Origin of the sequence: Bradyrhizobium sp. 6(2017) (genome assembly GCF_011058295.2) — a bacterium.
GTDB lineage: Bacteria > Pseudomonadota > Alphaproteobacteria > Rhizobiales > Xanthobacteraceae > Bradyrhizobium > Bradyrhizobium septentrionale.
Map to the genome: position 1 here is coordinate 3,996,185 of NZ_CP049289.2, position 57,671 is coordinate 4,053,855.

General features: G+C 60.5%; 47 protein-coding genes and 6 pseudogenes (2 of these 53 running past the window's edge). 26 read left to right on the top strand and 27 right to left on the bottom strand.

Going from position 1 to position 57,671, the window contains the following annotated elements:
* Both G6P99_RS18480 and G6P99_RS18485 read left to right on the top strand, forming a co-directional pair.
* Positions 1–705 carry the 3' portion of a choice-of-anchor L domain-containing protein gene (locus G6P99_RS18480; RefSeq protein ID WP_165123107.1) on the top strand. It extends 960 nt beyond the left edge of the window, so the window shows 705 of its 1,665 coding nt (coding positions 961–1,665); the start codon falls outside the window, past its left edge; it ends in the stop codon at positions 703–705.
* 77 nt (positions 706–782) lie between these two features.
* Positions 783–1,059 (top strand): annotated as a pseudogene (locus G6P99_RS18485) (IS66 family transposase zinc-finger binding domain-containing protein); the annotation flags it as partial.
* Positions 1,060–1,130: 71 nt separating this feature from the next.
* Here the strand turns inward: G6P99_RS18485 and tnpC are convergent.
* The 3 genes and pseudogenes from tnpC to tnpA (G6P99_RS18500) form a co-directional block, all read right to left on the bottom strand.
* Positions 1,131–2,611 (bottom strand): annotated as a pseudogene (gene tnpC / locus G6P99_RS18490) (IS66 family transposase).
* 121 nt (positions 2,612–2,732) lie between these two features.
* Positions 2,733–3,089, bottom strand: coding sequence for an IS66 family insertion sequence element accessory protein TnpB (gene tnpB / locus G6P99_RS18495; RefSeq protein WP_092304020.1), 357 nt, complete (start codon positions 3,087–3,089; stop codon positions 2,733–2,735).
* Positions 3,086–3,490 carry an IS66-like element accessory protein TnpA gene (gene tnpA / locus G6P99_RS18500; RefSeq protein WP_224741334.1) on the bottom strand — a complete coding sequence of 135 codons (405 nt, stop codon included), beginning with the start codon at positions 3,488–3,490 and terminating at the stop codon, positions 3,086–3,088. The genes tnpB (G6P99_RS18495) and tnpA (G6P99_RS18500) overlap by 4 nt, the downstream gene beginning before the upstream one ends.
* Before the next feature lie 114 nt (positions 3,491–3,604).
* Here tnpA (G6P99_RS18500) and G6P99_RS18505 point away from each other — a divergent pair.
* Positions 3,605–3,851, top strand: a pseudogene (locus G6P99_RS18505) (IS66 family transposase); the annotation flags it as partial.
* A gap of 93 nt (positions 3,852–3,944) precedes the next feature.
* Here the strand turns inward: G6P99_RS18505 and G6P99_RS18510 are convergent.
* The 9 genes and pseudogenes from G6P99_RS18510 to tnpA (G6P99_RS18550) form a co-directional block, all read right to left on the bottom strand.
* Positions 3,945–4,280 carry a DUF5681 domain-containing protein gene (locus G6P99_RS18510; RefSeq protein ID WP_246709578.1) on the bottom strand — a complete coding sequence of 112 codons (336 nt, stop codon included), beginning with the start codon at positions 4,278–4,280 and terminating at the stop codon, positions 3,945–3,947.
* Positions 4,277–4,693: a DUF5681 domain-containing protein gene (locus G6P99_RS18515; RefSeq protein WP_165123113.1), complete on the bottom strand. Its 417-nt coding sequence runs from the start codon at positions 4,691–4,693 to the stop codon at positions 4,277–4,279. Before G6P99_RS18515 ends, G6P99_RS18510 begins: the two co-directional genes overlap by 4 nt.
* Positions 4,665–6,059, bottom strand: coding sequence for a site-specific DNA-methyltransferase (locus G6P99_RS18520; protein ID WP_165123115.1), 1,395 nt, complete (start codon positions 6,057–6,059; stop codon positions 4,665–4,667). The genes G6P99_RS18515 and G6P99_RS18520 overlap by 29 nt, the downstream gene beginning before the upstream one ends.
* 18 nt (positions 6,060–6,077) lie before the next feature.
* The gene (locus G6P99_RS18525; RefSeq protein ID WP_165123117.1) at positions 6,078–6,383 is read right to left on the bottom strand and encodes a ParB N-terminal domain-containing protein; all 306 of its coding nucleotides are present in this window, start codon (positions 6,381–6,383) and stop codon (positions 6,078–6,080) included.
* Between the two features lie 95 nt (positions 6,384–6,478).
* The gene (locus G6P99_RS18530; protein ID WP_165123119.1) at positions 6,479–7,129 is read right to left on the bottom strand and encodes a hypothetical protein; all 651 of its coding nucleotides are present in this window, start codon (positions 7,127–7,129) and stop codon (positions 6,479–6,481) included.
* Between the two features lie 257 nt (positions 7,130–7,386).
* The gene (locus G6P99_RS18535) at positions 7,387–7,527 is read right to left on the bottom strand and encodes a hypothetical protein (protein ID WP_165123121.1); all 141 of its coding nucleotides are present in this window, start codon (positions 7,525–7,527) and stop codon (positions 7,387–7,389) included.
* Positions 7,528–7,889: 362 nt separating this feature from the next.
* Positions 7,890–8,429, bottom strand: a pseudogene (locus G6P99_RS18540) (IS66 family transposase); the annotation flags it as partial.
* A 35-nt stretch (positions 8,430–8,464) separates the two neighbouring features.
* Positions 8,465–8,824: an IS66 family insertion sequence element accessory protein TnpB gene (tnpB, locus tag G6P99_RS18545; RefSeq protein ID WP_029084721.1), complete on the bottom strand. Its 360-nt coding sequence runs from the start codon at positions 8,822–8,824 to the stop codon at positions 8,465–8,467.
* Positions 8,821–9,327, bottom strand: a complete 507-nt coding sequence (tnpA, locus tag G6P99_RS18550) for an IS66 family insertion sequence element accessory protein TnpA (protein WP_035978196.1) — start codon at positions 9,325–9,327, stop codon at positions 8,821–8,823. Before tnpA (G6P99_RS18550) ends, tnpB (G6P99_RS18545) begins: the two co-directional genes overlap by 4 nt.
* A gap of 430 nt (positions 9,328–9,757) precedes the next feature.
* On the opposite strand from tnpA (G6P99_RS18550), the gene G6P99_RS18555 reads away from it, so the two are divergent.
* On the top strand, positions 9,758–9,904 hold the full coding sequence (locus G6P99_RS18555; protein WP_165123123.1) for a hypothetical protein: 147 nt from the start codon (positions 9,758–9,760) through the stop codon (positions 9,902–9,904).
* Between the two features lie 131 nt (positions 9,905–10,035).
* Here the strand turns inward: G6P99_RS18555 and G6P99_RS18560 are convergent, their stop codons facing one another.
* Positions 10,036–10,584, bottom strand: coding sequence for a hypothetical protein (locus G6P99_RS18560; protein ID WP_165123125.1), 549 nt, complete (start codon positions 10,582–10,584; stop codon positions 10,036–10,038).
* An 84-nt stretch (positions 10,585–10,668) separates the two neighbouring features.
* Positions 10,669–16,317, bottom strand: a complete 5,649-nt coding sequence (locus G6P99_RS18565) for a glycosyltransferase (RefSeq protein WP_165123127.1) — start codon at positions 16,315–16,317, stop codon at positions 10,669–10,671.
* Positions 16,318–16,851: 534 nt separating this feature from the next.
* Here G6P99_RS18565 and G6P99_RS18570 point away from each other — a divergent pair.
* The 7 genes and pseudogenes from G6P99_RS18570 to G6P99_RS18600 all read left to right on the top strand — a co-directional run bounded on the left by G6P99_RS18570 (position 16,852) and on the right by G6P99_RS18600 (position 29,891).
* On the top strand, positions 16,852–17,253 hold the full coding sequence (locus G6P99_RS18570) for a hypothetical protein (protein ID WP_029085646.1): 402 nt from the start codon (positions 16,852–16,854) through the stop codon (positions 17,251–17,253).
* A 99-nt stretch (positions 17,254–17,352) separates the two neighbouring features.
* Positions 17,353–17,799 (top strand): annotated as a pseudogene (locus tag G6P99_RS18575) (DUF4347 domain-containing protein); the annotation flags it as partial.
* A gap of 4,755 nt (positions 17,800–22,554) precedes the next feature.
* Complete coding sequence (locus G6P99_RS18580; RefSeq protein ID WP_245284994.1) at positions 22,555–22,803, top strand: hypothetical protein; 249 nt, start codon at positions 22,555–22,557, stop codon at positions 22,801–22,803.
* An 84-nt stretch (positions 22,804–22,887) separates the two neighbouring features.
* Positions 22,888–23,775 (top strand): hypothetical protein, encoded by an 888-nt coding sequence (locus tag G6P99_RS18585; RefSeq protein ID WP_051346900.1) that lies wholly within the window; start codon positions 22,888–22,890, stop codon positions 23,773–23,775.
* A gap of 183 nt (positions 23,776–23,958) precedes the next feature.
* Positions 23,959–26,715 carry a peptidase domain-containing ABC transporter gene (locus G6P99_RS18590; RefSeq protein ID WP_245284993.1) on the top strand — a complete coding sequence of 919 codons (2,757 nt, stop codon included), beginning with the start codon at positions 23,959–23,961 and terminating at the stop codon, positions 26,713–26,715.
* 187 nt (positions 26,716–26,902) lie between these two features.
* The gene (locus G6P99_RS18595; protein WP_334262075.1) at positions 26,903–28,108 is read left to right on the top strand and encodes an HlyD family type I secretion periplasmic adaptor subunit; all 1,206 of its coding nucleotides are present in this window, start codon (positions 26,903–26,905) and stop codon (positions 28,106–28,108) included.
* 34 nt (positions 28,109–28,142) lie between these two features.
* Positions 28,143–29,891, top strand: a complete 1,749-nt coding sequence (locus G6P99_RS18600) for a tetratricopeptide repeat protein (protein ID WP_165123129.1) — start codon at positions 28,143–28,145, stop codon at positions 29,889–29,891.
* 180 nt (positions 29,892–30,071) lie between these two features.
* Here G6P99_RS18600 and G6P99_RS18605 read toward each other — a convergent pair whose 3' ends face one another.
* From G6P99_RS18605 to G6P99_RS18615, 3 genes are all read right to left on the bottom strand, one after another.
* Positions 30,072–30,746, bottom strand: a complete 675-nt coding sequence (locus tag G6P99_RS18605; RefSeq protein ID WP_165123131.1) for a class I SAM-dependent methyltransferase — start codon at positions 30,744–30,746, stop codon at positions 30,072–30,074.
* Between the two features lie 264 nt (positions 30,747–31,010).
* On the bottom strand, positions 31,011–31,811 hold the full coding sequence (locus G6P99_RS18610) for a hypothetical protein (RefSeq protein WP_029085639.1): 801 nt from the start codon (positions 31,809–31,811) through the stop codon (positions 31,011–31,013).
* Between the two features lie 275 nt (positions 31,812–32,086).
* The gene (locus tag G6P99_RS18615; protein ID WP_029085638.1) at positions 32,087–32,266 is read right to left on the bottom strand and encodes a hypothetical protein; all 180 of its coding nucleotides are present in this window, start codon (positions 32,264–32,266) and stop codon (positions 32,087–32,089) included.
* 455 nt (positions 32,267–32,721) lie between these two features.
* Between G6P99_RS18615 and G6P99_RS18620 the strand changes: the two genes are divergently transcribed.
* Both G6P99_RS18620 and G6P99_RS18625 read left to right on the top strand, forming a co-directional pair.
* Positions 32,722–33,009 carry a hypothetical protein gene (locus G6P99_RS18620; protein ID WP_334262076.1) on the top strand — a complete coding sequence of 96 codons (288 nt, stop codon included), beginning with the start codon at positions 32,722–32,724 and terminating at the stop codon, positions 33,007–33,009.
* The gene (locus G6P99_RS18625) at positions 32,982–33,257 is read left to right on the top strand and encodes a cupin domain-containing protein (RefSeq protein ID WP_334262077.1); all 276 of its coding nucleotides are present in this window, start codon (positions 32,982–32,984) and stop codon (positions 33,255–33,257) included. Before G6P99_RS18620 ends, G6P99_RS18625 begins: the two co-directional genes overlap by 28 nt.
* Before the next feature lie 646 nt (positions 33,258–33,903).
* On the opposite strand, the gene G6P99_RS18630 is transcribed toward G6P99_RS18625, so the two are convergent.
* Complete coding sequence (locus tag G6P99_RS18630) at positions 33,904–34,491, bottom strand: DUF6647 family protein (RefSeq protein ID WP_205751503.1); 588 nt, start codon at positions 34,489–34,491, stop codon at positions 33,904–33,906.
* A gap of 516 nt (positions 34,492–35,007) precedes the next feature.
* Positions 35,008–36,741, bottom strand: a complete 1,734-nt coding sequence (locus G6P99_RS18635) for a PHA/PHB synthase family protein (RefSeq protein WP_029078391.1) — start codon at positions 36,739–36,741, stop codon at positions 35,008–35,010.
* Between the two features lie 333 nt (positions 36,742–37,074).
* Here G6P99_RS18635 and G6P99_RS18640 point away from each other — a divergent pair, with 333 nt between their 5' ends.
* Positions 37,075–37,380, top strand: a complete 306-nt coding sequence (locus G6P99_RS18640) for a hypothetical protein (protein ID WP_156928373.1) — start codon at positions 37,075–37,077, stop codon at positions 37,378–37,380.
* Between the two features lie 359 nt (positions 37,381–37,739).
* On the opposite strand, the gene G6P99_RS18645 is transcribed toward G6P99_RS18640, so the two are convergent.
* Together G6P99_RS18645 and G6P99_RS18650 are read right to left on the bottom strand one after the other, a co-directional pair.
* Positions 37,740–38,561: an alpha/beta fold hydrolase gene (locus tag G6P99_RS18645; RefSeq protein ID WP_165123133.1), complete on the bottom strand. Its 822-nt coding sequence runs from the start codon at positions 38,559–38,561 to the stop codon at positions 37,740–37,742.
* Between the two features lie 54 nt (positions 38,562–38,615).
* Positions 38,616–39,131 (bottom strand): hypothetical protein, encoded by a 516-nt coding sequence (locus tag G6P99_RS18650; RefSeq protein WP_246709580.1) that lies wholly within the window; start codon positions 39,129–39,131, stop codon positions 38,616–38,618.
* A gap of 94 nt (positions 39,132–39,225) precedes the next feature.
* Here G6P99_RS18650 and G6P99_RS18655 point away from each other — a divergent pair, with 94 nt between their 5' ends.
* Positions 39,226–39,774 carry a TetR/AcrR family transcriptional regulator gene (locus G6P99_RS18655; protein WP_245284519.1) on the top strand — a complete coding sequence of 183 codons (549 nt, stop codon included), beginning with the start codon at positions 39,226–39,228 and terminating at the stop codon, positions 39,772–39,774.
* Positions 39,775–40,254: 480 nt separating this feature from the next.
* Here the strand turns inward: G6P99_RS18655 and G6P99_RS18660 are convergent.
* The 3 genes and pseudogenes from G6P99_RS18660 to G6P99_RS18670 form a co-directional block, all read right to left on the bottom strand.
* Positions 40,255–40,520, bottom strand: a pseudogene (locus G6P99_RS18660) (response regulator); the annotation flags it as partial.
* 563 nt (positions 40,521–41,083) lie between these two features.
* Entirely contained in the window at positions 41,084–42,157 is a 1,074-nt protein-coding gene (locus G6P99_RS18665; RefSeq protein ID WP_165123137.1) for a hypothetical protein, read from the bottom strand.
* A gap of 242 nt (positions 42,158–42,399) precedes the next feature.
* Positions 42,400–42,666 carry a hypothetical protein gene (locus tag G6P99_RS18670; RefSeq protein ID WP_029078395.1) on the bottom strand — a complete coding sequence of 89 codons (267 nt, stop codon included), beginning with the start codon at positions 42,664–42,666 and terminating at the stop codon, positions 42,400–42,402.
* Positions 42,667–42,971: 305 nt separating this feature from the next.
* On the opposite strand from G6P99_RS18670, the gene G6P99_RS18675 reads away from it, so the two are divergent.
* Positions 42,972–43,388, top strand: a complete 417-nt coding sequence (locus G6P99_RS18675; RefSeq protein ID WP_029078396.1) for a hypothetical protein — start codon at positions 42,972–42,974, stop codon at positions 43,386–43,388.
* Positions 43,389–43,436: 48 nt separating this feature from the next.
* Positions 43,437–43,646, top strand: coding sequence for a hypothetical protein (locus G6P99_RS18680; protein ID WP_165123139.1), 210 nt, complete (start codon positions 43,437–43,439; stop codon positions 43,644–43,646).
* Between the two features lie 194 nt (positions 43,647–43,840).
* On the opposite strand, the gene G6P99_RS18685 is transcribed toward G6P99_RS18680, so the two are convergent.
* Complete coding sequence (locus G6P99_RS18685; protein WP_156928375.1) at positions 43,841–44,683, bottom strand: protein-L-isoaspartate O-methyltransferase family protein; 843 nt, start codon at positions 44,681–44,683, stop codon at positions 43,841–43,843.
* A 139-nt stretch (positions 44,684–44,822) separates the two neighbouring features.
* Here G6P99_RS18685 and amrB point away from each other — a divergent pair, with 139 nt between their 5' ends.
* Positions 44,823–46,526 (top strand): AmmeMemoRadiSam system protein B, encoded by a 1,704-nt coding sequence (gene amrB / locus G6P99_RS18690; protein ID WP_051346010.1) that lies wholly within the window; start codon positions 44,823–44,825, stop codon positions 46,524–46,526.
* 12 nt (positions 46,527–46,538) lie between these two features.
* Here the strand turns inward: amrB and G6P99_RS18695 are convergent, their stop codons facing one another.
* A complete protein-coding gene (locus tag G6P99_RS18695; protein WP_029078398.1) occupies positions 46,539–48,410 on the bottom strand; it encodes an MORN repeat-containing protein in 1,872 nt (623 codons plus the stop codon).
* A gap of 259 nt (positions 48,411–48,669) precedes the next feature.
* On the opposite strand from G6P99_RS18695, the gene G6P99_RS18700 reads away from it, so the two are divergent.
* The 7 genes from G6P99_RS18700 to G6P99_RS18725 all read left to right on the top strand — a co-directional run bounded on the left by G6P99_RS18700 (position 48,670) and on the right by G6P99_RS18725 (position 55,926).
* Entirely contained in the window at positions 48,670–49,248 is a 579-nt protein-coding gene (locus G6P99_RS18700) for a hypothetical protein (protein WP_165123141.1), read from the top strand.
* Positions 49,230–50,297: a hypothetical protein gene (locus G6P99_RS18705; protein ID WP_156928376.1), complete on the top strand. Its 1,068-nt coding sequence runs from the start codon at positions 49,230–49,232 to the stop codon at positions 50,295–50,297. Before G6P99_RS18700 ends, G6P99_RS18705 begins: the two co-directional genes overlap by 19 nt.
* A 19-nt stretch (positions 50,298–50,316) precedes the next feature.
* Positions 50,317–51,576: a toll/interleukin-1 receptor domain-containing protein gene (locus G6P99_RS18710; RefSeq protein WP_334262078.1), complete on the top strand. Its 1,260-nt coding sequence runs from the start codon at positions 50,317–50,319 to the stop codon at positions 51,574–51,576.
* Entirely contained in the window at positions 51,543–51,710 is a 168-nt protein-coding gene (locus G6P99_RS47695; RefSeq protein ID WP_414645577.1) for a hypothetical protein, read from the top strand. The genes G6P99_RS18710 and G6P99_RS47695 overlap by 34 nt, the downstream gene beginning before the upstream one ends.
* A gap of 382 nt (positions 51,711–52,092) precedes the next feature.
* Positions 52,093–53,682: a sugar ABC transporter ATP-binding protein gene (locus G6P99_RS18715; protein WP_051346011.1), complete on the top strand. Its 1,590-nt coding sequence runs from the start codon at positions 52,093–52,095 to the stop codon at positions 53,680–53,682.
* Positions 53,679–54,671, top strand: a complete 993-nt coding sequence (locus tag G6P99_RS18720) for an ABC transporter permease (RefSeq protein ID WP_029078402.1) — start codon at positions 53,679–53,681, stop codon at positions 54,669–54,671. The genes G6P99_RS18715 and G6P99_RS18720 overlap by 4 nt, the downstream gene beginning before the upstream one ends.
* A 103-nt stretch (positions 54,672–54,774) precedes the next feature.
* Entirely contained in the window at positions 54,775–55,926 is a 1,152-nt protein-coding gene (locus G6P99_RS18725; protein ID WP_165123143.1) for a substrate-binding domain-containing protein, read from the top strand.
* Positions 55,927–56,006: 80 nt separating this feature from the next.
* On the opposite strand, the gene G6P99_RS18730 is transcribed toward G6P99_RS18725, so the two are convergent.
* The gene (locus G6P99_RS18730) at positions 56,007–56,801 is read right to left on the bottom strand and encodes a DeoR/GlpR family DNA-binding transcription regulator (RefSeq protein WP_029078404.1); all 795 of its coding nucleotides are present in this window, start codon (positions 56,799–56,801) and stop codon (positions 56,007–56,009) included.
* Between the two features lie 348 nt (positions 56,802–57,149).
* On the opposite strand from G6P99_RS18730, the gene deoC reads away from it, so the two are divergent.
* A protein-coding gene (gene deoC / locus G6P99_RS18735) for a deoxyribose-phosphate aldolase (protein WP_246709878.1) crosses the window boundary here: on the top strand, positions 57,150–57,671 show its 5' portion. Its footprint extends 396 nt past the window's final position; only the first 522 of its 918 coding nucleotides appear in the window; its start codon is at positions 57,150–57,152; its stop codon lies off the right edge, out of view.

Consider the following 57,671-nt stretch of genomic DNA (forward strand, 5'->3'; position numbering starts at 1 on the left):
GGCAACGATACCGCGTATGGCGGCGCGGGCACTGACGTGCTGATCGGAGGCGACGGCGACGACGTTCTGGTTGGCGATAGCGGGTTCAACTATCTTTTCGGCGGGGACGGCAACGACATCCTGTACGGCAACGGTGGCACGTCCCCAACGGACGTCAATGTCATGTTTGGCGAAGCCGGCAGCGATGTGTTGATTGGCGGCGCCGGAACCAATTATTTCTACGGGGGCGCCGGCGTCGACAGCATGTACGGCGGTTCAGGCATTAACATCTTCATCTCATCGGGCGAAACTGACGGCAACGTCATCAGCGGTGGCTCCGGCCAGAATTATGTCTATGGCTCCAATGGCGGCGACACCGTAACCGGCGGTGTCAGCACCGATGTCTTCCTAATGGGCTCCGGCAGCGATGTGATCAGCGGCGGAGGTGGAGTGGACTATGCCTGGGGCGGCGGTGGATCGGATATTTTCTCCATTAGCGACACTGTCCCCGAAGTCATGGTGATCCAGGATTTTAACAGTGGTGGTGTGAACGACATCGTGAACTTCGCCGGAACATCGCTGCACTCCTTTGCCGACGTGCAGGCCGCTTCGTTCTATTCTGCAGGCATCAACACCACGATCATCACCGACGCAGCCGGCAGTGCCGTTTGGTTGATCGGGAAGGGTCCGGGCGATCTCAACGCCAGCATGTTCAGTTTTAGCTAGCCGGTTCGATGCCTATTCGAGCGAGGCCCGCCGGTATGACCGGCGGACATCGATGGGTATTACTTGGTTCGTTTTATCCTGGCTGCCAGGGCGAGTTACATCGGATCGGCGAGGAGCGAAGCGAGCGGCTGGACCTGGTCCCGGCGCAGTTCCGGATCTCCTCGTTACCCGGCGTCCCAAAATGCGCCTGCCGTGCTTGCGAGGACGGTGTCGGCGCCGGCCCCGACCCGGTTGATCGAGGGCGGACTGCCGACCGAAGCAACCGTCGCCCAGGTTCTGGTGTCCAAATATGGCGATCACCTGCCGCTCGACCGGCAGGCCCAGATCGATGCCCGCCAAGGCATCGCTCTCGATTGATCGACGCCGGCGGACTGGGTTGGGCATGCTGTCGTCCATCCGCGCCCGCTGCATGGTAAGCGCTGTTTTCAGGCCACAGCTTTGAGGTCGTGACGGCAATAGGCCCACGGCAGCAGGTGATCGATCTCGTTATTCGGATGACCGTTGACGATCCTGGTGAGCGCGTCGGTCAAGTAGGCAAGCGGATCGACATCGTTCAGCTTACAGGTTTCGACCAGGGAGGCGATGATAGCCCAGTGCTCGGCACCACCGTCGGAGCCTGCGAACAGCGCATTTTTCCGGTTGAGCGTGATCGGACGGATCGAGCGCTCTACGGCGTTGTTGTCGAGCTCGATACGGCCATCATCGATAAAGCGCGTCAGGCCCTCCCAGCGTGAGAGCGCATAGCGGATGGCGTCGGCCAGCTTGCCCTTTTGGCTGATCAACGCGAGCTTTGCGCGGAGCCACTGCTCGACGGCTTCCGCCAGCGGTCGGCTTTTCTGTTGCCGAACGAGACAGCGCTCCTCGGCGCTACGGCCACGGATGTCCTTCTCGATGGCATAGAACTCGGCGATATGCTTGAGCGCCTCGCCCGCAATGGGCGCGGGACCGGGGGCGGCGAGTTCGTAGAAGTTACGCCGCATGTGGGACCAGCAGAATGCAAGCTGAACGTCGCCACGCTCGGCCAGCTTGCCATAGCCAGCATAGCCATCGACCTGCAGGATCCCCTTGAAGCCTGCCAGATGGGCGATTGGTCGGTCGGCTTTGCGATCGGGAGCATAGACATAGGCGACGCCCGGCGGATCGGCGCCGCCCCATGGCTGGTCGTCCGCTGCATAGGCCCAGAGCTGACCGGTCTTGGTGCGCCCTCGGCCGGGATCGAGCACCGGCATCGTCGTCTCGTCGGCGAACAGCTTTGGCCGTCGCCTGAGCTTGCCGAGGAGGCGCTCATGCAACGGACGCAGGTGGAAGGCTGCTTGTCCCACCCAGTCCGCCAGCGTCGAACGATCGAGCTCAATGCCCTGGCGGGCGTAAATCTGAGCCTGCCGATAGAGCGGCAGGTGATCGGCATATTTGGACACCAGAACCTGGGCGACGGTTGCTTCGGTCGGCAGTCCGCCCTCGATCAACCGGGCCGGGGCCGGCGCCTGCATGACACCGTCCTCGCAAGCGCGGCAGGCGTATTTGGGACGCCGGGTAACGAGGATCCGGAACTGCGCCGGGACCAGGTCCAGCCGCTCGCTTCTATCCTCGCCGATCCGATGTAACTCGCCCTGGCAGCAGGGACAGGTCTTGTCCTCGATGTCGACGACGACTTCGATCCGCGGCAGGTGCGCCGGCAAGGTGCGCCACGGTTGACGCGGCGCCTACCGGCTTGCACCTCACGGCCTTCAGGTGCGCTGACGTCCTGCGCCGTCTCGCCGTACGCTGCCACCTGCTCGACGTCTTCTAGGCCCAGCAGCATCTGATCTTCAGGCAGCGTCTCTGCCCGCCGGCCAAACCGATGCCGCTGCAATTCCTTGATGATCTGACGCAGCCGTTCGCTCTCGCACCGCTCCGCAAGCAGCATCGCTTTCAGCGTCTCGGGATCGTCAGGCAGGGCGTCGCTCACACCCAATTCAGAGCATATTCGCCGCCAACTGGCGACGCGTCCGACGCTCCTGATTCACTTCGCCGCAGCACGCCAACAACTATCCCGCTTGTGTTGGCGCCGGCGTCGCCCGTGCTTCATGCACAAGCCGCCAGTCGAGCCCCTCCAGCAGCGCCGACAATTGCGCCGCCGACAGACGCATCACACCGTCCTCGATCTTCGGCCAGCGGAAGATTCCATCCTCCAGCCTCTTGGCGAACAGACACAAACCCGTTCCGTCCCAGAACACCAGCTTGATCCGATCCGCCCGCTTGGCCCTGAACACATAGACAGCTCCCGAGAATGGGTCAGCCCCCATGCTCTCGCGCACCAGGGTAGCAAGCCCCTCCATTCCCTTGCGGAAGTCTACCGGTTTAGTCGCCACCATCACCCGGACCGCACCCGACGGACCGATCACTGGCTCGCCTTCAGCGCCTGGACGATCGACGCAATCATTGTTGGGTCGGCACCACGACCGGCCCGGATCGTGATGCCGTCAACTTCGATCTCGATGATCCCGGAATCCGTCTTGGCCTTGCAGCGCACCGCTTTGCGCTCACGGCCAAGAGCGGGCGCCGGCACTACGGCATCCACCACCGCCGGCACAAACTGTACTTCTTCCACTTCGGAATGACCGCCCGCAGCTTCTCGCAACTGACGGCGCCAGCCAAACAACTGCTGCGGCGACAATCCATGCCGTCGCGCTACCGAACAGACCGAGTCGCCGCTCGCAACGATCTCCGCAACAATCCGCGCCTTGTCCTCGTCGCTCCACTTCCGCCGACGGCCGGCTCCAGTGAAGACCTCAAGCCGCCTCACCGGCTCCGTGATAGCACTATGCACTGTGTCCATTCTAAGCCTAACGGTTCAAACAAACCGCAGACTCGCAGATCGCCCCGTCAACCGGTAGGTGGCCGCTGAACAGCGCTTACGCTGCATGGGCGTCTTCTCACGGTGCTTCGCGCGAGATCCAAGCTGTTCGCCGACGCGACGACGGTGCCGGTGCTCGATCCCGGTCGAGGGCATACCAAGACCGGCCAACGCGGGGCCACCGGCCCTGGGGCGGCCTAGATCCGCCCGGCATCGCCTATGTTCATGCACCCGACCGCAGGCCGAGCGGCTGTTCAGCCATCTTGCCGGCTTCAAGGGCGTCCTGCAGGTCGATGGCTACAACGCCTACCCCTGCGGACCGACCGATCGATGTTCGTCTTCTCCAGAATGAACGCCTGCGATCGATTTGGTGGCCGCCGCGTGGACGAATAACCGCCCATACTCAAAGCTTCATATCCTCGTCGCTGAAAACCATGATGAACTTGTCGCCGGGCGCGGCACTTCCCGGATATTGCGTTCGTATCTGATGGAGCAATCGCGCAGCGCCGGCATCCTTATTAAGAGCCAGCGTGTGGATCTGGCGCAGAACTGCTTCCCAGCGCGTCATCATCACTTGAGCACCCTCGAGTTCGATTGCGACATCTTCATTTGCGACCTTGCGGAACAGATGGGCAGGCGACGTCTTCCGCGATGCTTGCCGTGGCCGGCCCCTTGGATTGCCGGATTGGCCCTTCTTGAACCGGCCTCCCGCCGGCGGATTTCGATACCCAGTTCTCATCTCGGAGATCCCGTATTCAGCTCGTCGATGCGCTCCTGCCAGTTGGGTCCGAAGCGCCGTGCTGCCTCGGTTGTACCGATAGTCTCGTACTCGGGAGCGCCTGGAGCCTCAGGCGCGAAGTAGTCGGCAGCCATTTTGACGATTAGTCGGGCCGCCTTCATGTCTCCTCGGATCGCCTTCACGAACAACTGGCGAAACTGGATTTCAGCTTTTGTCATCCGCTTGCGCTTGCCGTTGTCGGTCACGGTGATCTCCTCGTTGTCGATGGCCTCCAGGACCCTGCCGGGATCGAAAGGCTGGCGGACCTTCTTCGGCTTCCCGCTCGGATTCCCGGATTGGCCCTTCTGAAATCGGGTAGCGAGCGGCGGCTTGCCGTATCCGACCTCATAGGGCTTTTTCGGATATCTGCCCATCGCTCGGCCCTGTCTCGATTTCGCGAAAGGCCTTGCCGTCCGAAATACGGATGGCATCTCGGCCGGTCAGATTCTGCCAGCGTCGGATCGCGGTATCGAGGTAGAGCGGATCGAGTTCGATCCCGCGGCATTGGCGGCCCGCTCGCTCAGCCGCAAGTAGCGTCGTGCCGCTCCCCAAAAACGAGTCGAGCACGATCTCACCCCGGTTGGAGCAATCGAGCAACGCATCCATCACGAGCTGCACCGGCTTGCTGGTCGGGTGCAGTTGGAACAGGTTGTTGCCCTTGCGCGCCTGTGTGCTGGCGCCGTCGTAGTGCCACACGTTGGTGCGGTTGCGTCCATATTTGCCGAGCTCGATATTGTTGGTGTGCCGCCCGGCGCCGGACTTGAAGACAAAGACCAACTCGTGCTGGGAACGGTAGAGCGATCCCATGCCCGCGTTATTCTTCACCCAGACCACGATGTTCTTCAGCTCGGAATAGACGCCGCGGCCGGCTGCGAGCAGCGCGTCAGCGTGCCGCCAGTCCATGCATACAAAGTGGATCGCGCCACTTTCGCTGTATTTTGCAAGCAGCGTGCAACCAAGCGTCAAAAAGCGGGTAAACGCCTCTTTGCTGAGCTCGCCGGAGCCTTGGGCGAACTCGCGATGGCGGATCTTTCCGTTCCCCGAGACGTGACCGTCAATGGGAACATTGTACGGCGGATCGATAAACACCACTTGGGCGCGCCCTTCAGGCATCACGCTCTCAAAGGCAGCCTCGGAGGTCGCGTCGCCACAATGCAGGCGATGGTCTCCAAGTTGCCAGGTGTCGCCCGGCCGGCAAACCGGCACCCCGCTAACCGCGTCGGCGTCATCGCTGGGCTCGGCGGTAACTCCCTGGTCGAGCTTCTTCTGGATCAGCAGATCGGTCTCGGGCAAGCTGAAACCGGTGATCGTAAGATCGAAGTCAAGATCGAGTTCCTTCAATTCCAGAAAGCTCTCGCCGAGCAGACCCTCGTCCCAGTGGGCGTGCTGCGCCAGCCGATTATCCGCGATCCGAAGCACTTTCAGCTGCGCCTGCGACAGATGTCTGATCTCGACAACCGGAACGCGCGGCATTCCGAGCTTTCGGGCGGCGAGCACCCGGCCGTGTCCGATCACCACCTGCCCGTTGTCGTCGACCACGATCGGCATGACAAATCCGAATTCGCGAATGCTGTCCGCGATCTGATTGACCTGGCTCTGAGAGTGCTGTCGTGGATTGCGGGGATCCAGCACGAGATCTCCGACGGCTCGATATTGAATCTGAATCTCGATTAAGCCCGCATTGGTCGCCCCGCTGCGTCGGGCCGCCGCTTTCGCGCTTCTTTGGGATGAACCCGTCATGTGAATTCCTTCCGCGGATTATCTGGGTGACAGTTCGGTGGGCAAATGGCTGGTGCAGATTGCGGGAATCTCCGTCAGCTCCAGCTGCCGCACGGCTTCGCGCCGCCCGTGGCCGGCGCCGAGCACGTTGTTGGGATCGACCACGATTAGCCGGGCGAAGCGATGCGCCCGCATCGATCGGGCCGGCTTGCGGAGCTGCGCGGGAGAGTGGGTCGTCGGGTTACCCGGGTTGGGCTTGATCTGGTCGATCGCCGGATATGTGATCTGGTGACGGACCTCCGCAGCGCGGATGTACTTCGGGTTGATGGTCGGAGGGATGTTCACGTTGCCTGGTCCTCAAAAGTCGAGAGAGCAGGCGAGACATGGGCTATTCGGCTGCAGGGATCGAGTTCACAGATTGAAGAAAAAAATGAACCCAGTTATCGGGCCAACTGGATGGATACGAGCTTCTTGGGATCGATCGGTAACTTATTGTTTTTGATAATGAATTCGAATTCCTTTGTGTATGTTAGGACCATAAACAGGAATTCCGCGTCGGCGATCAGGTTGCCGTAGCCGGTCTTCTTTTCGCCCACGCGCTCGCGATCGTTGATCGTCACAGCAACCGCGGCCGCAAGATGGATCACCGGCAGGCTCGGCCGCCAGACCCTTGTCTTAAAGTTTTCGGGGCTGGACTGGTTTGCTTCCTTCATTGCGTATTCGGCGAGCTGATTGAGGGAAAGTCGCTTAACTCCGCGAAGAAGCTTAACAGTATGTCCTGAGGCCCGTCGTAAGAATGGGATAACAATTTTGGCAGCGACCATGCGATCCCGAATGAGACGGTTTAGTTTCTTTAGGTCAGCTTTGATTCTTTGTTCGTCACGAAAAGCATATTTCTCTTTCACGAGTCCGTCTGCGCTGCCGAACTCCTTGAACATTGCTCTTAAGTGAGCCGCACAAACCGACGTCGCTAAGTCCGCGCGCTCTGCATCCGTCGCTAAAGGAAAAGCGAGGAGTACTAACAATGCCGCCCCGCATTCGAAGAGAGTCTGACTGCGAGCATCGAGGACGAACGTACGAGGAGAGGGCATTCGCAAGCTCCCAAAAGCTAAGACTAGTCCAATCAACTCACGCGCCACCAGTTCGATGCCAGGCACCTATTTAGCAGGGATTGCTGGAGAGGTCTGAGGATTGTCGTCGCCAAAGTAGATGCGCGGAATGCAATTTACTGTAGGCACAGCCGCCGAGCCTGGCGCGCGACCGGAGCTCCGCCCGACAATGTTCGCGACGCGAATTTACGAGGCGAGCGAGAGGCCGGTCATCATTATGCCGATTGCCGTGATCCAGCCTACGGGGGCCCGGATTGCGATGCCGTGCCCATCGAGCCAGTTCGCCTGAACGTGACGGTCAGCACCATGACAAGGGTGATCACGACATAGCCGACGCAGGCCAGTCCAGCCGCAAACAGGAGGCGATCGGTATGTGGCACGACGTCACCGGCGTTCCACGGATATCCACATCGACGGCCGGCAAGATCACGCTATTGTTGTCTGCTGCTTAACTCTAGAAGACGACCCGCGCGAGATCGACTCGGCTCACAACCGCAGAGGGAGTAGCCATGTCCAGACAAGATGAGAGGGCGCTGCGGCGCCAGTGAGAAGCCGGTGCTTACCAGACTCCGCAGGGCGCAGGCATGGCGACGCGCTAGGCTTCAGCGGCTCATCAATGATCCGGATATCGACGTCAACGACCCGGACCGGAGCCATGCCCGGTTTCGTCTAGATTCCGGATCGCCTCGGGGCCGGGGGGATGGCTGGATCGGAGGTAAGCGTCCATTTCTGACACGTCGAATTAATTGACAACGGTTGCTGGCCGCCAGTTCCAGGGCAGAAGCTCGTTGAGCTGGCTCATGGGATGTCCGTTGGACATGCGCTCGAGCACGTCCTGGAGATAGGCGAAGGGCTCGACGTCGTTGAGCTTGGCGGTGGTAATGAGGGAACAGATGGTTGCCCAGCGGTCGGCGCCGCCGTCGGATCCGGCAAACAGGTGGTTTTTGCGGCCGAGCGTGATGGGACGGATTGCGCGCTCGACGGTGTTGGTGTCGAGTTCGACGCGGCCATCAACGAGGAAGCAGCAGAGAACCTCCCAGCGGCTTAAGGAGTAGCGGATAGCGTCGGCGAGGCTGCCGCGGGGCGGCATTTGAGCAAGCTGCCGCTCAAGCCCAGCCTTCATCGCTGTGACCAGAGGCAGCGATCTGGATTGACGCACGCTCCGTCGTGCATCGGCGGCATGGCCGCGGATGGCATTCTCGATCGCGTAGAACTCGGCGATGCGCCGCAGCGCTTCTGCCGCGACAGGCGAGCGGGTAGCTGACTCGTACCGTTCTCGCCGCTCTGCTTGCGTTAGAGAGTCAATCCGTCGCAGTGTCAGCCCGCTAGAGTCGGACGCCACCGCTGTTCCGGAGCACGCCAGTCCACGCCTTCGATCAGCAGCGACAACTGTGCTGACGTCAGGGACAGCGTCTCGTCCGGTTTGACGCTCGGCGGCCACACGAAGACACCGTGCTCGAGCCGTTTGGTGAACAGGCAGAACCCGGTGCCGTCCCAATAGATGATCTTGATCAGGTTGGCCCGGGTGCGCCCCCGGAACACGAACAGGTGGCCGGTGAACGGATCCTGCTGCAGCACGCCCTGCACCAGCATGGCGAGGCCGTCGATGCCTTTGCGCATGTCGATGAAGCCCAAGGCCAGATGCACCTTTACGTTCGGAGGAAGTAGCGTCGTCATGCCACGGTCTCCGCATCGGTGATCTCGACGGTGACAAATGCTGGAGGCGCCAGCTCTTGCTTCCATCGGCGCAGAACGCGGCCGTCGATACCGTAGCGGCGAGCGACCTCAGCGGCACTCGTTCCATCTTGCGCGACCTGATCGAGAATCTGACGCTTGTCCGCCTCACTGAACCGGCGCCGATGCCCCTCACGCGGTCGCGCAACGATGGGGCTTGCCGAGCGGGAGGAGGGATAAGTCCCCGGATTAAGGGGAGGACTAAAGGGCGGACTTAGCTGCGGACTAAAGGGAGGACTTAAGCCTCGACGGCGATAGAGCAGTTTGCGTTCCGGCGGTTGCGGCTCGGCTTTAAACACCGCTCGCCAGTTGCCGAACGCCTTCAGCGGAATGCACTCCGCTTCGCAATACTGCCGTTGGTTCAGGTCACTACGCTTCCACGCCTCATGGTGCGCACGCCAGAACGACTCGTCCTGGCGTCTCCACCTTCCGTCCTCGTCCGCCATCTCGTTCTCATTTGCAAATCGAGAACGAGAACAGATCGTGCTTCCGTGCCGCAGGAAAAGTGTGCGAGAAATGGACGCTTACAAGCTCCCTGTTATTTGTAGAGGAATTCCCTGTTCTCGGAAAATCATTCCCTGTTGAGTTGACTAGGGAATTCGACAACAAGCGGCCGGCAACACTGGGATTTCCCGAAGGAAGGGCACTTTGGAGGCTCCCAAATGCGAGGATTCCCTGAAAAATTCCCTGTTTGCAGGGAATTGGTCCGGAGATCGGGGTTGCCGTCTCTTCTTAGTTCGGCGCAGCACCGCGCGTCGACGCGGCGGCTGTTTCGTGTGCTGATAATGATCACGCCGTTGCGGGGCGAAATTTCGCACCGATGAGCCGCGGCCCTTCAGAACCCTGTTGGTCGCTCAAACCTTGGCGAGCAAACCGGTGAAGGCACTGATCGCGGATTGGGAAAAGGTCGGCCCGGTTGTCATGATCGCTGCTGGCGTCATGCTGGTGCTTCTTGGTTTGATCGCCAAGAGGCGTCACCGGCGGTCTGTTGAGAGCCACGAGAATGAGAATTTAGCCGAGTAATTCGGCCGTACGCCTGTTGGTCCCTTGGCCCTCCGGAGCTCCACCACACCCTCGATCTGGGTCGACATTGCACTGGGTGAAGAAATAGTGCTTGGCAACCGCGACACGCAGATATCACCGACGAGCGAAATTCAGTCCTCTACCACCAGACCTGACGGAAAGTAAGCGAGCAACTTTCCGTCCGGTGGACCGTACTTCCAGAAGCGGGCAGCGCGGTGAAAGCCGTCGATCAATATCGGAAAGCTGAACGAGCGACCGAACGTGATCGGATCTGTGGGAAATTCATAGCTCGGTCCTTTGGGAAGGACGCTTCGAGGATCGTCGAGTTTGACGCCTGTCGTTGTCATGTATTCCTCAAACGAAACGAAACGCCCCTCGCTTTCGGGATACCAGACATTTGGTGGCACGAGCATCGAGCCCAATCTCGCTCGCCCGACCCTAACGATGTCAAACGAAATCACTCCGGTCAGGAACGCGAGTAGGACGGGTCGAGCGCACGCGGTACCAAAGGCGAGTTCATACTGCTCGGCCTCAGAGAGCAGCTCGAATGAAGTCCCGCTTGATCGCTTCGCGACGAGATGCCCTAGATCCGAATAGTGCCGGGCGGCCGGAGAATCGGTCAACTCGCTGTAACCCCATCGGGCTTGAACTTCCAACAGCGGCACATTTTGCAGCCTCAAGTCGCTCCCCTTGTTTCTAGAGACACCACTCGCAACTGTTTTCAGCTATGCTCAATGGCCGAGCGGCATCGACAGGATCTGCGCCTATCTGCTCAAGCGGTCGCTGACACCTTCGTCGCGCTGGACGACGAGGGGCGGCACACAAACAAAACTGCGCATAGCTTGGTAAGCGGTGTTCATCGCACCATCAATCCCCTGATCCTCGATTACGATCGGTGTTCCAGGAAACGGTATGAACTGCTTCTTGAGAGGCAACACGGCACTAAGCAGGCGGCTCGCTCCGCGTGGGCTAATCGAGTATGCCTGCGTTCCGAAGGCGTGTCTGAGCCGGTGGGGACGATAAATGGGTCGGCCGCCCGAGGTATCGCTCCAGGCAAAAGGTTCGGTTCGATCGTAAAATCGGAGTTCCGCAGCTGAAAATCCGAGATCGATCCAAAGAAAAAGCGGATCGTAAACATAGCCCCATAAGATCACGTCCCAGTCGGCGGGAAGTTGTGCCAACACAGCTGATCGATGCTCATCGAACGCGGGATGGCTAACCGCATCGTCCTCGAAAACCGTCATAGGTTGATCCTGGGACGCAGCCTTTTGCCAAAGTTGGATGTGAGAGAGTGCGCAACCCAAGGCTCCGGCACTGTAATCAAGTCCGGGGGCTATTAGCCCCTGTCTTTCGAGCTGCGAGCGATCCAGCTTGCTGCCGTCAATCGCGGAGATTCGTTCAAATCTGCCTAGGTGGGCATTGCGGGTTCTGAACTTGTCCCAGCGACCGGTGCTTTGGTCCAAGTTGAGTACACAAATCTCATCCTTTGACTGCCTGTCCTTCTCCGTGGGGCGGCCAGGAACGCTTGCTTCCTTCGCGAGCAAGAACGAACCCAAGCCATCTGCCACGATCGAGCGAGCCACGACCTCGGCGCCGACCGAATTTAGGTGAAAGGCATCCTGATAAATATCGGCGCGGTTAGCCAGCTTCGCTTCCAAATCGCACAAGGTGTGCCCTCCCGCCCGAGCGGCCACGCGCGTCGTCTCGTTGATGGATATGCGAGTGCGGGTCACGGTTGGATCGACCCCTTCGCCTTGCAAATGGGGAATGGTCGCGAACCATAGCTCGATGCCAAACGATCGAGCGGCAAGCGAGAAGAGATCTAGCAGCCGACGACGATCATCGAACTTCGGAGTAGGAAGCAGGTTACGGTCCCGCCACGAGTTGCTCGTGTTGAGGTCAACGATCGGCTCGAGCCAACAGTCACGGCTCCAGAAGCTGGCCTCCAGGTTCGCCACGTCAACGTCGACAATTCCCGTCATCAGAATGACGAGGTCGGGCTTGAGCGGTATGATCTTGTTGAGAAACAGATTCAGCATGTGGAGGGTTGTCGCTCCGCTGTAGCCACCGTTTCTTACGATGACATCTAGAGCACTCTCACTACGCAGAATCGTCTCGAGCTTGGCGCAAAACCGGTCTTCGGGGTCGAGATACATGCCCTCGACCACGCTGTCGCCGAGAACGATTACAGTTCGAGCCGCCGTAGCCGGAGACTGTGACCCGCGAATGAAGCCGAGGGCATCAGTCTCCAGCATATATGGCTTCTGGACAAGGGCACCCTTGCGACTCTCGACGTATTCATCTGAAGGTGTATGAGACAAGGATACGTTCGCAGGATACTCCTTCAGCCGTATCGTTCTTTTTCCACTAACAGCCGAAGCGGTGTCCTTCCTCGATGCTTCCTGTACCGATTTTCCGGCAAGTTCTCCAGCAATGAGCGGTCGAATTGCCTCTCCGTCAGGTGCGAACGTCAGCCAGCCATAAATTTCGCGAGTGTCCAACGTTTGCGAAATGCCAGCGCGACGCGCGCTATGCGAAAATACGACATATTCATAGCGGCCCGAACCATCATCGTAGGTCAGTTGCGGTATGGCGTCTGCGCGAACCAGGTATGTGCAATGGACCACCGGCACCTCGTGGAGCCCTGGCGACGAGCGGCTGAGGATATTGTTGTATTCCTCGCTGGGCAGAAAATACCCGTTCGCGTCGATCTTCTGGTGGTAGTTCGAATACAGCGGTCGGTCGGCGTCGGCGCATTTGAGCAGCGGCGCTACAATCGGACGATTTAGACCTACGAGGTTTCGTAAGGTGAGGGGGCGCAGGTAGTTGTCGACGTCGACCACGAAATAGTAGTCGCATCCGAGAGCCAGAGTCCGGTTCATGCTGTGCTGGCGAATTCGACCCAGCACGGAGAAGCGAGTGGCATTCCACTCGTGGTCGGCAAAGTCCTGGACGCGTTCCGATACGTCGCTGTCGTCGAACTCTACGTGCGAGTATCGCGGTCCGACACGTTTGAGCCAGTCTCGGAGAATTTGGCCGGTGTCATCTTGATTGTTGTTGGTCCGGGTGTGAATCGCAATTCGATCCGGCGGATAGTCCAGCGCCTCAATGCATTCCAGGAACAATGGCAGATGGCCAGCCTTGTTTTTAGCGAGAATTGCAATCAGCACCTTGGGAAGAAGACGCGCTGCGCCGGGCTGCCTGGGCACATCCGCAGGCTGGACCTTTTCGGAAATCCGGTCCTTCGCAAAACGCAGATTGTCCTCTACGCGTTTCCTCAGACCTTCATCGATTGATGGAATTTGAAGGATGCGACCGCAGGCGTCGATGCAGCCTTGATAATCGCCAGACCAATAGGCATTGACCGCGAATTCGTCGAGGAGCCCGAACTCATAAATCCATTCTTCGGCGAATAGCGCTCCAACAGGCATCGGCAAATCGATGCCACGGCGAGCGAAGTCAGCTCCCTGCTTGTTGCGGCCCTTTAGACGGCAATAACGGCTAGCTCCGTGTAACGCTTCAGCTCTCGCGGGCTGGGAGTCGCTGGCTCGCTGATAAGCCGCAATGACGTCCTCTTCAGGATGGGCAAGAGCTTCCTTAAGCCGCGCCGCACCATAAAGGGAAATGAAGACCTCTTCTTGCCAAAAGCCCATTTCAGCGCGGGCCAGGTAGTAGTTGAGTGCTTTCTCGGGCTCATTGCTGTCACGATAGCTCTGAGCAAGGTAGAACGTATAACGAGAGCGGAGGAACGCGTCCGTCTCGGTCTGTAGCGCGCCCTCCAACAGCGCAGCATCTTTGCGGTACTTCTTGGGGTCTTGGCTGCGCGCGCCGCCGCCACCGATCTGGATCGCAAAGCCGGAGGCGGTCTCCCGACCGTGGGCGTCGGGCGGTGCCTCCAAAAACTCGTGCAGGACGCCCCGAAAATAGAAATCCTTTCTGTTGCTGCATATATGTGGTCGATAGTGACGGATGCCGTTGTGGTTGATGGTCACGTCATAGAGGTCTGCGGTCATGCCGGACTTGAAGGCGGCGACGTCAAATCCCGGCTCGATGGTGAGCACGTCGTCGGCGTCGATGATGAGGGCGTAGTCGACGTCCGGGTTGCGGCGCAGGCAAGCGAGCGCATGCGATCGGTTGTACGCGAAATCCCGCCAGGGTTCGTCGATGACTTCGCCTGCCAGTCCATTTCTGTCGAGCCACTGTCGTATGACGGCCTGCGTGCCGTCGGTTGATCCAGTGTCTTCGATCAGCACATAGTCGATCATCGGTCGAACGCTGTCGAGGCAACGGAGGATGACCGCCGCCTCATTCTTGACGATCATGCATAAGCCGATCGACTTTCCGTTTCGTTGCGACAATCCAAACTCCTTAGTTACCTGCTCTTTGCTTTTGCGCGCGTTCTCGAATGGTAGGGGAGGTGGCGCAGCAGAAACCTCGGCCGGCGACACCGGATCACTCTCAAGCGCGGCGCGGATCTCGGCCGCATCTATCGAGGCGATCCAGGACTCGCTGTCGGCGACCCCGTAGGATACGAGCAAGCGACGGCTGTCCGGATGCCAAGCCAGACCAGCCGCGAACTCGACCCCTTTGTCCTTAAAATAGAACGGGCGACTAAGCCGCCGCAGACCATTATCGCGATCGAACCAGACAAAGCGATGCTGATAGAACCTTCGTCCGGTCTGCCACTGAACTTCATGAACGAGCGCGAGCCAGCCATCGTCAAATTCAATGAGTTGCGTTCCGCCTCGGAAATGCTCGACGGCGAAGTTGGCAACACTGTCTGAGATTACGTCGCCTCGGTCGTTTACGATCCTGGTCGGGTCGCACGAGTAGACGAAACGCAGATTTGCGTCGTTGGCTTGTGGCATCCAGTTCTTTTCGTGGCGTCGAGGACCCTCAGGGCGAAGCACGCGCCACTCACTGAACCGGATTTCGGAGCTGTTTTGCTGTTCAATCCGGGCGATTAACTGCTCGCACCAGCCTTCAGCATTCAGCTCGCGCACGCATGCGCTGCCCCACAGCGAGCCATTCCAACTGAACAGACGGATATCCTCAAGCCCTTGCACTTCTGCGAATTGGGTTTTTGGGAAGTCGGCAGGCGGCAAGATCTCGGCCGCCGTTTGCACTCCAAGATCGGTATTGAGCCGTAGCAGGAAGTTGCGCGTCCGAATTGGCGCATCGCTGTCCGTCTCATATGTGCCGTCCTCGCGCAGAAGAAAATTCACCGCGCGCTGCACGAGATAGAGGTCATCCCCATGACGCGAAACGGAGGGATTGGTCGGCCAATAGCCTTGAGGCACATTGTAATCCACCGGCCGGGCGGAAAACGATGCAAAGAGCTTTTGGGCTGGCTGCAGGTAATAAAACAGGTTTGTCCGAGCCAGCTCACGCGGGCCGTCCGGAATTGCCCGGTTGACGGCTAGCCCGTTGCAGATCGAGAACCCGCGGTCCCAGCGAGCCGTGTCCTGGCTGTAGTTTGCAGCAATCGAAAATTCCTCACGTAGACCGGTCTGATAGACATCGGTTTCGATGAAAAGGATGTCGTTCTCAGGCGCTGATATCGAAAGTCCACGCTCGGAAAAAAGCAGGCTCGTCGCATGCATTCCGCGTTCCCGATAGTATCGTGCGAGATCGTAGAGCGGCTCAGCGCGTGCCGGCCGTTGCTTGAACGCTTCAAGCGCCTTGCCGACGAACCCGTCTTCATCGCCTAGGTCTCGCAGGGAGCGCGCGTGCTGCAGCCGTGCCATCCACGCCTCTTCGTCCCAGCCTTCCATATCCGCGCGCTTGGCAAAGGTAGCAGCGGCTTCGGCATGCCGGCCGGCATCTCGATAGGACCACGCAAGATAAAACCGGTACCGGGCGTTGTCGGGCCCGCTTTCGAGCGCAGCTTCGAGCAGTCGAATATCCCGCTCCGATTTGTCGCCGCGGTTCGCGCCGCTCGCGTGATCGAGATACCAGGCGCCATGCAATTCCGTGACGTCTCCGGGGACGTCGACGTATTCGTGAGTGACTCCAAAATACCTGGAACCGCTGTCACGCCGCACCAATCGCGTATTCCAGTAGCTCAATCCGCCCGACGCGCGCTGCAAGAGGCGGTAACCGGGACCGGTAAGGGCTTTGCGAAAGTCGGCGTCGTCGACAATGAACTCCATATCTGCGTCGTTGAACAGAAGATAGTCGAAATCAAGCTTTGAGGCGCAGGCACGATCAAGCGCGTCGTTTCGGGCCTGCCCGAAATCGTGGAAGGGAATTGTATGGAGCTCGCCCGGAAGATTGCGCCGGGCAAAGAATGTCTTGATGAAGTCTTGGGTGCCGTCGGACGAGCCAGTGTCGCAGATGACCCAACAAGTGATGTGGTCAGCGACTGCCGCCAAGCAGCGCTCGAGATTTGCCATCTCGTTCTTGACGATCATGTTCAGGCAAATGCGTTTGTTTTCTACCACCGCCAAACTTTTTTGGTTGCTGCAAGCAATTGCGAGAAGCTCAAATTAGATGAAATTGATCTGCTGGACGCGAGATGTGGCGCGGATCTTTGGTTCCATCAGCGGACCTCACTGAAAGGGCTAACAACTTAGCTGAAATTGTTCGGGCAGCAAATTCAGCAGGTTGTCGCCTTGATGCGACATCAACTCGCTGCTTAATGGAACTCGTTACGGAAATAATTTGACTTAAGTCGTGTTCGATTCTGAATTTTCTTGCGCTGTTTTTCCCAATCTGCTTATGCTTAAAGAATAATTAATTTTTCGCGATCCGTCTGCGCTTCAGGCGGGAGTATTTGGAATGACGTTCAATCTTGGAATGTGGTCGTCGGCTCGTTGCTGATGGCTTAAGTGAGTGTAGCGAGCAACTACCCAAGGTTGAATCACTGTTTTGTAGTTGGTTCGAGGGCGATCTCCGGACGTACGTGCTCCGGGCGTCGACCTCGTCCGTACGTTGGGTGGTATCGTATGGTTAAGTCAGGTCGAGCCGACAAGTCGGCGATTTCCCAGAGCATTCCGTCCATTGCACCGCCGATAACGGCGCTAGGCGTTGCCAAGTATGCAGGGCTTCTCTCTGCGGGCATCCCTAACGAGATCCTGGTGACCGGATCGTTGCCGCGAGGCGAGACCACCCAAAACGTCACCTACTTCGTCGTCGACCAAGCTACGAAGACGATCGTTTCCCAGGTCATTCTGCCGGACGCGTCCGATCGCTTTAACGCGGTTGAGATGCGAGTGAAGGTCGGGCGCTATGCGAGCGCCTACGACATCGGCACCTTTGATGCGAACGGAGAGTTTGCGGTTTGCCCGTTCCTGTCCGTACGCAGTTCTCTGAATCTATCACCACCTGGCGAACCGAGCAGCGGATGATCTGACCGCGCTACGGCAGCGTCTGCAGTTTGATTTTTGGGTCGAGGCGGCACTCCGCGCTCGGCGCGAATTGTTGCAAGCTAAAAAAGGACCAATTTCATGGCCCACTCAGAGCTTCTGTTCGTCGATCCATTCGTCCCCGATCTAGATACACTGCTGAAAAATCTGCGCCCCGAGGTTCGGGCGATCGTGCTCGATTGCGAACGGACCGCCGCATCGCAGATGGCAGAAGCGCTGAGTGGCGCTGAGCAACTGGACGCGATCCATGTTGTTGCACATGGCGCACCGGGCCGAGTGGTCTTCAGTTCAGGAGAATGGTCGGCGGCGACGCTGGCGGGCGAGGAGAATGAGCTTGCTACGATCGGCCGAGCGCTCAAGCGAGGCGGTGACTTGCGCCTGTGGAGCTGTCGTACAGCGCTTTCTGACGAGGGCGACCGTTTTATAGATGCGCTCGAAGATGCAACCGGCGCTGTTGTTCATGGCGCAAGCAGCTCTATCGGAGCCGAGACGCTAGGTGGTCGCTGGACGCTCGACTCCAGGAGCAGCGATCTCACAGCGGAAGCCCCGATGACCGCGGTTGGCGCAGAAAGCTATCGAGGGTTACTGGCCGCAGTTTTGACGCTCAACGGCACGCTCGGATCTGCGGGACCGACTGACATCAACACCTTTTACGTGGTTGATCTCAGCACCTTTACAATTGTGTCCTCGTTCCAATTGCCATCGAAAGGCTTCGGCGCGGGCACTGGCAACGTCCAAGCGTTCAGCATTGAGGCCGTTCTCCCAAGTGCGGCGGGCACCTACGGAGTTTACTACAACACCACCGGGAACGCCTACATTTCAGTTGCAACCATCACAAACGGGGTGTTCTCGGGAGGTGGTACGGCGAACGGTGATACGTTCACATCGGGTAGCGTTTCGACCTCACTAGGTGCAACGGGCGCGACTGGTCCGACGGGCGCGACCGGCGCAACGGGTGGTACCGGTGCAACCGGCACGACGGGCGGTACGGGTGCCACGGGTGCAACCGGCACGACGGGCGGCACGGGCGCAACCGGCACGACGGGCGGTACGGGTGCCACAGGTGCGATCGGCGACACGGGTTCGACGGGGGCCACCGGAGCCACAGGTGCGACTGGCGACACAGGTTCGACGGGAGCCACGGGTGCGACCGGCGATCCAGGCGCGACTGGCGCCACAGGTGCGACCGGCGCCACGGGTACGACGGGTGACACCGGTGCAACAGGTTCGACTGGGGCTACGGGTGTTACCGGAGCCACGGGTGCGACGGGTGACACCGGCGCCACAGGATCAACTGGCGCCACAGGTGCGACTGGCGACACAGGTTCGACGGGAGCCACGGGTGCGACCGGCGATCCGGGCGCGACTGGCGCCACAGGCGCGACCGGCGCCACGGGTACGACGGGTGACACAGGCGCAACAGGTTCGACTGGCGCTACGGGTGCGACGGGCGACACCGGCGCAACCGGAGCCACGGGTTCGACTGGCGCTACGGGCGCGACGGGCGACACCGGAGCCACAGGTGCGACCGGTGCCACGGGTGCGACGGGCGACACCGGCGCAACCGGAGCCACGGGTTCGACTGGCGCAACGGGTGACACTGGTGCGACCGGAGCCACAGGTGCGACTGGTGATACCGGCGCCACGGGTGCGACGGGCGATACTGGAGCCACAGGTGCGACTGGCGCCACGGGAGCGACGGGCGACACCGGCGCAACCGGAGCCACAGGTTCGACTGGCGCCACGGGAGCGACGGGCGACACCGGCGCAACCGGAGCCACAGGTGCGACCGGCGCCACGGGTGCGACGGGCGACTCCGGCGCAACCGGAGCCACAGGTGCGACCGGCGCCACGGGTGCGACGGGCGACACCGGCGCAACCGGAGCCACAGGTGCGACTGGCGCCACCGGTGCGACGGGCGATACCGGAGCCACAGGTGCAACTGGTGCGACGGGCGACACCGGAGCGACAGGTTCGACTGGCGCCACGGGAGCGACGGGCGACACCGGAGCGACCGGCGCAACCGGTGCCACGGGTTCGACTGGCTCGACGGGAGCTACGGGCGCGACCGGAGCCACGGGTGCGACCGGCTCGACGGGTGCAACGGGAGCCACGGGTGCCACCGGTTCGACGGGAGCAACCGGAGCCACCGGCTCGACGGGAGCCACTGGCGCGACGGGAGCTACGGGTGCCACCGGTTCGACGGGTGCAACGGGAGCAACGGGCTCGACCGGAGCCACGGGTGCCACCGGCTCGACGGGTGCAACGGGAGCTACCGGCTCGACGGGAGCAACCGGTTCGACGGGAGCAACGGGAGCAACCGGAGCCACGGGTGCCACCGGCTCGACGGGTGCAACGGGAGCTACCGGCTCGACCGGAGCCACAGGTGCGACCGGCTCGACGGGAGCTACCGGAGCCACGGGTGCAACCGGTTCGACGGGTGCAACGGGAGCTACAGGCGCGACCGGAGCAACCGGTTCGACGGGTGCAACAGGCGCCACGGGTGCCACCGGCTCAACGGGAGCCACCGGCGCGACCGGAGCCACGGGTGCCACCGGCTCGACGGGAGCTACCGGCTCGACCGGAGCCACAGGTGCGACCGGCTCGACGGGCGCAACAGGCGCCACAGGTTCGACCGGAGCCACGGGTGCAACCGGTTCGACGGGTGCAACGGGAGCAACGGGCTCGACCGGAGCCACGGGGGCGACCGGCTCGACGGGGGCAACGGGAGCCACCGGCGCGACCGGAGCCACGGGTGCGACCGGCTCGACGGGAGCTACTGGCGCAACCGGAGCAACCGGCTCGACGGGAGCAACCGGAGCTACTGGCGCAACCGGAGCCACGGGTGCCACCGGCTCGACGGGTGCAACGGGAGCTACCGGCTCGACCGGAGCCACAGGTGCGACCGGCTCGACGGGCGCAACAGGCGCCACAGGTTCGACCGGAGCCACGGGTGCAACCGGTTCGACGGGTGCAACGGGAGCAACGGGCTCGACCGGAGCCACGGGGGCGACCGGCTCGACGGGGGCAACGGGAGCCACCGGCGCGACCGGAGCCACGGGTGCGACCGGCTCGACGGGAGCTACTGGCGCAACCGGAGCAACCGGCTCGACGGGAGCAACCGGAGCTACTGGCGCAACCGGAGCCACGGGTTCGACGGGTGCGACCGGAGCAACGGGCGCGACCGGAGCCACGGGTGCGACCGGTTCGACGGGTGCGACCGGAGCAACAGGCTCGACCGGAGCCACAGGTGCGACCGGCTCGACGGGAGCTACTGGCGCGACCGGAGCAACCGGCTCGACGGGTGCGACCGGAGCTACTGGTGCAACCGGAGCCACGGGTGCCACCGGCTCGACGGGTGCAACGGGAGCTACTGGCTCAACCGGAGCCACGGGTGCGACCGGCTCGACGGGTGCAACGGGTGCTACTGGCGCAACCGGAGCGACGGGTGCAACCGGCTCGACGGGAGCAACGGGAGCTACTGGCGCAACCGGAGCGACGGGTGCCACCGGCTCGACGGGAGCAACCGGAGCTACTGGTGCAACCGGAGCCACGGGTGCCACCGGCTCGACGGGTGCAACGGGAGCTACTGGTGCGACCGGCTCGACGGGTGCAACCGGAGCTACTGGCGCGACCGGAGCCACGGGTGCGACCGGCTCGACGGGTGCGACCGGAGCCACGGGTGCCACCGGTTCGACGGGAGCAACCGGAGCCACGGGCTCGACGGGTGCGACCGGAGCGACAGGTGCAACCGGCTCGACGGGTGCAACCGGAGCTACGGGCTCGACCGGAGCCACGGGTGCGACCGGCTCGACGGGTGCAACGGGAGCCACGGGCTCGACGGGAGCAACGGGAGCCACTGGCGCGACCGGAGCCACAGGTGCCACCGGTTCGACGGGAGCAACCGGAGCCACGGGTGCGACCGGCTCAACGGGAGCCACGGGTGCCACCGGTTCGACGGGAGCAACCGGAGCCACGGGTGCGACCGGCTCGACGGGTGCAACGGGAGCTACTGGCGCAACCGGAGCGACGGGTGCCACTGGCTCGACGGGAGCAACCGGAGCTACTGGCTCGACCGGAGCCACGGGTGCCACCGGCTCGACGGGAGCCACTGGCGCGACCGGAGCCACGGGTGCGACCGGCTCGACGGGTGCAACCGGAGCTACTGGCGCGACCGGAGCCACGGGTGCGACCGGTTCGACGGGTGCGACCGGAGCAACAGGCTCGACCGGAGCCACAGGTGCGACCGGCTCGACGGGAGCTACTGGCGCGACCGGAGCAACCGGCTCGACGGGTGCGACCGGAGCTACTGGTGCAACCGGAGCCACGGGTGCCACCGGCTCGACGGGTGCGACCGGAGCAACGGGCTCGACCGGAGCCACGGGTGCGACCGGCTCGACGGGTGCAACCGGAGCTACTGGCGCGACCGGAGCCACGGGTGCCACCGGCTCGACCGGTGCGACCGGAGCAACGGGCTCGACCGGAGCCACGGGTGCCACCGGCTCGACCGGTGCGACCGGAGCAACGGGCTCGACCGGAGCCACAGGTGCGACCGGCTCGACGGGAGCAACCGGAGCTACTGGCTCGACGGGAGCAACGGGAGCTACTGGCGCGACCGGTGATCCTGGTGCAACCGGCGCAACGGGCTCGACCGGAGCAACTGGTGCGACCGGTTCGACGGGTGCAACGGGAGCTACTGGCGCAACCGGAGCCACGGGTGCCACCGGTTCGACAGGTGCGACCGGCTCAACCGGATCGACGGGAGCGACCGGACGTACAGGCGCCACCGGCGCGACTGGGCCAAGGGGACCGACCGGGCCGACAGGCCCACGAGGCCACACCGGTCGTACCGGCGCCACCGGTGCTACCGGATCGACGGGAGCAACGGGTGCGACCGGAGCAACTGGTGCTGGCGGTACCGGCTCGACTGGAGCCACCGGTTCGACCGGAGCAACAGGCTCGACCGGTGCAACCGGCACGAGCGGGTCGACCGGAGCAACGGGCTCGACTGGTCCGCGTGGTCCGACGGGTCCGACTGGTAGTCACCGTCACCATGGTCACACCGGCCCGACGGGGGCAACGGGCGGCACGGCTGGAGCAACTGGTGCGACTGGAGCAGCAGCTGCGAGCGGTTCGACCGGAGCCACTGGCGCGACGAGTGCTGGCGGTGCGACGGGCTCGACCGGCTCGGCAGGTGCAACCGGAACGACTGGTGGTCATCAAGATCAGTCGTCGCTGACCACGAAGATCGACACCGACACGACCGTTGGATCGTTGAATCCGGTGCTGCTGCGTTTGGAGGCTGCAGTTGCGGACCTGGCGCTTGCAATGGCCGGAGGGTCGATGAACGGCCAGCAGTTGCAAGCTGATCTCACGACGATCAAGGGCTTGGCCCAGATGCTGTTGTCCCGTATCGGCAACACAGATGGCGGCTCAGCTTTCGATCAGACACGTCCAGGAGGTGCTGGATCGATGGGTCAATTCGATCAATCAAACCGGCCCAACCTCAATCTGCCGAAAAACGACCATTAAGGTCGGCGGCTGAAGAAGTGACGAACAAGGAAGCCAGGGATCGCGCATCCCTGGCTTCCTCTCTGACCAGGCCTGGAATAGCTGATGGCTGGCACTCCCGTGATCGACCGCCGACGCTTCCTCGTTCTCGCGGGCAGCGCGGCGGCTCTTTTCGTCGAGAGCGGAAGGTCTCTCGGACGCGAGATCGCGCCGACAGAAGGCCTCCTGAGCGCTCCGATCGAATTATCGGGAGATTGGCATGCGGCACCGACCGATGCCGTGATGCGTGTGCTCACCCGGATCCGGGAGGTCGAACTGTCAGGTTTGCGATTGCTGTCGGATCGGCAACCCAAGAAGATCCGTATCGAAAATCGCGACGAAGTCACGCCGGCAATCTGGTTGCACAGCGACCAACCTGACATGGCGGCGATCATCGTGAACGTCGGCTATGCCGATTGGTGCAGGCTTGCCTATCAATTCGGTCACGAGCTTGGGCATGTCCTGAGCAACAGCTGGCAGTTTTCCGCCAAGCCGCAACCTCCGACACAATGGCTCGAGGAGGTGCTGGTGGAGACATTTTCGGTTCGCGGTCTGCGGTTGCTTGCCGGCAGTTGGGAGAGATCGCCGCCATTTGCGGGAGACGCAGGTTTTGCCCGCGTCATTCGTCAATATGGCTCAGCGCTGCTGGACAAGTTCAAAGCGGACGATCTTTCACCGTCCGAGTGGTTCCGTACAAATCGGGCGAAGCTGGAAGTCAGATCTGGAAAGGACGTTCCGTGGGGACCAGCGGTGGTCGGCATCCTCCAGATCTACGAGGACGTCAAAGCAGGGAAACCGACCTGTCTCGATGATTTGGGAGCCTTGAATCGCTGGCCGGAGCGGACGTCCGTTCCGATCGAGCGCTATCTCGATTTGTGGGCGGAAAGCTGTGTTGCGATTGGTTCCACCGGTGAATTGCCGTCCCGTCTACGGCAACTGTTCGCGATCGCGTGAGATGTGGGACCAGGGCCGTAATCGCATCAACCAAGTGCAGGGATTTCGGTGTCGCGCCCTGCCGAATTCGTCTAGATTGCCGCGACATAGTGAAGAATTTTATTCCGTAATCGATTTTGGAGGGTGACCGTGGACCCGCATAGGGGAGCCTTTGGGGAGCCTGGGCCCGACAAGTATGTCCGCTTGCTGCAGAAGGCCATTGACGACCTTCATGCGAGCGATGAGGCGTCGCGCAATGCGCTTTACAGCCGGGCACGCACCTTATTGGACAGCCGACTAGCCGCCAGAAAAGATCTGTCGCAGGCCGAAATCGACAATGAGAAGTTTGATTTCGACGAGGCGATGTGGCGCGTCGAAGGGCAGGTCCGCCTCTGCGCAACGGAACAGGCCAGGACTCAGTCGCATGGTGTGCACGGCGACCTGCACATTATCCCTGCGCAGGAAAGCGACACACCGCAGCTGGTCACATCGCCCGATGTTGTGCATCCGCGTGTTGCTAAAAGGTCGACCAAATCGCGAGGTGCTTCCTGGCCGGCGGCGAAAGCGCTGCGCGCGTCCATGGACGTCGTCCGTGGAGGCTCCGAGTTATTGACTGATCTCGGTGTCCGCGCACGTCTCTCCGTGCAACAAATCCGCACTGAGTTTGCCGCAAAGGCTCAATCAAAACGGCACGTCATCTCACCCGAGCGGAAGTCAAGCGATCTAGCTTCGCAGCAGGGGCATTCGATCGACCGCCTGGAGGCGCAACGCAGCCCGCAATACCAGGCGCGATTGCAAGCGGTTGTCCAGGTCGCGCGTCATCACGGCGTCGAGCTCGACGTCGCCGAGTTGAGAACCGGTGAATCCGAAATCTATCCATCGGCTGCAGCGCTCTCGGCCTGGACGCAGAATGCGGGCCTATGGTCTCGCGCGGTCCGAACGAGTTGGCGCCACTTGCTCGGGATGAGCGAAGCCGGGCCCGTCATCTTGCTGTTTGCCGACGGTAGCGCCGCGCTCATGGTTGGTGCGAACGCCGATCAGAATATCGTCGTGCTCAGGGATCCAGGCGCCTCCGCAGACGGAGCCGTGCCCGTCGACGAGCTGCGGCTTTCTCAGGTGTGGAACGGTGAGGCCATCCTGGTGCGCGCGAGCCGAAGCCGCGTTGCAGCCGACGCGCCGTTTGACCTGCGCTGGCTCTTTGATCTCGTTCTGCACGAAAGGCGCTTGTTACGGGACATCGGAATCGCCTCGCTCACCATCAGCTTCCTGACCATCTTCCCACCGCTCCTGGTGATGACGATGGTGAACAAGGTGCTGCAATTCCACAGTACGTCCACCTTGGTCATGCTTGCCGCCGTCATGGCGGTCGTAGTCGTCTACGAAGCCCTGTTGGGCCATGCGCGACGTCTTATCATCGCGGTCGTTGGCGCCAGACTCGACGCAAAACTCAATCTGCACGTCTTCAATCGCCTGCTTCGCCTGCCGCTCGATTACTTCGAGCGTCATCCTGCGGGTGAAACGATGTACCGTATCGCGCAGGTCTATCGTGTTCGCGAATTTCTGACCGGCCGCCTCCTGACGACATTTCTCGACCTGATGACGCTTTGCGTCCTGCTCCCGTTCCTGTTCTATCTCAGCCCGATCCTGGCGAGCATTGTGCTCGGCTGCGCCGGCGCAATCCTGTTGATCATCATCGCATTCCTGAAGCCGATGCGAGAAATGTACGGACGGGTCACTACGGCCGAGACGTGGAAGTCGGCAACGCTCGGCGAGACGATCGTGGGCATCAAGACGGTCAAGGCGTTGGCTCTCGAGCCACAACGTCGCGCTCTTTGGGACGAGCGGATTGCAGAGGCCGGGAAATGGCGGCTGGAATTCGGCCGTCTGTCCAACTGGCCGCAGACTCTGGTTACTCCGATCGAGCGCTTTATGGTGCTCGGCACGACCATGCTCGGTGCGTATCTCGCGATGAACGACTCGTCAGGCTACATGGTGGGCGGATTGTTCGCGTTCCTGATGCTGAGCGCCCGGGTCGCCCAGCCACTCGTTGGGCTGGCGCGATTGATCGAGGACTATGAGGAGGTCGCGGCGGCGATCGGTGAGGCAAGTTCCGTACTTAATCGGCCAGCTGAGAGCAGCGCGCGAGCGGCGGGCTTGAGACCGAAGTTCGCAGGCGAAATAGCTTTCCAGGACGTCAGCTTCACGTACCTCAATACGACTGTCCCAGCGCTCGACCGGATCAGCTTCTCGGTTCCGGCCGGTTCGACGTTGGGGATCGTCGGTCGCAGCGGGTCGGGCAAGTCGACGGTTACGCGCCTACTGCAGGGAATCAATCGTGACTATAAGGGATTTGTGAAGATCGATGGCGCCGACCTACGCGATGTTGATCTGCGTCACCTTCGGCAAAGCCTCGGCGTCGTCTTGCAGGAGAACTTCCTGTTTCGTGGCTCCATTAGAGATAACATCATCTCCGGTCGACCGGGCCTGACGTTGTCGGATGCTGTCTATGCGGCAAGGCTAGCTGGCGCTGAGGAATTCATCGAGCGGATGCCCAATGGCTTCGAGACTTACATCGAAGAAGGATCTCCCAACCTGTCTGGCGGACAACGGCAACGGCTGGCGATCGCACGAGCGCTCATCACGGATCCGCGCATCCTGGTACTGGACGAAGCGACCAGTGCGCTCGATCCCGAAAGCGAAGCTGTCGTGACAGGAAACCTCGAACGGATCGCGAGCGGACGGACGATGATCATCGTTTCGCACCGGCTGTCGTCGTTGGTTGGCTGCGATCAGATTCTGGTACTCGATCAGGGCAAGATCGTCGATTGCGGTGCGCACAATGTTTTGGTCGAGCGTTGCGCGATCTATCGACAGCTTTGGAACCAGCAAAACCGCCATAGCGAACCGACGCGCCAGTCCGTTACTCCGAAGCTGGTCTCGGGCGGAGCGAACGAACCATGAGCGAAGTCCAGGCCAATTTGCTGCCACTACCGTTCAAGTCGAGGAAGAGCGATCCGACGTTGCCGGTCATCCTTGAGTTCCAGCAACCGTCAACGGCCATCATCAATGCTCCTGTACCGCGCGCGGCCCGTGGCACGATTTGGATCGTCTCCAGCATGGTCGCCGCCTTGGTTCTGGTTGCGGGGTATTGCCCGTCGATCAGGTCATCACTGCGCGCGGCCTGGTGGTCTCGCAATCTTCCACCATCCTCGTACAGCCGCTGGAAACCGCAATCGTGCGTTCGATCGACGTGAGCGAGGGCCAGCATGTGCGGGCCGGCGATGTGCTGGCGCGTCTCGATCCGACCTTCGCCGAAGCAGATCGAGTGGCCCTCGATGGGCAATTGAACAGCCTTGAGCCCGAACTCGCGCGTCTGCATGCCGAGGCGGATGGCCAGCCCTTCACATACTCCGGCAGTGATCCAAACTGGGTCTTGCAGGCTTCCATTTTTAGTCATCGCAAAGCGCAGTTCGACTCCAAGATCGAAAACTATGAGCACCGACTGCAGGAACTGAATTCCGTGATAGCGAGATCGGAATCCGATGCTGTGGGCTATCGCGAGCGCCTCGGTGTGGCACAGAGCATCGAGGATATGCGCAGGCAGCTGGAGGCGACCCAAACCGGAAGCCGGCTGAACTCGCTGATCGCCAAGGATACACGCGTTGAAATGCAGCGGTCGCTTTCCAACGCGGTCGCGACCGGCGAGGGCGCGAAGCGCGATCAATCGGCGCTTGCCTCGGACCGCGACGCCTATGTCCGCGGCTGGAAGGCGGAAGCCTCGCAAAAGTTGCAGGAGATCAGTGTCAAGGCAGCGGACACGCGGGAACTGCTGACCAAGGCTAACTTGCGGCGCAAATTGGTCGAGATCCGTGCCGGGCTTGATGCGATCGTGCAGTCCGTCGCAAAGGTTTCGGTGGGTTCCGTTATGCAGTCGGGGCAGCAATTCATTACGCTCGTGCCGGCAGACGCGCCACTTGAGGTCGAGGCCAACATTGCGGGCAAAGATAACGGCTTCGTGCATGTGAAGGATCCCGTGTCCGTCAAGTTCGACACGTTTCCGTTCTCGCAGTACGGGATGGCCGAGGGAGTCGTACGCATCGTAAGTCCGGATAGCTTCAATGCTCAGGTTGAGGCGCGCAATCCTACCAGTGCCGTTCCGACGACGAACTTGGAGCCATTTTACCGCACTCGGATCAGTATTAATCGTGTGGCCCTGCACGGCGTGCCGGCCGGTTTCCAGCTCACGCCAGGTATGCCCGTAACCGCCGATATTAAGGTTGGTCAGCGGACCGTGCTAACGTACCTACTCGGCCTGATGCTTCCGGTGACGCAGGAGGCGTTGCGCGAGCCGTGAGCGATTTGGCTCTGCTGTCGGATGGATTCGGGAAATGCTCTTTGATCGCTTGATCGGAAAGGCGTCGCCCGAAACGGGGCTGCGCCGGGCGATCGCTCTTATCGAGAAAGAGCGGTTTGCTGAAGCGCTGCCGCAGCTGGCCCGAATGGCCGAAGCCGGCAGCGCGGAAGCTGCGTATCACATCGGAAGGCTTTACCTTCAGGGCGCCGGCGTACCGTTTAGTCGGACGGAGGGCGCGCGCTGGTTGGAACGCGCGGCGTTGAACGGCAACGCCGAGGCGCAGTCTATGCTGGCATCGCTCTTGCTCCAGGGGCTCGGCTCGCAGGCGCGAGAGGACCGCAGCGGCGCCGCAGCGCGACTATTTTCGCAGGACAGCACGGCAAAGCCAGATTTCGACGCTGCCCTGAGATGGGCTCGTATGGCGGCTGACGCCGGGTCTCCCGACGGACAGGCTCTGCTCGCTTACGTTCTAACCTATGGTCCGTCACCGCTCAGAGACCAGATACAGGCGAGAGAATGGTATCGCCGCTCCGCCGCCGCAGGCTGCGCCCAAGGACACTTGGGATATGCGCTGTCGCTCGCTGGAGACCCGAACCGGGCCGATCACAGGGACGAGGTCGTCGAACACATGCAAGCAGCGGCGGCCGCTGAAATTCCGACGGCCGTCTTTATGCTGGGTGTGCTCACGGAAGGAGGGATCAGCGGCAAACACGATCCAACTGCAACCGCTGAACTCTACCGCAAAGCTGCTGAGCTGGGACACCGCGGTGCGCAGATTAAATGGGGGACGCTGCTGATTGAAGGTACCGTCGTTGCCAGGGATCTGGTGTTGGGCGAGACTTGGCTTCGTCGTGCTGCCTTGGCGGGTGACGCTCGTGCCGCGGAACTGGTCGGCAACCTTTATGCCAAGGGCGGAGCATTGCCGCCGAATTATGTGGAAGCGGCAAACTGGTATCGTCGTGCGGCAGAGGGTGGAAACGCGGCGGCTGCTCGGTCGTTGAGTTCGTTCTACATGACCGGAGCCGGAGTACCTCGAGATAGCCATGAAGCGGCCCGCTGGTTGCGCATCGCTGCCGAGGCCGGAAATTTGGATGCTCAGGTCGACGTCGGAAATGACTTGCTGGAACGAGCGGCCAGTGGAGAGGAATGTCCGCCGGTCGCGGATTGGTTCATGCAGACGGCGCAACGCGGCAATCTTGTCGCCGCGTTCAATCTTGGCGTTTGCCTTCTCCAGGGCATAGGCGTTGAGCGCAACGAACAACAAGCAGCGGTCTGGCTGAGGCGTGCGGCTGAAGGGGTCCCGGAGGCGCAATTTATGATCGGTCGTCTTGTTGCCGATGGGCGTGGTGTGCCGGCCGATCCGAGAGCAGCGCGCGATTGGTTCGCGCGTGCGGCGCAGGGAGGGATCACCGATGCGCAGGTTGCCCTGGCCGAGATGCTCGTGAACGGTCGCGGGGGCCCGCAGGATGCTCCCGCCGCGCTTAAATTGTGCGAGCAGGCCGCCGCCCACGGCCACGCTGGAGCAATGTTTGCACTCGGCGCTATATATAGCGGCGGCCATGCCATTCCCGTTGATCGAGCCAAAGCCGAGCATTGGTTTCGAGCAGCCGCAGAACGCGGTCATGGTCAAGCTCAACTCATGCTTGGGCGTTATCTGCGAAGCGGTGCGGCGGGGCACAGCGACCTCAAGCAAGCGAGTCACTGGTTGGAGATGGCTGCCGCCCAAGGCATTGTCGAAGCAGACTCAGAACTGGCGGAACTGGCAAGAGCTTCACCACGATAAATCTTACGAACGGGCGGGCCGTCCTGGCTCCGAGATTTCGAGCCATGCCGACTAACGGTGGGCACCGAAAATAGATGAGATCTTGGGACTTCGAGTGAACGCCGCGCACTTCAAACGAAAGCTCACGCATCTTCAGTGCTTCCGCACAATTCCATATTCGAGGCGGGCGCCGTGATGCTATCAAAGCCGGCCAGAATTGACGAACATCAACCCGCTTTGCTGCATGTAAGCAGCTCCGTCCTTTTCAGCGAGATTCCTGATGCGACGTGTGTCAGCTTCAAGATACTCGCACCCTTTCCGGTGCAGATGGTCAATCCAGTATTCTGACGTCTGCAAGTTGACGTGGTGATATCCGATTTGCCCAGGAACGGCATGGGTCATCAGGATGTATTTGCCACACGTGAGACTGAGGAGGACATTCTCCAGGTATCTTTCGTCAATGTGCTCGACGACCTCTTGGCAATGAACCAAGTCTGTTCGAGTGACGATCGGGGCTTGGGTAATATCCTGCTGAAACGCCGGGTAAGTTGATTTTTCAACGCTCTCTGGAAATCCATCGGTCGCCAACACCATGAGACCGGCTTTGTGAAAGTAATGAGCAGCGTTTCCACATCCACTGCCAAGGTCCAATACCGATTGAATACAAAATCTGGAAATTACGTAGTCCCATACCAAGGGACAGTAGGTGAAGGGATCGCCAGCCTTGATACTTCCGCCAAGATGCGGCGTGTTTTGGTCTGCAGCGTTTTGCAGTCCGCGATATGTAATGGGTTCCATTTTCAGCATCCAACTCAAAATGAAAGTTTGATACTCGCAATAAGCGGTTGCCGCGTCTAGAGCTTCCTTGGCCTCCACCGGCATTTCGGCGGAACGCAGCCAGTAGCGGAGGAAGTGAGCAGATTTGCAGCGCCGGAGCACGCACGATTGATTCCGCGCTCGTTGGGCGCATTGCGACTATCATCGCGGGCGATCGGATCTGCATCAGGCTACTGCTTGTCGTGGGCGCGCAGTCGCTTGCTCGCACCGGTATGTCTACGGAGCATCAAGCGAGAACGTTGTGCAGATCCCGCAAACAAGCATGGGCGAAAAAGACAACTTCGCTCCACGCGTTGGCCCAGGTCACCTTAGAAGCTCTTGAAGCCGACGGGGCAAAGCCGGCGAAGCCTGCAGTTTTTTGCAGCTATCCTTCCAAGCCTCCAGATATTGCTCGAGCGGGATAGCGCTGCGGCCATTCCATCGGTTTAGCGCGCCAAGCGCTTCCATGGAGGCCGGGTTGCGCTCGTATTCTTCGAGGATGAAGAGAGATGCCGCCTGTGCAAACGCGTTGAGGCAGGGATCTGCCTCCAACGCGGCACGATGCTGCCTGAACCAAGCGCTGGGGTTCTTTGAATTACCTTGTTCAGTCGCCAGTTTTCCGTACCGCTCGACAGCATTTTGTCGATAGACCGCGACGGCGGCGCCAAAACCGCTGTCATCCCTGAACGGAGGATCGCGCGACCAGTTATCCGCCAACAGGGCGAGTCCTCGGAGCGTAAAGGCTTCTACAAGCGACTCCTCCAGCCATTGGCTGGGTGCTGCAGGCTTGGCATCCGGCCGCCATGAGTTTGATGTAACGTGTCCCAACTCGTGACCAAACTGATAGGCGAGCCTCGACCAGTCCCGTTCCCCAACGTCGACGACGACCCAGGCAAGATCGGTTCCGTCCTTGTGAAGCCAGACCGCGGGAGGGCCGCTCGTGCGCTCCTCAACGCGAAGGCGGCTGGGCTGGTCGTTTGAAACAAGGCGGAAACCGTCAAGGCAAGCACAACGCATCCGCTCAACGACTTGCAGAGCCGCATTCGGGATCATGCGACCCCAGTCACCCGCAAGTTCGATTGGAGCGGCGCGGAGGCCTGCACCATGATCGGCTGTCGAAACCATGGAGCATTATCCTTCGGGCTATCACAACTTCAGCACCTGGCGCCGACTACACAATGATATTGTGATCAGAGCAATGCGCAATATCGTCCCGCTCGCGCGGCGGCGTGGAATCAGCGCCCAAGCCCGCGAGGCTGGCGCGGGTGCGTAATTTGAGGTCCGTCGACGCCTGCTTTTAGTGTTCGGCCTGTTCTCACGTTCAACCCATGTCCGCTATCCGGCGTATTGCAGACGCAAACCGGACTGGCCATGTGTGAAAGTCGGTTGTCGGCCTCGGCTTACTTCGTCTCTGGAGGGCTTGGCTTTGGCAGGCCATATTGCTCGGCGCGTGCCTCTGCCAATTTCCTGTATGCCGCGGCCTGTTTTAGCAGCTCTGCTTTGAACGCTTCGTTGTGCTCCGAGGCCGCGAGTTTCTCAAACTCAACGGCGCGCTCCAAATATTCAGTGAGCATCTTCATAACGTCGGACCGGCAGCAATCGGGTCAGGTCAACCCTGGCAATCGGCCGATGATCTGCCTTCGGAGCCCGGTGTGTCAATTACATCGGCTGCACGTCGTGACGCGAATGATGGACAACGCGACATTCCGTTCTGAATCTGCCCAGGTGATTGCCAGGCGCGCCTTGGGATCGCAAATCGGTCCGGTCAGACCAGCCCGTTTGCGCGAATTAGCAGTGAGCCGATCATATCGTCGGAGGGCCTTCGAAGTGCGCCAATCCGCTTAGCGAGATCAGCAGTTAGGACAACACCGTTGCCACTTAGTGCACAAAATGTCGCACGGACCGCGCATCGGGTGTAAACAGTGGCCCAGTACAAATGAGGTTGTGCTTAATGAACTAGACTAGAGGATCGCTGCGTGATTTGGGAGCGTTCTGATTGCGTTCTTACACCGTCACATATCCAGGTGAGGTTGCCATGCACGCCAAACTCTTGAAAGCGCGTTTCGGCCTTCTTTATTCCCTTATTGCCACCGTTGTTCTGCCCTCAGCTCCGGTATCCGCGGGCGATGAGGCATTCATCGTCCTGCCCGGCGAGCCGACTCGCTATAGCGGACAGCAAGGTCGAGAGGGGGATTTCACCGAACTATTGGCCACGGCTGATAAAACTGGGGGCAGCTCGGCTATTTTCGTCAAACCATCGCACCCAAGAGCGGTCCCCCTACACACCTGCACGAAATGGAAGCTGAGTTTTGTTACGTTGTGAGCGGTCAGTTCAACTTTAAACTGGGCGAACGCATTGTGAGCGCGCCCGCCGGCGCCTTTGTGTTCATTCCTCATCACACTCCACACACGTTCCAGAACGTCGGGACGGAGCCCGGTGTATTGCTGTTTGGTGTGACGCCCGGTGGATTCGAGAAGATGTTCGCGGAGCGGCAAGGTGTCGATGCCGAAACGAACCAAAAGCTGATGGCAATGCACCACATGAAAGTCGTGGGTCCGCCTCTTAGGTAAGCGCCCACCATTGAGTGTTCCCCCGTGAGGCCGCAAGCCGCGTGGTTAGACCAGGGCGTTTGCGCATATCAGCAGTTGGTTGACCTGCTCGTCGAAGAGATCGACGACCGCGATCATGTGCTCGACCAGCGGATCAGCTCGCCGGATCTCGGTCGTGAGATCCCATCCTCCTGGACGGCAGCGTCCGCGGCGATCTCGGCCTTGACCGCGGCCCAATTGCCGCGTCTCGTCAGAGGCGCGTTTAAGGCCGAGCGTGGTGGCGGCGAAATAGCCTCGGTGAGCGGGCGTTCACGCCCGCTCTGGCGTCGGCTAAGGGTGGTCAAAAGAGGACATCGGCGTGCGCCGCGTTTGTCCTCTCTGGGCCACGAGCGGACCTGGGCGCCATCGGCTGAGTGGATGAATCCGTCACCTTGCGAGAACTCAGGGAACAAGCACCGCTGGCAGTGGTCCTGTTGGCTGCGGTACAAACTGATTCTGCTGCGCCCGAGCCACCGCCAGGATCGCCAATGCAATTGCGAGGACCGCCAAGAGTCTGGCCATCAATCAAATCCGCTGAAAATCGTGTTGGTACGTGCGAGATGATCGTAGCTTTGCGCTCCTTTGGAGCGGCCATCGTTCGATGGCGACTAGGATCGACCGGTCACAATCAATGCATACAGGCTGAAGAAATCAGCACTGTGAACATGTCGACGTCGAACTCGTTCTCCAAACTCTTTCCGAACCGCCTTAGCCATTTATCCTGGGCCAGGTAGGCCAACTTCTCGCGGGCCTGTGGGCAATCAAATTTGAGGTTTCCAAGATTCTGAAGGTGATGGACCATTTCGTGTACCAGGACCGATTGGTCCGCCGGCGAAGTGCCGCCCCAATCATCAGGAAGCAGGATCGTTCTCGTTTGGTTGTCGTAAAGTGCGACAACCTCGCGCTGAGTTAGTTGCCCATCGTTCATGAAGCGTTGCGAAGAAGCACGGTCCGTTGCACGCAACCTCGCAAGTTCCATCTTCGACGCAAATTCAACAACGGGACGTTCTTTGATGGCAGGCAGATCGAAATTCGATGAGAGCCAACTCACAATGTCATCCAACAAGTCTTCCGTAGGTTGAGTTGCATCAGAATGCAACGAAGCCGAACGCGATTCGGTGGGCGCGCTGCGCTCCAAAGCATATTCGCAATGGGCTCTAGAGGATGTGGCTAACAGGGAGGCTATCGCCGCGACCAAGAGGAATTGTTTGAACATGACCCTCTCCTCGGAGGCAGTTCGAAAAACAAACTCTTCAAAAAATCAGTCGGCAGTTGAACGGCTGGAAACATAGCATTCGCTTGGCGGCGCCGTTGTGAACTCATTCACACCCAAAGGAGCACAATGCCGGTCACCGAATATGCTGGTGAGCGGCGTGCCTTGTACTTCACCGGGACACCGTCCGGCCGTTCAGCAGACGACGTAGCCGCCCACGCGTTCCGGGAGCTTCGCCGCGCTACTTGGGAGGAATGGCGCCCAGAGGGGTCGATCGAAATTGATTGCGTGGAAACCATCATTCTTTGCCTATGGCGTAAGCAGCGCGTCCGCGCAAAGCGGAAGCTGGACATGGCAGTCGCTCTCGACAGGGTTGAGAATCGGGTTTTCCGGGAAAGGCCTCCGCAAGTTCTCCTGAAGAATGACCTCGGATGGGTTGGCCTTTTTTATAGACGGCAAATTGGCAAGAGATGGCCCCCGGTATCTTGCACCCTCAGGTTAACCCGTACAAAACGCCGGTCAGTTCGACCGTTGCTTGACGTATCGCCCGGGCGCACTTTCGACGATTTGATACCGAGCATTTCCGGGTTGTGATGGGGCTCCGGTGGTTCCGGTGGAGTAGCGCTTCATCCAAGCGTCCCAATCGGGCCACCAGCTTCCCGGCTTCTCCTCGGCCCTTTCCAGCCACCCTGCGGCATCGCCATCCAAGCTTTCGTGGATCCAATAGTTGCGCTTCTTGCGCGCTGGCGGGTTGATCACACCCGCCACGTGACCACTCGCTGCAAGCACAAAGCGAGGATCCGTTCCAATAAGCTCCTTCGATCGGTAAGCGCTCTGCCAAGGCACGATGTGGTCCTCACGCGAGGCCAGCAGATAGAGCGGTATCTTGACCTTGGAGAGATCGATAGGCACGCCGCATTGCTCAGTCGCGCCGGGTTGCTTGATCTTGTTTTCAAGGTAGGTGTTGCGCGTGTACCAGCAATACATGGGACCTGGCAGGCTGACGCTGTCGGAATCCCAATACAGAAGGTCGAACGCCTCCGGCGGCACACCCTTCATATAGCTATCGACTACGTAGCGCCAAATTAGGTCGTTCGCGCGTAGCGTTCCAAAGGTGAATGCCAGCTCCTTTCCCGGCAGTATGCCGCCCATTCCGATCGTTGCCTCGCGCATCGCCACCGAATGCTGGTCGATAAGTAGACCGATTTCGCCGGTATCGGCGAAATCAATCATTGTAGTCAACAGCGTCATGGTCGCTAGTTTATCTTCTCCGCGTGCCGCAAGCACGCCGGCAGCACAGCTCAAGATGGTGCCACCAACGCAAAAGCCCAGAGTATGAACCTTTTCGACATTTGCGATGTCGCGCACAACGTCGATGGCTTTCAACGGCCCGAGTGTCAGGTAGTCGTCCCACGTGAGATTTTGAGTCTCGGTAACGGCGCTACGCCAGGAAATCAGGAAAACCTGATGCCCCTGGGCAACGGCATATTCGACGAACGAGTTTCCCGCGCCGAGGTCGAGCAAATAGTACTTGTTGATGCAGGGCGGAACGATCAACAGCGGAGCTTTTTCCACATCAGTCGTCTGCGCCGTGTATTGAATGAGTTGAATCAGTTCGTTCTCGAAAACCACCGCGCCGGGCGTCACCGCAAGATTGCGACCAATTTCGAAAGCCGTTTCATCCACGCGGGTGATGCGTCCTTTCTGGATATCCGCGATCAGATTCTGCATGCCGGACGTCAGGCTCGCGGATCGCGTACGGATGGCAGTCCGGATGACCTCGGGATTGGTCGCGGGAAAGTTCGACGGGCTCATCGCATCGATGAATTGTCGTGCATAGAAGCGCAGCTGAAGCTTGGACGTGTCGTCGACTTGCGCCTGGTCGACAAGATCCGACAATTGCTTCGAATTCGCTAAATAAACTCGCTTAAGCAGGTCATAGTAAGACGAATACCCCCAGGCCTCGTCCTTGAATCGCCGGTCGCCTCGGGAAGCTCGTGTAGATGAATCCGCCCCCGGCGCGGATCTATCGCCCAAAAAACCGCGCCAAAAATCCACGATCGGCGACCAGTATTGTTGCTGCAAGTTCGCCGCGACGGCGAAAGGCGTCATTCCCCCACCTTTCGCAGGTTTGCCCTCGAGACCCATGGCAGCAACGAGTGCGTCGTCGAATTGCTCGGTTGCCTTCTGGCCGGCTTGCATCAGGCTTTCTAGATAGGCGGAGGGACCTCCCTGCGAGGATCTGCTACCCATTTGCACCTCCCGCGAAGACGTCGCTTACAGGACAATCTTACTTCCGGCCGTCGGCCATGACAGCGTAATTTTCGCCGTCGGCGGCTCTGGCTTTGTTGCAGCGCACGCTTGTTGACCAGCAATTGCTCGGCGCTCGGCATTAGACCCTGCGGCAGCACGGTAGACGCGTGGTCAAAAAGTGTCACTTCAAGGCGCGAGGCCGGCCTGGGTCGGAGATTGCCAGGCAGCTTTGCCGAAACCTTCATCTAGCTTCTTCTTCAATGAGTCTTTGCCCACTTGCCAACGGAAGACATGTGCTTGTCGTTCCTATCGCGTCCGGATGGCCCGGGAAAAATGCTGCTGGCCGAAATAGGACAATCGGCAAATCAAAGCAGGCCGCTTACATCAGGACAAGTGGCAATATTCTGGAGTCATCAGGACAAGCTGCCGGTTGCCTGCCCGAGGAGCGGAAGCGGCTCCAACTCCTACCCAGAGCTGCCGCTCATATTTGAGGGGGCGCAAATTAAAGCGCAGTTCCCAAGGCACCAATTGAGAGGTCACAGGGCCAGAGATGAACACAATAAAGCAGCGGGACATCACGAAAATGCTGCCAATCCCGCCGCGGAACATCGCGGCAAAGGCGACTACGCCAAAGGTTAAGGAACGCGCCGCAAGCGCAAAGCAGCACTCGCAAACGCCCAACACAGCGACCAGGCGCATTCGAAAAGTCAGCAGCCGAAGTGATAAGCAACGAGGGCTCGGTTGATCGCCGGGCTCTTTCGTTTCGTTCTGAATCCGGGATGCAAACGCCGTGGGCATTGGACCACAACCATTGGCTTAGCGGCGGGCCATCCTGCCGCGTTCGCCGTCGTGCTTGCGTATGCAGTGCTCTGGCTATGCTGTCATTCGCTGCGACGCACGTCCTGTCTCCAAAGCGCAGCCGGTAGCAAACAGCAGCGGCCACCGCGATCTCCCCATGCTTGCCATCACCGTCGGTCGCCATTCGAACTCGTGACTGATCAGTAAGCCGAGGACGAAAGACGCCTTGGCGGGTGCAGCCCGTCCGCGAAGGCCAGGAACTTGGCGGCAAACTCCTCGGAGGCTTCGAAATATGCCTGATGCCCGGCGTTGATCTCGCCGAACGTTGCGTCTGGAATCCGCTCATAGAGATCGCGAGTGCGGGTGACGATCTGATCGTGGGCGCATCCGAGAACGAGCGTCGGGCACCGGACCCGGCTGGCTTCTGCCTGGATGTCGACGCGCAGATCAAGCTCCACCTGTCGCGCCAGACCCTCCCAGTTCGTACCCGCAAGAATGCCTTGGGCCAGGGCGTCGAGATGTGCCGCAAGCGGGCTGGCGAAGAATTTGTCCGACAGGGTCGTCAGTGCAAGAAGTTGGATAAAACCCTCCCGATCCGCCGCGATGAGACGGCGCCACAGCTCGAAGGTCAGCTTCAGACGTGGCTCGTCGGCGGTCAGGAAACCGGCCACCAAGGTGAGCGTGCGGACCATTTCAGGCCGCTCCGTCGCCAGAACGGTCGCGATGGCGGCGCCGAGCGAATGGCCTACGAGGTCGACATGCGGTGGGCCGACCGCGTCAACTACCGCCGCCACTTGCCGGGCCAGCGTCGGCAAGTCGAGTGGGGCGCCATCGTCCGTCGTCTCGCCGGCACCGGAATAGTCCAGCGTCACCACTGTGCGGCTTCGGGCCAGCCGCTCGATGAGATCGCCCCAATGCCCGTCTCCGCCGCCGGTGCCGTTCACCAGAAGAACCGCAGGTCCCTTACCCAGCACTCGGTAGGCCACGCGCGCGCTGCCCACGTTCACGAAGTTACTCGTCATTATTTCTTGCCTCTTCATTGTGTTGCTTCAGCAGCGAATTCTGCATTTTGTTCCTCACTGAGTCTCTCGCCCCGATTTCGCATTGCGGACGAGCACGCTGTCGCCGTTCCGGCTGATTTCGAGCGCGCCTGCCCGGGGCGTTGAGAAAGCCACGCTCTGACCCGGTGCAAAAACAGACACAACACGGATCGGCGTTCCCGCGATGCCCTGCGCAAGGGTCGTGACAACATGGAATCCATCTCGCTCGACGGTGTAGGCGACACCGGACACTTCGCCGAGGTCGATGCTCTTGGCATCAATCGGACGCAGGCCATCGGCGCGGGCCGCCTCCACAGAGGCCAAGGCGAATGCTGCGGCAACAAGCATGCTACGGATAGACATCGCGATCTCCTTTGGGTTGCGACCCGAAATCTTGAAAGCCAGCGGCATCCGGGCGTTCGGGTCGCCGTCAACGATCAACATCGCACCGGTGAGAGCCCGCTTTTCGGTCGGAGCCATTGCAATCTCCATTTCTGTAGTGATCGGCACATAATCATTTCGACGATTTAGATCCTTGATCGACAGTGTCAAGTAACTTATGTGTTGATCATTACAGAATAGAGGGGCGATGGCAGCTATGGGGAGGCCAAGGGAGTTTGATCGCGACGCGGCGCTCGAGGCCGCCATGTTCCTGTTTTGGCGCAAGGGGTATGCGACAACTTCGATGAATGACCTGTGCGGCACCATGGGCGTTGGGTCGCCAAGCCTCTATGCGGCCTTCGGCGGCAAGGAGGCGCTCTATCTCGAAGCGATCCAGCATTACGTCCGGACCAAGGGGCTCCTAGTCTGGGACAAGCTTGCGGAAGGAGCGACCGCTCGTGCTGGCATCGAGAATCTACTGATCGCGGCGACCAACCGCCTGCCGAGATCCCGCGCGACACCGGCAGGCTGTATGGCAGTGCTGGCGGCCGTCGGCGACGAATGGCCGACCGCGATCGCCCGCGTGGTCAAGAAGGTCCGGCTCGAAATGCTGGGTATGCTACGCTCGCGGCTGGAAGCTGCAGCGAACAAAGGCGAACTGCCCGCCTCGACGGAAATTGATGGCCTGAGCCGGTTCTATTTGAGCGTCTACCAGGGAATGGCAATTCAGGCGCGGGACGGAGCCACCCAGGTGGAGTTGCGAGCCGTGGCTGCAGCGGCAATGGCTGCTTGGCCGGGCGGTGGCCAGACATAGTCCGCTCGGGAAATACGCTTCTCGGCAGTCGCGAGCAGATCGTCGCTGATGCCCGCTAACGGGATGGTCCGGTGTGCTCCCGCCCCGCCGGTGACAGAAGCTGGCCCGGGGCAGCGAAGACAAGAAGCGGTCGGCACCGAGAGCCGCCGGTCGCAGCGACCGGACCGTTGATGTAGCATCTAGGCGCGGTGAAACAGTTTCTTATCTCCAAACTTCAAATCGATCTCTGCTGGAACGTGCAGTTGAAGATGGCATGCGTCGAGCCGACGCCGATGTGGATCTACGCCTAAGCAGTTTTAAGCGGACATGTTTCCCTTCGATGGCTGGCTATCGCGATGTCCCGCTGACACGGATTTCCTCAAAGTGCGAGTGCAGCCAAAGCCGCTTCCTTAGGCATGTTTGCGATATGCCATCCGGCGTCGTGTTGGTCTGCTTCGGTCAGTATGCCTCCTTCCGACCATTCGGTAGTATAAAACGAAAGATTCCGCTCGCGCCATAGCCGGTAGAAAAAATGAAGGGGCGCTCACGCGCTCTGATAATCTCAGCCACCGGTGCGCTTGATCTGCCGGCGAGATTTATATCTAGAATGGCGAAATCGAACTCACCACGGTTTGCTAGGTGAACAGCTTGTGGAGACCAGCCTCGGCCGCGACCGCTTGACCTAGCTCCTCCAGCATTTCCACCAGCATCATCCTGATCATTGTCTCGTCCTCAACGAGGAAGACAGAATAGGGTGATTCTATCATGGTGGAATGCCTGCCGTTTCTGTCGGGCCAGATCGGCTCCATAAGCTTAACCCGGCGCGCGCGTGTCGCACCTCAATTTGGGCGTTAAGCTTGATGTCCGCGTTGCAGGTTAAATCTGGAACGATCTTTTAGGCCGGTCGGTTGGGCCGATCTGTTCGTGCCTTCGTCTCCATCACACGGCTCATCGCCGGGGGCTTCCTTTGACCTTAATCCAATGGCTCCGGCCGCCGCGGTAGGGGCAACCTGAGCGCTTTGGACGCCAGCCCCACGAAGCCAAACTCGCAGGGCTTGGGGACCGCTCTACGCGATCGCGCACGGGGCTTATGCAGGGAATTGGGCCTTCGAGACTGGTTACGGCAGACCGGGTCCGCCACCATCCTTCGCTCGCAAGGCGAGAAGGATGACGCGCAGAAGCTAGCCGCGGAGGCAAGCCTGCCGCGTGCCACTTCGCGAAGGCGTACTAGTCGTACCTGTCACTGCGAGGAGCGAAGCCACGAAGCAATCCATCGCGCCGCATACGGAAGGGTCTGCTTCGCTTTGCTCGTGCCGCCCGCGGCGCAGATCTAGTTCGGCATCAGCACCGCGTCGACGCGACGGCTGTTTCGTGCGCTGATGACGATGACGCCATTGCGGATCGCAAACCTCGCGCCGACGAGGCGCGGAGCCTTCTCCGTCAGCGGTGACGGCAGCGGAATCATTCCACCGGTGACGGTATCGCCTACGTTTATCGGCGGCCCCACAACGCCGGTCGATGGCGCTGCTTTGATGTATTCCCTTATCAATTGAATCTCTTCACGCGAAAGGCTGAGCGCGGTCTGTTCGCCGCCGGCCGCCTTTCTTTCCGCCTCGGCCTTGTCTTGCGCTTCTTGCTGTTGGGCGGCGTCGCGCTTCGCGGTTTCGATCTGTTCGAGTCTTGCGAGCCGTTCCCGCAGCGGAGCCAATTCCCGGCGCAGCGTGGCAATGTCCGACTTTAGGGTGGAGTTCTGGCCGAGCGCAATTGCTGCGGCAACGCAGGCAACGACCGCGATCAGGCTAAGACATGCGACCGCCAGCCCCGCGATGCCGACCCCATCGCTGGCCTTCCGGTCCGCCGCGCCGCTTGTGAAACGCCGACGCCGCCGGTGAGTGAATTTCGGAATGCGCATGCCAAGCAATCCGACAAGTCGCGATAGCTGGGAATCGCTCCGATTCGTCTCGTGAATGGAGCCAAATGACGGCTCGAGGACGATCGGGGATCCTCCGGGTAGATCCGATGCGGCGGTCGAACGGCTCGAGCTCGAGCTCACGCGATCGGTGCCGTCTTCATCTATCGCGCGAGGGGGCTCTCGATCAATGTCGCCGGTTCGATCGACGAGCGCATCGCGTGTGTCGCCAACAATGGCGTCCGAACGCGCTGTGGCTTCAAGCGAATGCCATAGCGAGAGACCGGAATCTGTGATTTGCAGACCGGCGTCATTGATCGAAGCTAATCCGGCTTCGAAGACGTCGGCGTCGCCTAGCTCGGACGAGCGCCTCAACTGCGCAGCTCCATCGCCGCCTGCGATCATGCGCTTGACTTCGCGGCTGACCTCCTCAAGCGGAATCCGTTGCTCGGGCCTTGCGGCCAGCACACTCAGGATCGCCAGATTGAACTTCATGCGGCGCCTCTCGATGCCTCATCAATAGGTCGCGCAGCCATTGCTCTCCCGTACGGGCGATTTGCGAGCGTCAGCGGACGTCGAAGCGGTTAGTCAATGCCGGCATCGACGTCCGTCAGCCAGAGAGTCGGGCGAGTGTAACGGCTCCCGCATAGGCAAACAATCCGGCGAAAGACGTGCGCCGAATGGATAAGTCCGCATGCGAACGGCACGCGCCAAGATCGCGTCGGCCGACGCGTGTCTCAGAGAAATTCGCGAAGCCTGGAGAGTTCGAGCACATGCTCCGGCGACAGCACATCGGGGACGAGGGGAGGCTGCGCCGTAGTCCGGATCTCATAGAGATGGCGCGTCTTCTCAGGCTTATCCATAAAGTCCCGAATGCATTGGTCGAGCGTCCCGCTGACGACCGTATAGGGCATCCGATCCTCTCGCCTGGCATTGTTGAGCGATGGCCACTTGTAAAGCGAGGCCGTGGCCTGAAAGTCCACCTGATGAGCGTGATCGTTCATTCGAGGATATCAACCCCAAAAGGCTTTTCCGTCAATGAGCGTACGGCAGCACACACGCGCTTATATGAATATCCGAAATAGCGTGAGCGCGGCGAAGACGAAGGTCGTTAACGGTGAATGCTTGAATCTGTCCACTCCCAAATCAAGGAGGCGTGTGAGTCAATCTACAATCTAAAATAGAACGTGTATTTTGATTGACTACAACAAATGAGAGCATTTTAACGAAATGAATGTCTTAAGTCGCTGAAAAAGTTGTAAAATTGTCAAATTGGTCGCGTTGGGATGAATTGCGTTGCGAACGTGCGATGACGCTCGATGCGCCGGTGTGCACGACAATGATCCTCGCCCGCCTCGCCGGAAGTCTGGTACGCGCTGCGCTTGCTGACCACCCGGGCGAGAAGATCATCTCGCTTCTGGCTATCTCGGTGTCGCACCTCGAGGAACACTGGGATCTGGCTCTCGACCTCCCGCTCGGACTGGCCGATGAAGCACTTCGCCCTGGAAGTCCGCCGGGGATGGCCCGCTGGGCGGCAGACTGTGCCATCGACAGGATCCGCGATCGCTTTGGCTGGGCGCGATCGGATACGGTTCGGCGGCGCTGGAGGCTGTTCGTTCGGTCCCCGATGAGTTTCGCAAGCTTGCCGAGAAAGACCTCTAGAATTCGTGATTCACTTTCTCGTCAGTCCATTAACAAAAGGCAATTTGGAATCGCGCCCTTGTGAGTGGTGACCTCGCGCACTCGGCCTATTCTGGGGATGCGGAGGACAGCCATGAAGCACAGCGCCGAACTGATCCAGACCATGCGCGATGCGTTGGACACGGTCATGGCCAGCGTTCCTGCGGATCAATCCGTTTTCGGTCTCAAGGCGGCCGTTGCTGAATGCATCCTGAGAGCCGCCGCTCACGGCCAGACGTCGTTCGACGGACTCGTCACCTCAGCGTCCAATCAGCTGCAATCGATCATCTCGATGCTGACCTAGGAGATGAGGGCGGCCGAGCCGTCCGGAGGACCAGCTCGAATGAGCAGGGGATGCACGGCTGAGAACCCGACCTTGCTCGCCGCAAGCAGGTGCCGCGGTGGCGAATCCGCCAACGTCGCGTCCGGCCGCAGCAGCAGCCACCGCCTGACTTGTTCGTCCATTGGCGTTGCGGCAATGAGTGCGAGCGAACGTGGCTATATCCGCATCGGCAGGAAGTGGATCAGCTTCCCATGGTAAAGATCGACCGTCTCGCGAGGGGATGAGGATGAAGCTTTAACGACTTTGATGATGTGCTGCATTGCGCGGTGACCCAAGGGCAGGATCATCATGCCACCAGGCTTCAGTTGATCGAACAATGGTTGAGGAATGTGATCCACGGCGCAGGTCACAACGATCTTGTCGAACGGAGCCGCTTCGGCCCAGCCGAAATATCCGTTGCCCTGCTTGGTGGAGATGGACGCGTATTCCCGATAGCCGCGCTCGACCAGATTCTCGTGCCTGGCTCGAGCGTTGTCCGCCAGTTCGCCAACGATCTCCACGGTCCATACCTTGTCCGTAAGATAAGCGAGGTAGGCGGATTGATAGCCAGATCCCGTGCCGATCTCGAGAACATGATCGCCGGGTGACACCTCGAGCGCGCTTGTCATCCGGGCGACAATGCCTGGACCCGAGATCGTGGCGCCATGACCGATGTTCAGATAGGCGTTGTCATAGGCACGGATCATGTCCTGGGCCAGAACGAACTGGTCCCGCGGCGTCATCAGAAATGCCGCGGCATCCTGCGGCCCCCAGATGTCCCGGTTCGACCGGAGCGCCAGATATCGCTCCCACCTGTTGGCCAGCAATGGCGCCTGTTCACCGCGGTTGATTTCCATCCACCGGATGAAATCTTCCCGATTGTCGAGTGGCGGTGAAAATTCAGGTGCCTGGTGTCGTTCAAGTGCCGCGGCAGCGATCCTGGGAAAGGCCGCGCTTGCGATCGCGCCGGCCAGAACGGCACGCCTTGTCAGCCCGCACGGATCTGATGCCTGGCTCATCCTGCGATCCTATTCTGCCCGATGTTCTACCAGCAAGCGAAAATATAGCGGACCGAACGCCAAGCGTCATCACTCGAATTGGAACGTCCCGGTAAAGCTGCAATAATCCGGCGGCGACCGTCGCCGCAGAACCAAAAGAATGCATTCTCCAGCGCACAGATCATACAAGCATCTGCAACTGCTTCTGTTTGCTTTCGGCATCGTCGTGATTGCCACGACGGCAGCGGAAAGCTCCTCCAGGCCGTCAATTCGGGCTCAATTCACCGCAGCCGAAATGTTCTCGATACCGATCGGCGAAGCTCGAAGAGCCGGCATCGCTCCGAGGAGGCTCTCCGGAATCACCGTTCCCCATCACCTGCTGGCGGCCGGGTTGATCGCGCAGGCGTTTCAAGCGGTGGAGAGCGGGCGCATCAAGAAGGTCATTGTTCTATTCCCCGACCACTTCAAGCGATCGAGCTTGCCGTTTGCAACGACGGACCGCCCGTTTGACACGGTCTTCGGACGGGTCGAGAGCAGCCTGCCTGATGTCCGGACACTGCTTGGGGCGCGACGGTTGGTCGGCCGATCCGACTTGTTCGAGCGCGACCACGGGATCGGCGCCATCGTCCCATTCATCAGGCACTACCTGCCGGATGCCCGGATTATCCCGATCGCCGTTGCACTTCGTTCGCAGCAAGCGGATTGGGACCAACTCGTTGCGGTTCTGCATTCGATCGTCACTGAGGAGACGCTGGTGGTTCAATCCACCGACTTCTCGCACTATCTGCCGCTCGAGCAGGCGACGCAACGGGATCAGGAGGTCCTGAATATTCTCGCTTCGGGGGATATCGCCTCGGTTGCTCGGCTAAGGCAACCGCAGCATATGGACTCGCGCGGGTCGCAATACCTGCAAATGCGAATACAACGGGACTTCTTCAGGAGCCGGCCGCTGGCCGTCTACAATTCAGACTCACACGCCTATGCCGACGGCCGGGACGGACTGACGACCACCTACATCGTCCAGCTCTATGAGACCGATCCGCCAGCGCAAATAGGGCAGGACCTTCCTGGATCCAAGGTATACTGCTTTGCCGGGGATACGTTGTTTGGACGAGGCCTGCTGCGAATTCTCTCGACTCGAGATGAGCAGGAGCGGTTCTTTCGGGACGCACGTCGCGTGTTGAACGGCTGCCGGCTGATCGTGAATCTGACCGGCGTAGTCGTACCGGAGCTTCCGCTCAAGTTGGAGCCCATGATGTTGGCGATGCCGTCGATCCTGACGCTGGAGGCGCTGAAAGCCATCAACGTCGTGGGTGTCAGTCTCGCCAACAACCACACCATGGATCTCGGACCCGCGTCCTTCGATCTGATGAGAAGAATTCTATCCGACGTCAACATCGCCACCATGACGCATGGCGAGATAGTTGACTTCGGCGGCTTCAGGTTGACGGCGTTGACTGATCTCGACAATCAGAGCCTTCGGACCGAGGGCGTAATCGGTCCGGACGACATCGCGCGGCTCGCCGCATCGCACGCCAAGCCGCCTCTTTTTGCGATGGTCAATTGGGGCACGGATTACGTCAACAGGCCGGGTCCACGCCAGATTGAGCTGCGATCGGAACTCCGGCAGTCAGCCGTCTCGTTGGTGATTGGTGTCCACCCCCACTCGGCGGCTTCCGCTCTAGACCTGCTCGATGGGGGCGGAGGGATCAGCGTCCACTCGCTCGGCAACTTCATCTTTGATCAGACCTCACGGGTTGCTTCCGGCAGCTTCCTCGAGGTCCGCGTCTTCGAACACGGGACGTACTTCGCGCGTCTGGTTCCCCACCTGAACTTCTTCGAAGCTGCGCTGCAGCAGCGATAAGCCTGATCCGCCTTACGGTTTCGGCATTCGCGGCCTGAAATACGTCAGGTCGACCACTGGCGAGGTGACGACCGATCCATCGGTGAGCTTCAGCACCAGTTGGAATTGATGTCGCGACGTCTTGGGGGCCGAGATATCGAGATTAAAGCTTCGGGCCGTGCCCTGAGCGATGCTTGCCTGCCAATTCTTCGGAAGATGAACTTGATAAGAGCTCCGTCCGACGGACAGCAGGCTAGGCGAGGTCTGCACCCGAGAACCTCGATCCACTGCGTCATCGCAGCCAGCTTCACCCATCTCGATGTCGAAGGAGACCAGGGGTATGTTCAGTGAAAATGGCGAAGATTTCGATTTCAGTTCGCCTTGATTCGATTTCCATTGATATTCGATGTTGCCGGACATGGTCGTGAAAATGACGTTCTGCTGCGGATAGACAAAGTCGCCAAGTCGGCCGAACAGGCCGGTTTTCTTGACCTTGAGCACGCAGGCTGCGAGAGCCGTGTTGATCTGATCCTCCGTCGTATCGCCGCTGGGCATGTCGCAGCGGAACGCGAGACCGCCTGTCTTGGGCTTGTCGGACATTTTCTGCCGATACAAATCGAGCGCTGCCTTCTTCAAACGGTCGGTATCGACGCCGAAGCCGCGGAGGCCGTCAACGATCGAGGCCTGCTTGGTGCCGTCAAAGGACCCGAGTTGCGCAGTGGTTTCCTGAGTGCGCCGATCGGCGGTTCCCAAACTGTAGGTCAGTTTTGCGCCGACGACCTGTCCCCACCCCAGATTCCGAAAGATGATGTCCGGTCTGTAGGCAGTGTCGATCCCGCAATATCCGGGACCTGTCTGAGACGCTTCCAGATATGGCTCCGGGTCGAGGGTACTTGATGCAACATCCAGAATTGCGTCGGCGATGACCGCCGGTTGAACGCCTTCGTTTTGCACCTGTACCTTCAGGAATACCGAAGCGAATTGATTGTCGCTGTAGATCGAGGGCAGGCCGTCCTCGTACCCCGACGAGATCTTCCCGCCGCCCTTCCAGGCGTCGCGAAAAGCCTTGGAGCCCGGTTGGATGGTCATCATTCCAGGTGAGAACTCGGCGTCGTACACGTGCGCTTGGGTGTCGGGATCGGCATCGGCGAAGGTGCCGTTTTTCTCCTCATCCATCGCCAGCTTCAGCTTCACTGCGTTGGAAACCGCCGCGAGCCGCGGCTTCAGCGCACGTGGAATCGGCGTGACATCGGGAATCCGCACGCGGTTGGTTTCGGTGCCCTGGTCCCAAACGGTCCAGTAAGACCCTTCGGCCAGCAGGAGCTTGCCTCGACCGTGCCTCAAGCCGCTTTGAAACTTGCCTTGATAGATCGAGCCATCGCTTGAGACGTATCGGCCTTCGCCTTCCATCTTGCCCGCGACGAAATCACCGTCATACCTGTCGCCATTCTCCAGCTTCAATACGCCATGGCCGTCCATCAGTCCGTTGAGCCAGTGTCCTGAATACGAATACCCGGTCCGGAACACGAGAAGCGCTCCGTCTCCTTCCGGACGCCCGTCCTTCAAGGTCCCTTTGAAGACGCTGTAGATGAACTGGCGGTCGTAATCGGGAGCGCCCTTCGCGCGCCAGCTCAAGGTGCCGGCGCCATTAGCCAGGGGATTTTCATCGGAGCGGACCGGAGCGCGAGGCTCCCAAAGAAACTCCAGATCCAGTTCAGGATGAGGATCCCAAACCCGGAATTCCTTGCGGATCAGGCCACGCGTTTCGCTGCTCCAGACGACCTCGGTCCTGTTCTTCCAAGCGCCGTCGGCAAATGCAGGTTCAGGGAATAGCGGCGAGACCGTCAGCAGTGCGGTGAAACACGCGCCGGCGAGTATTCGAGCCGCATCAATTCGTTCGCGCATCGAATGTGTGTCCGATCATCAGAACCAGCATTCAACCGTTGCCACGCGAGCAAAGGTTAGCGAACGAACCGATCGCGGGCAAGGCCCGCGAACCATATGCACTTGTCAATCATGCGTTGCGGCTCCTATAGTCGGAACGGTGCAAGGCCCTGAAGATGCGGTTGAACACACGATGCGTCGCCTGCTTGCAGCCGTTCTTGCTTTTGCCCTCCTGGTGACCAGTCCGACCCTCGCCGAGACCGGACCGACGAGGGTGATCTTGCTGTTCGTCATCAACACGCCCGATCAAAACGCAATGAACGGCGTCACCGAATGGATCAAGGCGTTCAAGAACAATCTCCGGTTCCTGCTTGCCGACTTTGACAGTGAAAATCCGGGTGCCGACCCGGTGTTCAAGGTCCAGCTGGTTTCAAAGAACGTGGAGACGGCCGATACCGATCTGCTCGAGAGCTCGTTTCAGACCCAGCCAAGCTTGCAGGTCCTGAGCACCGTCGGCAGATACGCCGGGCAATCGACCTTTGTCGATAACGACATCTATCTCGGCGATCTTCGAGGCCGGCTCAAGGCCCCTTACGTGCACTTCTCTCGGGAGATCGCGCCGGGGCTCTACTCGATCAACCGCGAGGCCCTGGCGGTCGTCACACTCTATGCGTACGGAATGGCGCTTGCGAAGGCACTGCCGGCAGATAGCAGCCGCTACGTCATCTGCAAGGTTCTCGATCGCGCGAACATGTACAGGGATCGGGATCTCGGCGCCGACATGAAGATGTACTTCGACGAGCTGTTCAAGGCGATTTCGTACGAGCTGGAGGCTCGCGCATGCGGCGGCAAAAAATAGTTTGCTGCGCCATTGCCTTCTTTTGCCTGCTGGCGGCCGGGCTGCCGGCTCGCTGTGCCGACAGGGTATCGGTTCGTACGCTGGTGCCGACTTTCTCCAGCAACACCAGCCTGGGAGCCAACGCATCGACCGTTCTAGCATTGAGGCTCTGGACGACGCTTCGTCCGCGTCCCAACCCAAATCCAAAGGATCTCTATTTCGGGTCGGGACAAATCGAATGGTCGGAGCGCGTCACCGAGAATTCACCAGAGGCCGCCAATCAGATGGCGCTTGAAACCGGCAGCGATCTCGCGCTGTGGGGCGGGGTCGAGGAGTACGGACCCGGCATCGTTGTCCTCGCAAACCTGCTCGTTGTACGCAATCGACCGGCCACCGACGACCTTCAGAAATGGGTGGTGAATTATCGTGACCAGCAGATTGAGCTCAGGCTACCAAACACCAACTATCAGTTCTCCCCGCTGGTGCTCGCAAAGGACGTGACCGCCAAATATTCGCGCCCGAACCAGATTACTGTGTGCGAGCAGAAAAGTCCGGATTGTGCCGGAAGGCGTCTCGGTAGCCCGTTTCGGTCAATCAGGATCGATGGAGATTACGCGCTCGTAAGGCAACCGAGCGGAGCTACCGGCTGGGTATTTCTTCCGGATTTGTCGAAGGCGCAGGGAGAGGTGATCGATTTCACCGCAGCGCTCATATCGTATCTGCGGGGCGACTTCGAACAGGCCGAACGATTGTTTTCCAGGGTGCGCGATTCTCAGACGGACAGCCTCGTGCATAACGACGCGTTGCTGCTTGCAGCAGTCTCTCGATTTCGCCTGGGCGACGGAATTGATGGCTTGCGGAGTGCTCATGAGCAAAACCCGTATTCGCGTTTCGGGGTTCAGGCGCTCGTCATGGCGAACATCTCGTTGGCCCAGGCGGCCCAATCTGGAGAGAGCAGGGCTGCCAGCCTGAAGGAAGCCGGCAGCTTGATCGAGGCCTATCGACACCTCTTTCCTGACACCGATCCCTGGCTCGTCGGCGTGATCAGGTCGTTGCGCTCATCCAACTAGGCCCGGATCGGAGAGCGGCATGGCCGACGTATTCATCAGCTACTCAAAGTCCCGCCGGGCGGAGACGGAGGAGCTTGCCGCGGATATCGAGGCTCGGGGATATACGGTTTGGTGGGATACGGACATGTCCCCCGGCGATCAATTCACCACCGTCATCTCCACCGAGTTGGCGCGGGCGCGCGCTGTCATCGTGATCTGGACGCCGAAATCCGTGACGTCGGACTGGGTGATCTCGGAGGCCGGCCGCGCCCTCAAGCGCAAGGTCTTGATCCCGGTTTACACGTCTGATCTGGCGATCGACTCGATCCCGCCGCCATTCGACGTTCTGCACACCGAACCGGTGACAAACCGCGAAGCGATTTTCGGTGCACTCGAAAAGCTTGGCATCAAGCCCGGCGAGCTGCCGGTCAAGCCGCCACCCAGTCCGCCTTCACGTCGAAATGTGCTTGCCTTGGCCGGCGGATCGGCTGCCGTCTGCGCGCTAGCAGCGATTCCCTTCTTGCGGAGTAAAGCTTCCGACACCGACAAGCCGGCCCGCACATTCGAGATCGGATCGGATACCATCTCGACAATTGCCTACACGATCGATGGCCACAACCTTCTCCTGGGCGGCTGGGATGGTGCCATCAGCCTGCGCGATTTTAAGAGCGGCAGCGAGGTTCGCCGTTTCGATGGTCATGCCCATGTGGTGTGGAGCCTGGCTGTCCTCCCGGACGGCCATCGGGCCATTTCGAGCGGCGACGACGGGATCGTGAAGCTGTGGGATCTGGCCAATGTCCATCCCATACGGGAGTTCAAGGGACACAGCGGCGAGGTGTGGTCGGTGTCGCTGGTGCCCGGCCAGGACAGGGCTCTTTCGGCTAGCCTCGATGGGACCATGAAGCTCTGGGATCTGTCGAAGGACATCCCGATCAGAACGTTCAACTATGGTTCGAGGCTCCTTTGCGTTGCGACGTCGCCTGACGGCAAGATCGCCGTGTCCGGAGCAAATGGCGCCATCCAATCGTGGAATGTCGACGACGGAAGCAAAATCAAGACTCTCAACGGGTTTGATGGCGATATCATCGCCATCGGCGTACTGCCCGACGGCAAGCATGTGGTTTCGGGCGGCGACGATGGCATCATTAGATTGTGGGAGCTAGCGTCGGGGCGCGAAGTCGCGAAGTTCGAAGGCAGCCGAAAAATCTCCGCGCTTGCAGTTTCACCGAACGGCCGCACCGTGATTTCGGGGGAGAGGATGCAACTGTGCGGCTTTGGGATGTTTCCAGCCATCGGTTGATCAAGAGCTTCAATGGCCACGCTGCAGCGGTCGAGTCTGCAGCGATATCTCCCGATGGCCGTTCCGCCGCAACCGGTGACAAGAAATCGGTCGTCAACATTTGGAATCTGGGAGGGACCGGCTCGACCGTTTGATCTGCCGGAAGGTTGATCGTGCTCCTCGGCGTTACGAACGGACGAGCCTTGATGTCCCGATGAGCATCGCGAGCGCCCGCTAACCCCTTGTGGTCGCGACCGGTCGATCACGGAAGTGATGTATTTGTCATGTCAGTGTGCGGCCGCACGCTCCGGAAACCGCACGCGGTTCGGTCCGGCCTGCTTAGGTTTGACGCAAGAAGAGGTGGCACCCGTCGGGTCTCCGAGGAGCTGGGGCACGCGTTGCGGAGCTGAAAACCCCCGTCCAACCGCGAAGCCATCCGTTGACAATCGACCCGGATGGTAGAATTATAACATAAATAGTTCGGAAAATAACACGATGTCACCATCGTAGCAGCGATGGGCGGAGTGGGAGGAGAAGGTGGAGCCGTCTGGTTCGGTTGCAGCACAACCGACGCCGCCGCTTGTGCTGGTCAACGGCATCAACAAGCGCTTTGGCGGCGTGCGCGCGCTGCGCGACGTCAGCCTCGAGGTGCGGGCCGGCGAGGTGCATGCGCTGCTGGGCGAGAACGGCGCCGGAAAATCCACGCTGATCAAGATTCTCAGCGGTGTTCATGCCTTCGACAATGGCTCAATCGAGATTGCGGGCCGGCGGGTGGCATTCGACAGTCCGGCAAAGTCGCGCGAGGCGGGGATCGCCGTCGTCTATCAGGACCTCAGCCTTGTTGAGTCCTTGAGCGTAGCCGACAATCTGCTGCTCGGTCGTGAACCACGCACCCGTTTCGGCTTCGTCAGGAAGCGCGAATTGATGGCACAGGCCGAGGCGTTTCTGACGCAGCTCGGCATCCCCCTCGATATCAAGGCCACCGTCGGCTCGCTGCCGTTTGCCTATCGCCAGATGACGGAGATCGCGAAGGCGCTGATGGGCGAGGTGCGGTTGCTGATTCTCGATGAGCCGACGTCCTCGCTGACATCGGACGAGGTCCGCATCCTGTTCGAGGCAATCGGCAAGGTGACGCGCCGCGGCGTCGGCGTGATCTATGTGACGCACCGGCTGAATGAAGTCTTCGAGATTTCGCAGCGCGTGACCGTGTTGCGCGACGGAGCCAATGCCGGCACTTTCGTCACCGCCGATACCGACATGAAGCGGCTGGTCAATGCGATCGTCGGCATCGATCGGGCGTTGCCGGTGACGACGAGGGCCGAGCCGCAAGCTGCCCGCGCCTTCGAAGCGGCTCCGGTTCTGTCGCTGTCGAATGTCTCCAACGACCGGATGCGCGCTGTCGACCTGTCGGCCCTGAAAGGCGAGATCCACGGGCTGGCCGGGTTGATCGGCAGCGGGCGTACCGAGATTCTCGAGACGATCTTTGGGCTACGTCCCGTCGAGCATGGCTCGTTGCAGATCGACGGCCGCGACTGGCTGCCAAAGAACCCGGCGGATGCGATCGACCGGGGAATAGCCCTGGTGCCGGAGGATCGTCACGTCCAGGGCCTGGTGCTCGACCATTCGATCGAGCGCAACGTCACGCTGTCGCGGCTTCCTTACTTTTCGCGCTGGGGCTGGATGCAGCAGGCCGCGGCCGCCAGGCGCGCGGAGACCGCGATCGGCAGGCTAGCTGTGAAGGCGCCGGGCGCGTCGAGCCTGGTCAGGACGCTCTCCGGCGGCAATCAGCAGAAGGTGGTGTTCGGCAAGTGGAATGATCCGAGGCCGCGCGTTTTGCTGCTGGACGAACCCACAGTCGGCGTCGACGTCGGCGCGCGCGAGGAGATTTATGGCGTGATCCGGCACGCCGCTCGCGACGGCACCGGTGTGCTGGTCGTGTCGTCCGACCTGGTCGAATTGATCGAGCTCTGCGACCGCATCTCGGTGATCGTTGACGGCAGCGTGGCCCGCACGCTTGTGCGCGGCGAGATCGACGACGCCGAAGAGCTCCACCATTTGCTTCAACTGTACCAGGCGTCCGGCCAAGGCGTTCTTGACAAAGCCGCATTGCACGAGTTGCCCGCATGACCGAACTGACTGCCCCCAACGTCGTCGCATCGCCGACCAGATCCGACCGCCGCCGCAAGCTGCTGCAGAATTTGTTGCGCGGCGAACGGCCCTACATGCTCTACATCGCCTTCGTGATCCTGCTGGTCGTGTTCAGCCTGTCATCGCCCTGGTTCCTGTCGGTCGAGAATTTCCTGAATATCGGACGGCAGACGACGCTGGTGTCGATCATCGCGGTCGGCATGACCTTCATCATCATCGCGCGCCAGATCGATCTATCGGTGGCATCGACGCTGGCCCTGTCGGGGATGGCGGCTGCGCTGGCGATGAGCCAGATCAACAACAGCTGGATCGTCGGCGCCGCCGCCGGGCTCGGCACCGGTGCGCTGGTCGGGTTGCTCAACGGCATCCTGACCACGCAGCTTCAGATCCCGTCCTTCCTGGTGACACTTGGCACCCTGAGCATGGCGCGCGGACTGGCGATGATGGTCACCAACACCAAGCCGGTCATCATCACCAACGAGACCTATTTTGCGATCTTCGGCGAAGGGTCTTTTCTCGGCATCCCCGTGCCGATTGCCTGGACGCTGGCGGCGATGATCGTCGGCATCCTGCTGCTGCACTACAACGTGTTCGGGCGGAGGATCTACGCGGTCGGCGGCAACCCGACCGCGGCATTGTATTCCGGCATCAACACCAAATGGGTGACGACGGCGGCCTTTGTTCTCACCGGCACGCTGGCCGGCCTCGCAGCGCTGGTGCTGTCTGCTCGTTCGCATGCCGCGCGGCCCGATGTCGTGCAAGGCATGGAGCTCGACGTCATCGCAGCCGTCATCCTCGGTGGCTGCAGCCTGTTCGGCGGGCGCGGCTACATCCTGGGGACGCTGTTCGGCAGCCTGATCATCGGCACGCTCAACAATGGTCTCGTGCTGCTTGGCGTCAGTTCGCCGATGCAGCTCGTGATCAAGGGCGCAATCATCGTGGCCGCGGTGGCCTTCACCAAACGCTAGTCGAAGTCGAAACGCGGCGCATGAGGCACGGAATCTTCGCGCTGCACGGTAGGGGCAAGGTCGCCGGCCCTCGGTCAATCGGCGACCAAAATGGGAGGAAACAATGAAGCCAATCTTGCGACAAAGTGTGCCGCTGACCATGCTGATTGCTGCGACGGCCATCTCGATCGCTCCCTCGGCCCGCGCCGAAGTCCCCGCAACCTGCGTCAAGGGGGTCGACCTCGCAACGCTCGGACCGAAATCGATCGTCGGCCAGGGACCGCATGGCGAGAAGGCCGCTTCGCCCGAAGTGCTCGCACTGTCGGACGCGGATGCTGCCAAGATCAAGGAGAAGCATTTCAAGGTCGGCATCTCCATGCAGACCGTCGACCTGGACTGGTCGCAGCTCCAGATTCAGGGCATCACCGACACGCTGAAGAAATACGGCGTGACGGTGACGGGCGTTGCCTCCGCCGAATATCAGGTCGACAAGCAGATCGCCGATATCGAGAATACGATCCAGCAGCATCCGGACGGCATCATCTCGATCCCGGTCGATTTCACCGCCACCGCGCCGACCTACAAAAAGATCGCCAAGGCCGGCATCAAGCTGGTGTTGATGGACAGCATCCCGACCGGCCTCAAGCACCCCGAGGAATACGCCGCGATGGTCTCGGCAGACAGCCAGGGGAACGGGTTGATCGCAGCGCAAATCCTTGCGTCCTGCGTTGCGCAGGGCGGCACCATCGGCCTCGTCAATTTCGGCGTCGACTATTTCAGCACCAACGAGCGCACCAAGGGCGTGCGCGAGTGGATGAAGGCGAACCGGCCGGACATCAAGATGAAGCAGGTCGATTTCACCGACCCGCCGAAGGTCTCGCAGATCGCCGGCGACTTCCTTACCGGCAACCCTGATATCAAGGGCCTGTTCGCGGTCTGGGATCAGCCGGCGCTGGATACGCTGAGTTCGATGCGCGCTCAGAGCATCAACATCCCGGTCACGACCGTTGACCTCGGCCTGCAATCGGCGATCGAGATCGCCAAGGGCGGTCCGTTGAAGGCGACCGGCTCGCAGCGTCCCTATGATCAGGGCGTCGCAGAGGCACTGGCGATGATGAATGCGCTGCTCGGCAAGGAAACGCCCGGCTGGATCGGCGTGCAGTCGCTGCCGGTGACGCAGTCGAACGTGCTGGAATCCTACAAGACGGTGTTCAAGAAGGAGCCGCCGCCCGAACTGATGGATGCCTGCAACAAGGCCAAGCCTGCCTGCAACTGAGCCTTGACCCGCGATGCGCGGTTTTGCGAGGCCACGCATCGCCGACCAGCCTGATCCGGGCGAGCCAGCCCCCGTTCGGATCAGGTTGCGCTCGTCACATACTCGACAGGAAGGCTGCGGAAGTGCTTGCGCATGTCTGACGGCACCGAGCCGCCGACGATGATCCGCGAAAACGCGCTGACGTCCGAGAAGAAGGCGGGCTTGAGACTGCCGAGCTTGCTGGCATCGACGACCAGAATGCTTTCCATCGCAGTGGCGATCGCAGCCTGCTTGATCGCGACCTCGTGAAAATTGGAGCAGCTCGAGCCGCGGGTCCAGTGCAAGCCTCCGGCGGAGATGAAGGCCTTGTTGATCCCGAGCCGCCGCAGATAGGACAGCCCGTCGTCGGACGAGAACGACTGCGATGACGGGTGATAGAGGCCGCCCATCAGCATCACCTGCGTGGCCGGTCGCCGCGTGACGATCGTCGCCACGTTCATCGAATAGCAGATCACCGAGAGCGGCATATCCTCGGGCAGGCAGTCTGCCAGCGACTGCATCGTGGTGCCGCAGTCGATGAAGATCGTGTCGCCTTCCTTGATCGATGCCGCCGCCGACCGGCAGGCGAGCAGCTTGTCCTGGGTGTGCTGATCGATCTCCTGCTCGAACGTGTACTTGATGCCGGTCGGAGATGCCGCGTTCACGACGTAGCCGCCGAGCAGGGCGAGCGCAGCCTCCGGTCCGGCGAGGTCGCGCCGCACCGTCATCTCGGACACCTTGAGCAGCTCCGCGGCATCCTTCAAGTGCAGCGCGCCGCTGCTTTCGACAGCGCGGCGCAGCCGCTGCAGGCGCTGAACGCGTGTCTCGCTGGGTCGTGCGTTCGGTGTTTCAGCCATTTTGCTCACCGAGCTTGCTTATCCGGTTGACAATGATCTTACAATGATGTGAGTTTAGCAACGACAATATGTTACAATAATAACATCAAGGGCTGGCGGCCAATCCGCGGTCTGACGATGTCATGCATCGGCGGGCTGCGGCTCCGGCGGGCAAGGTCTGGGAGGATCCCATGTTGCAATGGACACATTCAGTCTATCTGCCGATCTGCTCGATTCGCTAGAACCGCCGGCGTTGCGATGGTGCAGAGCGTGCGCATTCCAAATCCTTCCGCCGTGCCGGTACAGCCCGGTGCGCAGGGCGACGGCGATCTCCATCCGGTCGCGCGCAACAGCGGCCGTCCGCTCGAGATGGATTGGGTCGACGAGACCAGGATCAATCTGTCTGCCGCCGAGCGGCGCGTGGCGAGCTTGCCGGGTCGGCGTACTGTCAAGAAGGACGCGCAGGCCGCTTGGCTGCTCAAGGCGATCACCTGCATCGATCTGACGACGCTCAATGGCGACGACACGGCGGAGCGGGTGAAGCGACTCTGTGCCAAGGCGAAGGCGCCGGTCCGCAGCGACCTGCTCGAGGCGCTCGGCTTTGCCGGGCGCGATCTGCACGCCGGCGCGATCTGCGTCTATCACCGTTTCGTCGCCACGGCGGTCGAGGCGCTCGACGGATCCGGCATCCCTGTCGCCGCGGTGTCGACCGGATTTCCGGCTGGCCTTGTGCCGCACGACATTAAGCTCAAGGAAATCGAGGCGTCGGTCCGCGACGGCGCGCAGGAGATCGACATCGTCATCACCCGCGAGCATGTGCTGACCGGCGATTGGCGTGCGCTTTATACGGAGGTCAGGGATTTTCGCGCGGCGTGCGGCGAGGCGCATCTG

Bases quoted from the DNA above. Each gene is read 5' to 3' on its own strand.
- G6P99_RS18520 (WP_165123115.1), bottom strand. From the start codon at position 6,059: ATGACGGGTTCATCCCAAAGAAGCGCGAAAGCGGCGGCCCGACGCAGC.
- amrB (WP_051346010.1), top strand. From the start codon at position 44,823: ATGCATTCTCCAGCGCACAGATCATACAAGCATCTGCAACTGCTTCTG.
- tnpB (WP_029084721.1), bottom strand. From the start codon at position 8,824: ATGACGACGCTACTTCCTCCGAACGTAAAGGTGCATCTGGCCTTGGGC.
- G6P99_RS18625 (WP_334262077.1), top strand. From the start codon at position 32,982: ATGGAAGCTGAGTTTTGTTACGTTGTGAGCGGTCAGTTCAACTTTAAA.
- G6P99_RS18615 (WP_029085638.1), bottom strand. From the start codon at position 32,266: ATGAAGATGCTCACTGAATATTTGGAGCGCGCCGTTGAGTTTGAGAAA.
- G6P99_RS18635 (WP_029078391.1), bottom strand. From the start codon at position 36,741: ATGGGTAGCAGATCCTCGCAGGGAGGTCCCTCCGCCTATCTAGAAAGC.
- G6P99_RS18620 (WP_334262076.1), top strand. From the start codon at position 32,722: ATGCACGCCAAACTCTTGAAAGCGCGTTTCGGCCTTCTTTATTCCCTT.
- tnpA (WP_035978196.1), bottom strand. From the start codon at position 9,327: ATGGCGGACGAGGACGGAAGGTGGAGACGCCAGGACGAGTCGTTCTGG.
- G6P99_RS18565 (WP_165123127.1), bottom strand. From the start codon at position 16,317: ATGATCGTCAAGAACGAGATGGCAAATCTCGAGCGCTGCTTGGCGGCA.
- G6P99_RS18665 (WP_165123137.1), bottom strand. From the start codon at position 42,157: ATGAAGTTCAATCTGGCGATCCTGAGTGTGCTGGCCGCAAGGCCCGAG.
- G6P99_RS18585 (WP_051346900.1), top strand. From the start codon at position 22,888: ATGGCTGGCACTCCCGTGATCGACCGCCGACGCTTCCTCGTTCTCGCG.
- G6P99_RS18685 (WP_156928375.1), bottom strand. From the start codon at position 44,683: ATGAGCCAGGCATCAGATCCGTGCGGGCTGACAAGGCGTGCCGTTCTG.
- G6P99_RS18710 (WP_334262078.1), top strand. From the start codon at position 50,317: ATGGCCGACGTATTCATCAGCTACTCAAAGTCCCGCCGGGCGGAGACG.
- G6P99_RS18510 (WP_246709578.1), bottom strand. From the start codon at position 4,280: ATGAGAACTGGGTATCGAAATCCGCCGGCGGGAGGCCGGTTCAAGAAG.
- G6P99_RS18630 (WP_205751503.1), bottom strand. From the start codon at position 34,491: ATGTTCAAACAATTCCTCTTGGTCGCGGCGATAGCCTCCCTGTTAGCC.
- G6P99_RS18705 (WP_156928376.1), top strand. From the start codon at position 49,230: ATGCGGCGGCAAAAAATAGTTTGCTGCGCCATTGCCTTCTTTTGCCTG.
- G6P99_RS18610 (WP_029085639.1), bottom strand. From the start codon at position 31,811: ATGGTTTCGACAGCCGATCATGGTGCAGGCCTCCGCGCCGCTCCAATC.
- G6P99_RS18720 (WP_029078402.1), top strand. From the start codon at position 53,679: ATGACCGAACTGACTGCCCCCAACGTCGTCGCATCGCCGACCAGATCC.
- G6P99_RS18730 (WP_029078404.1), bottom strand. From the start codon at position 56,801: ATGGCTGAAACACCGAACGCACGACCCAGCGAGACACGCGTTCAGCGC.
- G6P99_RS18530 (WP_165123119.1), bottom strand. From the start codon at position 7,129: ATGCCCTCTCCTCGTACGTTCGTCCTCGATGCTCGCAGTCAGACTCTC.
- G6P99_RS18670 (WP_029078395.1), bottom strand. From the start codon at position 42,666: ATGAACGATCACGCTCATCAGGTGGACTTTCAGGCCACGGCCTCGCTT.
- G6P99_RS18655 (WP_245284519.1), top strand. From the start codon at position 39,226: ATGTTCCTGTTTTGGCGCAAGGGGTATGCGACAACTTCGATGAATGAC.
- G6P99_RS18695 (WP_029078398.1), bottom strand. From the start codon at position 48,410: ATGCGCGAACGAATTGATGCGGCTCGAATACTCGCCGGCGCGTGTTTC.
- G6P99_RS18725 (WP_165123143.1), top strand. From the start codon at position 54,775: ATGAAGCCAATCTTGCGACAAAGTGTGCCGCTGACCATGCTGATTGCT.
- G6P99_RS18680 (WP_165123139.1), top strand. From the start codon at position 43,437: ATGAAGCACAGCGCCGAACTGATCCAGACCATGCGCGATGCGTTGGAC.
- G6P99_RS18675 (WP_029078396.1), top strand. From the start codon at position 42,972: ATGACGCTCGATGCGCCGGTGTGCACGACAATGATCCTCGCCCGCCTC.
- G6P99_RS18640 (WP_156928373.1), top strand. From the start codon at position 37,075: ATGCTGCTGGCCGAAATAGGACAATCGGCAAATCAAAGCAGGCCGCTT.
- G6P99_RS18645 (WP_165123133.1), bottom strand. From the start codon at position 38,561: ATGACGAGTAACTTCGTGAACGTGGGCAGCGCGCGCGTGGCCTACCGA.
- G6P99_RS18600 (WP_165123129.1), top strand. From the start codon at position 28,143: ATGCTCTTTGATCGCTTGATCGGAAAGGCGTCGCCCGAAACGGGGCTG.
- G6P99_RS18515 (WP_165123113.1), bottom strand. From the start codon at position 4,693: ATGGGCAGATATCCGAAAAAGCCCTATGAGGTCGGATACGGCAAGCCG.
- G6P99_RS18570 (WP_029085646.1), top strand. From the start codon at position 16,852: ATGGTTAAGTCAGGTCGAGCCGACAAGTCGGCGATTTCCCAGAGCATT.